We start from the raw sequence: 57,671 nt of genomic DNA, 5'->3' as shown, positions 1-57,671 counted from the left end.
CCGCCGATCTCCGCGTCCGTCTCGCCGTGCGCCAGGTCGAGCACCGCGTCCGGCTCGTCCCCGAACCACGGCACCAGCGCGCGCAGCCGTGGCGCGCCCGCCGGGATCGCGGGCGACGGCGGCAGGCTGGGGCTCAGGTACGACGGGGGCGCGGTCCGGGCGGACTCGGGCACGGCGACCCGTACCGCATCGGCGCGCAGCCCCTTCGCGGCGGTCTGGGTCCAGCCGCTCGGCGACAGCCGGCCCAGCGCCCGCCAGCCCTCGCCCGGAACGTGGGCCTCCACCACCGCGCCGGCCAGATCCGGCCCCGGCTCGGCGAGCGCCGTCACGGCCTCCACCGGACGGGCCCGCTCCAGGCGGACCGTATAGCTGTGCGCGTCCTTGGTGACCCGGCCGGCCGGGCGGTCGACGCCGTTCCAGCCGTCGGCGGTCTTCTCGGCCCGGTCCAGGAACGGGTCGAGCACGCCCTTGCCGACGGTCGCCTTCTGCGCCGCGATCTCCTCGCGCAGCGGCTCCAGCGCCAGCCGGCCCCGCCAGGCGCCCGCCCCGTCGCCGGCCGCCTGGGCCTGGAGCAGGTCCACGGCCAGCTCACCGGCGTGGCCGTAGCGGGCCAGCTGCTCGGTCCACGGGCGCACCTCGTCGGCCAGGCGGCCGTCGGCGGGCGTGGCGAGCCGGTCCGGGGTCTGCCGCATCACGGTGAAGGCCGCCCGCAGCTCGCGCGCCGCCCGGTCGCGTACCGGCGCGGCGGCCGCCCGGGACTGCCAGAACGCGGCGAACAGCGGCTGGAGGTACGCCGACTCCGCCGAGCCGAGCACCGAGTCCGCGCTGTTGCCCGCCAGCGCCGACAGCGCCTCCCGGGCCGACGCGTCGCCGCCCGCCAGGTCGTCGATCGCCGCCCGCCAGGACTCGTCCGCGCGGTACCCCTTCGGGTTCCAGGCGAAGTCGGCGGCGGTGAAGAGCGGGATACGGGAGGCGGACGCCTGCTCCATCGCGTTGGCCAGCAGCGCCGCCGAACCGCTCGCCACCGCCGGATCCCGGCCGGTGTACGGCCCGAGGAAGATCCGGTCCTGGGCGTAGTCGTTGACCGGGTAGTTGTCCATCGTCACCAGCGGATGGCGGAACGCGGCCCGCGCCCCGGCCAGCTCACCCCCGGTGATCTTCTTCGGTACGACCCCGACGCCCGTCCAGGCCACCTGCACCCGGTCGTCCAGCTCGGCGGCGAGCGCCGTGCGGTACTCGGTCGCCCCGTCCTGGTAGAACTCCGTCGGCAGCACCGAGAGCGGTGCCGCGTCCGGATGGCGCTCCTCCAGGTGGCGCGCCACCGCCCCGGCCACCTTCGCCTGCGCGCGGGCCGCCGCCTCGGGCCCGTTGCCGAACGTCTCCGCGTCCAGGTCGCAGTGCCACTCGCTGTAGCTGACGTCCTGGAACTGGAGCTGGAAGACCCGCACGCCCAGTGCCCACATCGCGTCGATCTTCTTCGTCAGCGCCCGCACGTCCTGGTCGGAGGCCATGCACATCGCCTGGCCCGGCGAGAGGGCCCAGCCGAGGGTGACGTGCTCGGCCTCCGCCTTCCGCGCCAGCTCCCGGAAGTCGGCCCGCCGCTCGGCCGGGTACGGCTCGCGCCACCGGGCCAGCCGGTAGGGGTCGTCGCCCGCCGCGTAGAGGTACCGGTTCTGCTTGGTGCGGCCCATGAAGGCGAGCTGCGCGAGCCGCTCCTCCTGGGTCCAGGGCTGTCCGTAGAACCCCTCCGCCATGCCGCGTACGGCCGTGCCCGGCCAGTCCCGCACCACGACCCTGGCCACCGCGCCGCCGCTCACCAACTGCCGCAGGGTCTGGACCGCATGGAACAAGCCGTCCTCACCGAGCCCGTCCAGCGCCACGGTGGCGCGCCCGGCGACCTTGCCGGACGCGATCCGGTAGCCGCCGGTGGGCAGGTCGGCGCGGTCGGGAGCGCGCAGCGCCCGCAGCGCCTCGCCGGCGCCCGGTCCGCCGGCCCGGATCAGCGGTCCGCGGCCCGGCAGGCTCTCGTGGAGGGTGGTGACCCCGGCCGCGCGCAGCAGCGAGCGGAGCTCCGCCACGGCGTACGGATCGGCGTCCGGCGCGGCGACGACGGTGGCCTCGGTGGAGAGCGGCAGGGCCGGACCGGTGGCCCGGATGGTCTGCGGCCGCGGCCAGACGGCGGGCGGCTGTGCGTCGGCGGCGCGGTCGGGCGAGGTGGCGGGCGGTTTGCCGGGGTCGGCGGGGGCGGCTGTGGCGGCCGGTGCGAAGGGGCTCAGCAGCCCACCGATCACGGCGACGGCCACGGCTGTGGCCTGCTTTCTGCGCCCGAACCGCACGTCGCGCTCCCTCTGAAGGCCTGAGTGAGGTCCGAGCCCACCACCCGGGCGCGAGGGTGTCAATGCACATGGCTGTTCTGTCGGATTTGCCGGGAATAGTGGCGCCTTCGCGCCTGATGGGACAGGTGTGGTCCATGGGAATGGCTGAAAACGGTCCATACCTGCCGTACGGGGGAACGGAATGTGACCCGGAGCACGTTGGGCTCGTTGTCCGAAGGTGTACGCCGTCATGACGCCATGTAGGCCATGTATGACGGGTAGGTCACGTCCAGGTCTGCGCATGCCAGGTCTGGGTAGGTCCTCAGGGTCCTGTTCTCCACGGCCAGGAGGCCACCATGCCCGCATCCGCGCAGCTTCTGCTCTCCGCCCTCTCCAAACAGGTACCCGCCCAAGCCGATCCCGCACCTCTCACCAGCGGCCTGCCGCTCGCCGATGTCGCCCACCTGATCAGCGGGCCGCCGCTCGCCGATGTCTCCCTCCTGCTCGGTGAATCCTCGTATCCCGATGCCGCACCGCTGACCAGCGAGCCTCCGCTCGCCGATGCCACCCCTCTCACGAGCGAGCCTCCGCTCGCCGCCGTCGCCCCTCTGACCAGCGAGCCGACCGCACCCGGCACCGCAGGGGGCATGGAGTTCCCAGGAGTCTGAATGGGCTTGTCCCGGCTCGCCGCACTGCACGGTGTCGCCACCTCCTACTCCCCGTCCCCGGATGTCACGGTGTCCGTCCCCGACGACACGGTCATCGCCGTGCTCGCCGCGCTGGGCGTGGACGCCGGCACTCCGGAGGACGTACGGAGGTCACTCGTCGCCGCGGAGTCCCGCTCGCGCCTGCTGCCGCCGACCGTGGTGGTCTGGGCCGGTGAGCCGCTGCCGCCCACGCTGACCGGACTGCCGCCCGGCTCGACCATCACGGTCGAGCCGGAGCCGGCGGCCGGGGCCGTCGATGCCTCCGCTGCCTTTGAGGGTGAGCCCGCCGAGCCCCCCGCCCCCGCCGGCTGGACCCAGCCTCCGTACGGCATCCACCGCCTCCACGTCCGTACGCCCGACCACCACGAGGCGAGCGCCACCCTGGTCGTCGCCCCGGCCCGGGTCCCGCAGCCGCCCGAGCGGACCCACGGCTTCCTGGTCCAGCTCTACTCCCTGCTCTCCGCCCGCTCCTGGGGCATGGGCGACCTCGGGGACCTGGCCGACCTCGCCGCCTGGTCCGGGCGCACCCTCGGCTCCGGGTTCGTCCAGGTCAACCCGTTGCACGCGGCCGTTCCCGGGAAGCCCACCGACCCCTCGCCGTACCGCCCCTCCTCGCGCCGCTTCCCCGACCCCGTGCACCTGCACGTCGAATCGATCCCGGAGTACGGGCACGTCCGCGACCGCACCACCCTGGAGGACCTCCACCAGGACGCCGCCGCGCTCAGCGAGGCCGTGCTCAACAAAGGCGCCCTGATCGACCGGGACGCCGTCTGGGAGCTGAAACGGCAGGCCTTGGAGCTGATCGCCGAGGTCCCGCTCACCCCGGGCCGCCGCGCCGCCTACTGCGACTTCCTGGCCGAGCAGGGCCAGGCGCTGGAGGACCACGCCCTGTGGTGCGCGCTCGCCGAGGTGCACGGGCCCGACTGGCACGCCTGGCCCGAGCCGCTGCGCGACCCCCGCTCGGCGGCGACCGCCCGCGCCCGCTCCGGGCTGCTGGACCGGGTCGACCTCCACTGCCGCCTCGCCTGGCTCACCGCCACCCAGCTCGCCGACGCCCAGCGGGCCGCCGAGGACGCCGGGATGGAGGTCGGCATCGTCCACGACCTGGCCGTCGGCGTGCACCCGGCGGGCGCCGACACCTGGTCCCAGCAGGACGCCTTCGCCCACGGCATGTCCGTCGGCGCGCCCCCGGACGCCTTCAACGCGCGCGGCCAGGACTGGGGCCTGCCGCCCTGGCGCCCCGACGTCCTCGCCGCCACCGGTTACGCCGCCTTCCGCGGCCTGCTGCGCGGCCTCCTGGCCCACGCGGGCGCGCTGCGCATCGACCACGTCATGGGCCTCTTCCGGCTCTGGTGGGTGCCGGAAGGGAGACCGCCGACCGACGGCACGTACGTCGCGTACGACGCCGAGGCGATGCTCGCCGTCCTCGTCCTGGAGGCCCACCGCGCCGGTTCCGCCGTCGTCGGCGAGGACCTCGGCACCGTCGAGCCCGGCGTCCGCGAGGCGCTCGCCCGGCGCGGCGTGCTCGGCACCTCCGTGCTCTGGTTCGAGCGCGACTGGGACGGCGACGGCCGCCCGCTCGCCCCCGAGAAGTGGCGGCGCGACTGCCTCGCCACCGCCACCACCCACGACCTGCCCTCCACCGCCGCCCGGCTGACCGGCGACCATGTGACGCTCCGCCACCGCCTCGGCCTGCTCACCCGGCCGCTGGAGGAGGAGCTCACCGAGGACGTCACCTCCACCGCCGAGTGGCTGGCCCTCCTCGCCCGGCTGCGGATGCTCCCGGAGGGCGACGGCAACGAGGAGGCGGCCGTCCGCGCCGTCCACCGCTTCCTGCGCGCCACCCCCGCCCGGATGACCGGCATCTGGCTCCCCGACACCGTCGGCGACCGCCGCCCGCAGAACCTCCCCGGCACCTGGGACCAGTACCCCAACTGGCGGCTGCCCATCGCCGACCCGGACGGCCACCCCGTCACCCTGGAGGAGATCGCCGCCTCGCCCCGGCTGCACGGTCTGATGGAGGTCCTGCGGCCCGCGAAGGCCCGTACGGCACCCCCGGGCGCGCGCCCCCGCTAGCCGTTCGCTACGTTGGCACCGTGGACAAGAAGAACGGAATGCGCGCCGGCGTCGTTGCGGCCGGGACGACGCTGATGATGCTGCTCATGTCGGCCCCGGCTCTGGCGTACACCCGCGACGACGGTGACGACCCGGGTCCGGGCCTCAGCGCGATGGAGACCATCGGCCTCTACGTCATCGCGCCCATCGCCCTGTTCCTGGTGATCACGGCCCTGGTCATGGTCCTGGACAAGTCCAAGAAGCAGGTCTGACCCGCACCCGTACGCAGGATGCGCCGCCGGTAGGACCTACCGCGCGGCGCATCGGCGTGTCCGGGCGGTTCATCGGCGCGTCCGGGCGGCTCGTCCGCGCCTTCGGCACCGGCGGTCCCACCGGGTAGGTTGCGGCCATGACCGAGTGGGACGTCAAGAAGCTCCGCATCCTGCGCACCCTGCGCGACCACGGCACGGTCACGGCGACCGCCGAGGCGCTCCTGATGACCCCCTCCGCCGTCTCCCAGCAGCTCACCAACCTGGCCAAGCAGCTCGGCGTGGAGCTTCTGGAGCCGCAGGGCCGCCGGGTCCGCCTCACCGACGCCGCCCACCTGGTCCTGCGCCACGCCGAGGCGGTCTTCGCCCAGCTGGAGCGGGCGGACGCCGAACTCACCGGCTATTTGCGCGGCGAGGCCGGCGAGGTCAGGGTCGCCGCCTTCTCCACCGCCGTACCCGCCCTCGTCGTCCCCGCCGTGCGGCTCCTGCGCGCCGAGGACTGGCCAGGACCTGACGTACGCGTACGGGAGGCCGAGGCGGCCCAGGCGTACGAGCTGCTCACCGCGGGCGAGGTGGACCTGGCCCTCTCGCTGGCCGCGCACGCCCCGACCGCCCGCGACCCGCGCTTCTCCCTCTTCCCGCTGCTCGCCGACCCGCTGGACGTGGCGCTCCCGGCCGGCCATCCGCTGGCCGGCGCGCCCGCGCTGCGCCTCGCGGACCTGGCCGCCGACCGCTGGATCTTCGGCGGCTCGGGCCCGTGGTCCGAGATCACCACGGCGGCCTGCGAGGCGGCGGGCTTCGTCCCCGAGCAGGCCCACAGCGCCGCCGGCTGGACCGCGATCCTCGCCCTGGTCGAGGCGGGCATGGGCATCGCGCTCGTCCCCCGGATGGCCTCCCGCGAACAGCGCCGCGAAGGCGTGGTGATGCGGGTCCTGGAGGCGGACCAGCCGCGCCGCCATGTGGTGGCGGCGGTCCGGCACGGCGCGGAGAGCGGCCCGGCGGTGGCCCGGGTGCTCACGGCACTCACGAACGCAGCAGCATCGTTCAGTTGAGATGAACAGTATCTGCGAAAACTTTCGATGGACCTGATGGTTCCGGTCGCGCGAAGGTAGGCCCATGACCTTCGACGCGAGCGAGACCACATTCCAGAACTCCGACACCGATCCCCACGCCAATGACGCCGCGCCCTACGGCGGTGGCGACCCCTACGCCGACTACCGCGAGGCCGGCGACCTGCCCTTCACCGAGCTGGTGGACCTCGCCGACCGCCGCCTCGGCGCCGGTGTGATCGCAGCCAACGACGAGTTCTTCGCCGAGCGCGAGAACCTCCTGCTGCGTGAGCGCGCCGTCTTCGACCCCGAGCACTTCGGCCACAAGGGCAAGATCATGGACGGCTGGGAGACCCGCCGCCGCCGTGGCGCGGGCGCCGAGACCCCCTTCCCGGCCCCCGAGGACCACGACTGGGCGATCGTCCGCCTCGGCGCCCCCGGCATCGTGCGCGGCCTGATCGTGGACACCGCCCACTTCCGCGGCAACTACCCCCAGCGCGTATCGGTGCAGGCCACCGCCGTCGATGGCGCCCCGAGCCCGGAGGAGCTGCTCGCCGACGACGTGAAGTGGGAGGAGATCCTGCCGCCCACACCCGTACGCGGCCACGCGGCCAACGCCTTCGAGATCACCGGCGGCCGCCGCTACACCCACCTCCGCCTCTGCCAGCACCCCGACGGCGGCATAGCCCGCCTCCGCGTGCACGGCGAGGTCGTCCCGGACCCGGCCTGGATCGCCGCGCTCGGCACGGTCGACCTGATCTCGGTGCTCAACGGCGGTACGTACGAGGACGCCTCCGACCGCTTCTACTCCTCGCCCACCCAGATCATCCTGCCCGGCACTTCCCGCAAGATGGACGACGGCTGGGAGAACCGCCGCCGCCGGGTCCGCGACACCAACGACTGGGTCCGCTTCCGCCTCCCGGCCCAGGGCGCGGTCCGAGCGGTCGAGATCGACACCGCCTACCTCAAGGGCAACTCCGCCGGCTGGATCGCCCTCCAGGGCCGCAACGGCGACAACGGCGAGTGGTTCGAGATCATCCCGCGCACCCGCCTCCAGCCCGACACCCTGCACCGCTTCGTGCTCCGCGCCCAGGCCGTCGTCACCCACGTCCGCCTCGACGCCTTCCCCGACGGCGGTGTGGCCCGGATGCGGCTGCACGGCGGCTTCACGGAGTCCGGCACGGCCGAGCTGACCCGCCGCTACGAGGAGTCCGGGGCCTAGCTCTCGCCCAGTTTCCGCCCGGCGGACGGCTGCGCTCCTGCGCCCGCCCGCCGGGCGGTCTCCAACGGCCCGCGGTTCAGGAACGCCCCGCGGTTCAGGAACGCCCCGCGGTTCAGGAACGCCCCGCGGTTCGGGAACGACCCGCGGTTCAGGCGACGTACGCGGAGAACCGCAGGGTCGTGGCCAGCACCAGCCAGGTGCCCCACGCGAACGCGCTGTTCGCGGCGTTGCAGAACATCTCACCCGTGCAGTCGGTGGGCCGGTCCTGCCAGGCGTGGACGGTCAGGGAGTGGAAGCCGAGGGAGCGGGAGAAGGCGAAGCGGATGTGCATACCGCTGCCGAGCTGGTGGCCCGGCAGCGTGTTGATCTGGAAGAAGTCGTTCCCGACGTACTCGACCTCCACCGGGTTGCCGCCCAGCAGCTCGCAGCGGGCTCCGGCCCGGATCCGGCTCGGGCAGCCGCCGCTGACCGGGAAGAGCCAGAAGTGGTCCGTCAGCTGCTCGCGGACCTCGTGCGCCTCGGTGAACGGATGCAGCCCGAGGCCGTACCCGTACGTGTAGAGGTCGTAGCAGCCCGCCGGACCGGCCCGGCAGTCCGCGCGCGCGGGCTCGGCCGCCGGGCCCGTCAGCAGACCCGCGCACAGCGCCAGCGCGACCGGCACGGCGGCGAAGCCGGGCATCCGAACCCTCCCGTGGCCTGCGACCGAAGCTCTTGCGACGACCCTTCGGACCGTAGGCCACGGGAGACCACCTCGCGCGCGGGCGTACGGCAGACGCGCGGGCGCACGGCAAGGCGGCACAAGAGCCGGAGCACACCGGCGTACGCCAAGGGGGCGCCCCCCGGCGTACGCCGGGGGGGCGCCCCCTCCACCGCAGCGGAGAGAGCGCCCCCGGGCGCGTACCGGAAGGGACTACGCGGTGGCCGCCGCCGCGTCCGCCGCCTGGGCCTTCAGGGCCCGCTCCACGCCCGCCCGCGATTCCGACATCAGCCGGCGCAGGGCCGCGCTCGGCTCGGCCGAGGCCAGCCACGCGTCGGTGGCGTCCAGCGTCTCCTGGGAGACCTGGAGCGTCGGGTAGAGGCCGACCGCGACCTGCTGGGCCATCTCGTGGCTGCGCGAGTCCCAGACGTCCTTCACCGCGGCGAAGAACTTCTCCGTGTACGGAGCGAGCAGCTCGCGTTGGTCCGGCTGGACGAAGCCGCCGATGACCGCCTCCTGGACCGCGTTGGGCAGCTTGTCGGCCTCCACGACCGAGGCCCACGCCTGCGCCTTGGCCTCCTCCGAGGGCTGCGAGGCCCGTGCGAAGGCCGCGTGGCGCTCGCCCGCCGCCGTCCGGTCGCGCTCGTACTCGGCGGCGATCTCCTCCTCGTCCAGCAGGCCGACGGCCGCCAGCCGCTGCACGAACGACCAGCGCAGCTCGGTGTCGACGGTCAGGCCCTCGATCGACTCCGTGCCGTCCAGCAGCGACTGGAGCAGGTCCAGCTGCTGCGGGTTGCGGGCCGTCGCCGCGAAGGCACGGGCCCACGCCAGCTGGTGGTCGCTGCCCGGCTCCGCCGCGCGCAGGTGCGCCAGCGTCGCCTCCGTCCACTGGTTGAGCGCGGCCTCGCGGGCCTCCGGCGCGGAGTACAGGTCCAGGGCCGTCTTCAGCTGGCGGTGCAGCGACTGGACGACGCCGATGTCCGACTCCTTGCCGATGCCCGAGAGCACCAGCGAGAGGTAGTCCCGGGTCGCCAGCTCGCCGTCCCGCGTCATGTCCCAGGCGGACGCCCAGCACAGGGCGCGCGGCAGCGACTCGGCGAAGTCGCCGAGGTGCTCGGTGACGACCCGCAGCGACTCCTCGTCGAGACGGACCTTCGCGTACGAGAGGTCGTCGTCGTTGAGGAGGATGACGGCCGGACGGGCGGTGTTCTCCGGGAACGGCACGGTGGTGCGCTCGCCGTCGACGTCCAGCTCGATCCGGTCGGTCCGGACGAGCTTGCCGCTGCCGTCGAGGTCGTAGCAGCCGACCGCGATCCGGTGCGGGCGCAGCGTCGGCTCGCCCTTGGCGCCGGCGGGCAGCGCCGGAGCCTCCTGGAGGACGGTGAAGGAGGTGACGTGACCGTTCTCGTCGGTCTCGATCTCCGGGCGCAGGATGTTGATCCCGGCCGTCTCCAGCCACGCCTTCGACCAGGCCTTCAGGTCACGGCCGGAGGTCTTCTCCAGCGCGCCCAGCAGGTCGGACAGGCGCGTGTTGCCGAAGGCGTGCGCCTTGAAGTACGCCTGCACGCCCTGGAAGAACGCGTCCTCGCCGACGTACGCCACGAGCTGCTTGAGGACGGACGCGCCCTTGGCGTACGTGATGCCGTCGAAGTTGACGATGACGTCGTCCAGGTCCCCGATGTCCGCCATGATCGGGTGCGTGGAGGGCAGCTGGTCCTGCCGGTACGCCCAGGTCTTCATGGAGTTGGCGAACGTGGTCCAGGAGTGCGGCCACTTCGAGCCCTCGGCGTCCGCCTGGCAGGCGATCGAGGTGAAGGTGGCGAACGACTCGTTGAGCCAGAGGTCGTTCCACCACTCCATCGTGACGAGGTCGCCGAACCACATGTGGGCCAGCTCGTGCAGGATCGTCTCGGCCCGCACCTCGTACGCCGCGTCCGTCACCTTCGAGCGGAAGACGTACTGGTCGCGGATGGTGACCGCGCCCGCGTTCTCCATCGCGCCCGCGTTGAACTCCGGGACGAAGAGCTGGTCGTACTTGGCGAACGGGTACGCGTAGTCGAACTTCTCCTCGAACCAGGCGAAGCCCTGCCGGGTGACGGCGAAGAGGTCCTCCGCGTCCAGGTACTCGGCGAGCGAGGGGCGGCAGTAGATGCCGAGCGGGACGGACCGGCCGTCCTTCTCGTAGCTGCTGTGCACCGAGTGGTACGGGCCGACGATGAGCGCCGTGATGTACGTGGAGATGCGCGGCGTCGGCTCGAACGTCCAGACGTCGTCCTTCGGCTCCGGCGTCGGCGAGTTCGAGATGACCGTCCAGCCGGACGGGGCCTTCACGGTGAACCGGAAGGTCGCTTTCAGGTCCGGCTGCTCGAACGAGGCGAAGACGCGGCGGGCGTCCGGCACCTCGAACTGGGTGTAGAGGTAGGCCTGCTCGTCGACCGGGTCGACGAACCGGTGCAGCCCCTCACCGCTGTTGGTGTACGCGCAGTCCGCGACGACCTTCAGCTCGTTGGCCCCCTCGCGCAGGCCGGCCAGGGCGATCCGGGAGTCGCGGAACACGGCGGCGACGTCCAGAGCCTCGCCGTTGAGCACGGCCTCGTGGACGGCGGGGGCGACCAGGTCGACGAAGGTCTCCGCACCCGCCTCCGCGGAGTCGAAGCGCACGGTGGTCACGGACCGGTAGGTGCCGCCCTCCTGCGCTCCGGAGAGGTCGAGATCGATCTCGTACGCGTCCACGGTCAGCAGGCGCGCCCGCTCCTGTGCCTCTTCGCGGGTCAGATTCGTGCCAGGCACGCGGTCATCTCCTTCGATGGTGACGTTTCGGATCATCCTTCCACGTCCGGCCCTGCCGGACGACGGGTAGCGCCTGCTTTCCTACCGGGGTAGCATGGTTGGTATGAAGATCAGTGTCAGTCTTCCTCAGGAGGATGTCGCCTTCGTCGACGAGTACGCGGCGAAGACCGACGCCGATTCCCGGTCCGCTGTCATACACGCCGCCATCGAGCTGCTGCGTACCGCAGGCCTGGAGGCGGAGTACACCGAGGCGTTCCAGGAATGGGACGCGAGCGAGGACGCCGCTCTGTGGGACCGCACGGTGGCCGACGGGCTCACGGATGCGTAGGGGCGACATCCACCTCGTGGACCTGGAGCCCGCGCGGGGGAGCGAAGCCAACAAGGTGCGTCCGGCCGTCATCGTTTCCAACAACGCCGCCAACCGATCGGTCGAGCTGTCCGGCAGGGGCGTCGTCGCGGTGGTGCCCCTGAGCTCGAACACCTCGCGGATCCTCAGCTTCCAGGTCCTTCTCGCGGCGGAGGAGAGCCACCTCCCGCAGGACTCCAAGGTCCAGTGCGAACAGATCCGGGCGGTCGCCCCGGACCGGGTCCTGAAGCGCATCGGCGAGGTGCCCCGCCAGCGCATGGCGGAGATCGACAGGGCTCTCCGCCGGCACCTCGCGCTCTGAACCCTCTACGCACACGAAGGGGCGGCCACCGGTGCACTCCGGTGGCCGCCCCTTCCGTTACGCGTGCGCATACAAGGCTCGCGCGTCAGCCCTTCAGCTCGGCCGCCACCAGCTCCGCGATCTGGACGGCGTTCAGCGCGGCGCCCTTGCGGAGGTTGTCGTTGGAGACGAAGAGCGCGAGGCCGTTGTCGATCGTCTCGTCGACCCGGATGCGGCCCACGAAGGAGGCGTCCTTGCCGGCCGCCTGGAGCGGGGTCGGGATCTCGGAGAGCTCGACGCCCTCGGCGTCCTTCAGCAGCTCGTAGGCGCGCTCGACGCCGATCGGGCGGGCGAAGCGGGCGTTGATCTGGAGCGAGTGGCCGGAGAAGACCGGGACGCGGACGCAGGTGCCGGAGACCTTCAGCTCCGGGATCTCCAGGATCTTGCGGGACTCGTTGCGGAGCTTCTGCTCCTCGTCCGTCTCGAACGAGCCGTCGTCCACGATCGAGCCGGCCAGCGGCAGCACGTTGAAGGCGATCGGGCGCTTGTAGACGACCGGCTCGGGGAAGTCCACGGCCTCGCCGTCGTGGGCCAGCTTCTCGGCGTCGGCGACGACCTTGGACGCCTGGCCGTGCAGCTCGGCGACGCCGGCCACACCGGAGCCGGAGACCGCCTGGTAGGTGGCAACGGTCAGCGCTTCGAGGCCGGCCTCGGCGTGCAGCGGGCGCAGCACGGGCATCGCGGCCATCGTGGTGCAGTTCGGGTTGGCGATGATCCCCTTGGGCCGTACGCGGGCGGCGTGCGGGTTGACCTCGGAGACGACCAGCGGGACCTCGGGGTCCTTGCGCCAGGCGGAGGAGTTGTCGATCACCACGGCGCCCTGGGAGGCGACCTTCTCGGCCAGCGCCTTGGAGGTCGCGCCGCCGGCGGAGAAGAGCACGATGTCCAGGCCGGTGTAGTCGGCGGTGGAGGCGTCCTCGACGGTGACGGGCGCGCCCTTGAAGTCGATCGTGGAGCCCGCGGAGCGGGCGGAGGCGAAGAGCCGCAGCTCGTCGACGGGGAAGTCCCGCTCGGCCAGGATCCTGAGCATGACTGTGCCGACCTGACCGGTGGCGCCGACGATTCCGACCTTCACTGGGACTCCTCTGTACGTGAGCACGTGGGCTGTACGTGCGCGCGGCCCGTTTGCCGCTCCATCATGCGTATGACCCGGCCCGGCTTGTCCAATCCATTGTCCGACCTGCGGACTCTCCGCGCGAGGGCCGCAGAATCTGCATCGGCCGTACGCGCCAAGGGGAACATCTGCGGTCCGGGCCGCCGCCCGTGACGAGGAACACACAGAGGAACACGCACAGCGGGGCGGGTGCTCGTGGAGAGCGCCCGCCCCGCTGCTGTTCGTGCGGTGTCCGTTACGGCGTGACCTTCTCGATCACGACGCTGCCGGTGCCCGCGGCGGTGCCGCGCGCGTTGACCAGCTGGACCTCACCGAAGAACTGGCGCCCCTCGGGAGCCGCACCGGCGACCACGACCTCCGCGCCGACCTGCGCCGAAGCGCCGTTCGCCAGGGTGTAGGTCTTCGACGTGTCGACCTTCAGGGTGCCGAGCGAGGCCGCGTAGTACACGTCGCGGTAGTCGTACGTGGTCGACCCGGACGGAACCGAGTAGCCCTCGACGATGACCGTGTACGTACCGGCGGCCGGGTTGGCCAGGCTGACCTTCTCCTCGGAGCCGGCCGTCGTGCCGCTGCCGACCTGGGTGGCGCCCCGGAAGACGTACAGGTCGAGGTCGGCGTTGGCGTCCGACGTACCGCCGATGGCGAAGTCGAGCTTCTCGACGCCCGCACCGATGGTGACCGTGGTCTGACGGGTCTGGCCCGTGGAGATCGACGGCTTGTCGACCTTGGCCGAGCCCAGCGAGCCGCCCTTGAGCTTGCCCGCAAGAGCCGCCGCGCCGTTGGTGACCTTCCAGTTCACCGCGGCCGGAGCGCCGATCTTCGCCTCGGCGATGGTCTGCACCGCCGGGTCGAAGGTGGCGCCGAGGATCGAGACGTCCAGCTTGAACGGGTTGTCCAGCAGCGGCGACGTACGGCGCGACTCGACCTCGATCTCCCACACGCCGGGGAACGGGTCCTTGTAGGACCGCACGTCCGGACGGCAGGTGTTGGCCGGGTTCTCGTAGTTCGGATAGCAGTTGACCGTGGAGGTCGGGTCGACCGGCGTCCCGTACGGGTGCAGGGCGATGAACCGGGTCTGGCTGCCCGAGCGCAGCGCGCTGAGGGCGACCTCAAGGGTCTTGGCGCCCTGCGGCACGTTGAAGAAGTACGAGGTGGTGCCGTTGCGCTGCACCGAGTTCGACGACTTGAACGCGTAACCGGGGTGGCTCAGCTCGTTGGCCACGACGACCGTGGAGAGGACCTGGTGGTCGATCCCCTTGGTCTTCTTGTCGTCCAGCTCCAGGATGGCGCTGTGCACGCCCGCGGCCTTGGCCTTCGCCGTGACCTTCAGCTTCACCGGGGTGTCGAGCGGCAGCGAGACGTACTCGGGGCTGCTCAGCTTGAAGGTGCCGTCGTTGTTCTTCCACGACAGCTTGTGCTGGACGTTGCGGTCCGGACCGGTGGTGCGGGTGACGGTGATCTCGTAGACCTTCGTCTCGCCGGCCTTCAGGCCGCCCTCACGGTCGTAGAGGCCGGTGCCGAAGCCCGGGTCCTTGAGCGCGAAGTCGATCGCGGTGTCGACCGGGGCCTTCACCTTGTACTCGTGCGCCGGGTTGCCCTTCTTGGTGATGAGCTTCCAGGCACCGACGATGTCGATCAGACCGGAACCCTGGGCGTGCGCGGGCACGTCCTTGACGTGGGTCGCCGAGCTGGTCAGCGCCACGCGGAGGTCGGCCGGGGGCAGCTCCAGGTCCTTCTGCTTCGCGGCGGAGAGCAGCAGGGCCGCCGCACCGGCGGCCTGCGGCGAGGCCATCGAGGTGCCCTGGAGCATCGAGTAGCCGGGCGGCAGGGCGTAGCCCGCCTCCTTGACCGGACCGCCCTCGGACCAGGTCTGCGTGGTGTTGATCGCCGCACCCGGGGCCGAGATGGTCGGCGTGAAGCCGCCGTCCTCACGCGGACCGCGCGAGGAGAAGGGGAGCAGGTCGTACTTCTTGGTGACGTTGGAGCCGTAGTTCGCGGCCCAGGTCTCCTTGGAGATCGACGCGCCCACCGAGATGACGTGGTCGGCCAGGGCCGGGTCACCGATGGTGTTGAGGCCCGGGCCGCTGTTGCCGGCCGAGATGACGAGCTGGACGCCGTAGATGTCGACGAGGCGCTTGTAGAGCTCGGCGCGGGCGTTGTTGCCGTCGTTCAGCGGCGGCAGGCCGCCGATCGACATGTTGACGATGTCGACACCGCGGTTGACGACGAGGTCGATCATGCCCTCGGTCAGCGCGATGTTGGTGCAGCCGCCGGACCAGGTGCAGGCGCGCGAGGAGACGACCTTGGCGCCGGGCGCCGCGCCGTTCATCTTGCCGCCGAACAGGCCGTTGGCCGCGGTGATGCCCGCGACGTGCGTGCCGTGCGAGCCCTCGATCACGCCGATGTTGACGTAGTCGGCCTTGGCGCCCGCCGCGTTGTAGACCACGTTCTTGCGGGTCTCGACGACGAACGGGATGCGCTCGACGACCTTGGTGGCCGGGTTGTCCTCACCGAAGTACGCGACCTGGAACTTGTCCTTGTACGGCTTGAGGGCCGTGTCGTCGGAGAAGTCCGCGTTCTCGTTCAGGTCCACCCGGACGGTGCCCTTGACCGGGTCGTACAGCACGCCCCAGACGTCGGTGGTGTCACCGTCGCGGTTGAGGTCGCCCGCCATGTCGCCGCCGGTGGTGGCCGACTCGGCGAAGGTGGTGAACTTGTAGCTGCCCGCCGGAGCCGAGTAGGTCTTGCCGCCGGACGTGAACGTCGGGCCGGTGACGGTCTGCGACATCTGCAGCCAGGTGCCGTCGCCGTCGTTCACCGGGTCGGTGGCGGTGACCCAGTCGACGATCTTGCGCTCGCCGGTGGTGGTCTTCTTCAGCGCCGGGTGGCCGAGGTCGACACCGGAGTCCAGGACACCGATGGTGATCCCGCGGCCGTCGGCCGTCGGGTTCTTCTCGACGAACTCGACCGCACCCGTCTCGAAGGAGGGGTTGTACGGGTTGGCGGCCGGGGTGTTCTTGCCCGGCGCCGGGTAACTGCCCGTGGCCTTCAGCTGCTTGGCCCCCGCGGCCCGGTCGCCCGAGGGCGTCGGGTCGTCCAGCTTGATCTCCTGCTTGAGATCGATGCCGAGGACGGACTTCAGCTTGGAGGCCGCCTCGATGGTGGCCTCGGCGGTGCCGGTCGGCACCGTCGCCCGGACGTAGCCGAGCTTGTCGTAGGTCTGGCCGAGCACGGAGCCCTTGACGGCGTCCAGCTGCTCGGTGACCTGCTCGGTCGCCCCCGGGGTGGTGGCGATCATCATCGTGACGTTCTTCTCGCCCTTGGCTTCGGCCTTCGCCAGAACTTCGGCGTCGGCCTTGCCGAGCTTGTCGCCCCGGTCGCTCGTGGCGGCCGGTTTGACGGGTGCCGGTGCCGGGTCGTCGACGGCGAACACCGGTGCGGCGCTGGAGGCCGCGAGGGCGGCAGCCAGGCCGGCGGCGGCCGCTATGCGCACGGCTCGTCTCGTCCCGGGTATGGAGCTGGGGGATTCCTTGGTCATCAGCATCCCTGTAATTGAAAGAGAGAGTCCGGAATTCGGTACCGGATGACCGCTCAGCCTGTCGTAAATGACAGGGCTTTGTGGAGAGTTGACGGAGACGAGACAGGTACATGGCATAGATCCGCCACCGGGGACGATGCGTCACGCGGGATGAATGAGGCGAAAGTGTCTGCTGGAATTGATCATTCCGCCTCTGCGGTCCGGACCACGGCCCGGGTGGTCCGGACCAGTGGCACCGGCGGCACCTCGCGCAGCGATCACCGCGGCAGCACCACCAGATACGACGCCGGCTCCCGGTCGTCCGCCGCCATCAGTGCCGTACGCACCACCGTGGCCTGCTGTTCCGCCGCCTCGCACAGCTTTCTCGGGGTGAGGTGGACGACCGTGACCCCGAGCCGCTCCAGCCGCTCCCGCTTGGCGGCGTACGCGGACCACTGCGGGTCCTCCGCACGCCCCGGCCCCCGGTTCCCGCCGCGCCACCCCTTCTCCGGCGCACCGAACCGCGGCGCGCGCGTGTCCAGTTCGACGGCGACGGCGAGATCCGGCCAGTACGCGTCGACCCCGCCCAGCTCCGGCCCGCCTGGCAGCCGCAGCTCCACGTTCCACAGCGGCTCCGGCAGCCCGTGCTCGCGCACCATCGCGTACAGCCGCTCCTCCGCCGCCGCCCGTCCCGCGGCCAGCAGCGCGTCCACCGCACCCACCACCGCCGGCCGCCCCAGCACCCCGGCCACGCTCAGCTCCCGCACCACGGCGGCCGGTTCGCTGTGCCCGGCCCGGACGGCCTCGGTCAGCAGCCGGGTCACCTCCGCCGCCTCGGTCAGCCCCGCCACCGCGTCCGCCAGCGCCCGCTCCACCGGGGCGACGGGCACTCCGGCCAGCAGCACCGGCTCGGGCAGCGCGGCGGTGGCCCGCACCACCTCCACGAACCGGGACGAGCGCAGCCGCCGGGTGCGCGGCACCAGGACGTCGATCCGGTGCAGCGCCTCCAGCTCCGGCGCCGCGGCGAAGCCGTGCAGCGCGAGCGCCGCGAGCCCGGTCACCATCGCCTCGCCGAACCCCGGGTCCGTGGGCTCCGGGGGCGTACGCCGGGAGGAGACCGGCGGGCGGCCGGCGTACAACAGGGCGCCGTGCAGCCGCTCCCGGCCGCCGGGCGGGCCCGGGTGGAGCAGATAGACGCCGGGGAGCAGGTGCTGCCAGGGGCCGCCGGGCAGGCAGTGCGCGGACGTCTGCGCGGCGGAGACGCCGCGTGCGCGGAGCTGGGCGGCGGAGAGGACGCGGTGCGTGACGTCCTGGAGGTGGTGCGGGGGGCGGGGGAGGCGCGAGGACAGGGGGGAGAGCGGGGTGTTCTGGGTCATGGGCGATGATTTCCCGCCAACTCAGGGTCCCTTAACCCCTGTTACAGAGCCGTCGACAATTCCGGACAACGCCGCCCTAAAGTAAGGATGTTCGACAACCGAAAAGGGCGGTTGCGCCGGAATTGGCCAGGGGGCGCGTCCGGTCAGATGTGCGAGCGCCACTTTCGCGCCGCGCGCACCTCCTGACCGCGCGCCCCCTGAACCGCCCTCTCTTACGCTCGCGCGTCGCGCTCCTGGCCGCGCAGCACCCGCGCCAGGTCGTCGCGGGCCTCCAGGACCAGTCGGCGCAGCGCCGGAGCGGCGTCCTCGTGACCGGTCAGCCAGGCGTCGGTCGCCGCCAGGGTCTCCGGGCTGTCCTGGAGGGCCGGGAAGAGGCCCTTCACCACATGCATGCCGATCTGGATGGACCGCTCCGCCCAGACCCGCTCGATCGCCGCGAAGTAGCGGTCCGCGTACGGCGCCAGCAGCTCCCGCTGCGAGGGCTGCTCGAAGCCCGCGATCGTCGCCTCGACCAGCGCGTTGGAGAGCTTGTCCGACTCGACGACCGCCGCCCACGCCTGCGCCTTGACCGCCTCCGAGGGGCGCGAGGCCAGGCACCGTACGTGGTGGCGCTTGCCGGACGCCGTGTCGTCCCGGGCCAGTTCGGCGTCGATCGCCGCCTCGTTCGCCACGCCGTGCGAGGCGAGCGGCGAGAGGAAGGCCCAGCGCAGCTCCTGGTCGACCTCCAGGCCGTCGATCCGGGCCGTGCCCTCCAGGAGCCCGCCGAGCAGCTGGAAGTCCGCCTCGGAGCCCGCCACGGCCGCGAAGAAGCGGGCCCATGTCAGCTGGTGCTGGCTGCCCGGCTCGGCTTCCCGCAGCTCGCGCAGCGCGCCCTCGGCCAGCGCCCGGCCGCCCTCCTCGCGCCAGCCGGGGGCGGCGTAGTTCACCAGCGCCGACTGCGCCCAGGCGTGCAGCATCTGCAGGACGCCGATGTCGCTCTCGCGCCCGGCGTGCGCCAGCACCAGCGCGACGAAGTCGCGGGCGGGCAGCAGGGCGTCCCGGGTCAGGTTCCACAGCGCCGACCAGCACAGGGCACGGGCCAGCGGGTCGGTGATGGCGCCCAGGTGGTCGCGGAGGGTCGCCAGGGACCCCTCGTCGAAGCGGACCTTGCAGTACGTGAGGTCGTCGTCGTTGACCAGGATCAGATCGGGCCGCTCCGCCCCGGCCAGCTCCTTCACCACCGTGCGCTCGCCGGCCACGTCCACCTCGGCCCGCGCGTACCGCGTCAGCTCGCCCTCCGGCGTACGCCGGTACAGGCCGACCGCGACCCGGTGCGGGCGCAGCTCCGGATGGGACGGAGCGGCCTCCTGTACGACGGTGAGTTCCGTCAACGCGCCGGCCTCGTCGTACGCCGCGACGGGGGTCAGCACGTTGACACCGGCCGTCTGCAGCCAGGAGCGCGACCAGGCCGTCATATCGCGGCCGGAGGTCTCCGCCAGCACCGAAAGAAGGTCACCGAGACGAGTGTTGCCGTAGGCGTGCTGCTTGAAGTAGCGCCGCGCCCCCTCCAGGAACGCCTCCCGCCCCACGTACGCGACGAGCTGCTTCAGTACGGAGGCGCCCTTGGCGTACGTGATGCCGTCGAAGTTCAGCTTGGCGTCCTCCAGGTCACGGATGTCGGCCGTGATCGGGTGGGTGGAGGGCAGCTGGTCGGCGCGGTAGGCCCACGCCTTGCGGTTGTTGGCGAAGGTGATCCAGCCGTTGGTGAAGCGGGTCGCCTCCACCATCGAGAAGGAGCCCATGAAGTCCGCGAAGGACTCCTTCAGCCACAGGTCGTCCCACCACTCCATGGTGACCAGGTCGCCGAACCACATGTGCGCCATCTCGTGCAGGATGACGTTGGCGCGCCGCTCGTAGGCGGCCGAGGTGACCTTGCCGCGGAAGATGTACTCCTCGCGGAAGGTGACCATGCCCGGGTTCTCCATCGCCCCGAGGTTGTACTCCGGCACGAAGGCCTGGTCGTACTTCCCGAAGGGGTACGGGTAGTCGAAGTTGTTGTGGAAGAAGTCCAGGCCCTGCTTGGTGACCAGGAAGACGTCGTCCGCGTCGAAGTGCTTGGCGAGCCCCTTGCGGCACATCGCACCGAGCGGGATCTCCAGGGTGGTGCCGTCGTCGAACGTACGGCTGTAGTGGTCGGTCACGTAGTGGTACGGACCGGCGACGACGGCCGTGATGTAGGTGGAGATCGGCTTGGTCTCCGCGAACCGCCACACCCCGCCCTCGTGCGACTCCTCGGCCCCGTTGGACCAGACCCGCCAGCCGTCCGGCGCGGTCACCTGGAAGCGGTAGGGAGCCTTGAGGTCCGGCTGTTCGAAGTTGGCGAAGACCCGGCGGGCGTCGGCCGGTTCGTACTGCGTGTAGAGGTAGACCTCGCCGTCCTCCGGATCGACGAAGCGGTGCATGCCCTCGCCGGTCCTGCTGTACGCGCACCGGGCGTCGACCACCAGGACGTTCTCGCCCTCCAGGAGCCCGTCCAGCGCCACCCGGGCGCCGTCGAACACAGCGGCCGGGTCGAGCGCCTTCCCGTTCAGCGTCACGGCGTCCACACCCGGCGCCACCAGGTCGGCGAAGGTCGAGGCGCCGGCCCGGGCGGAGCGGAACCGGATCGTGGTGAGCGACCGGAACGTGACCGGCCCCCCGCCCCCGTCGGCCCCCTCGGGCCCGTCGACGGCGGAACGCAGGTCGAGCTCGACCTCGTAACCGTCGACGGTCAGCAGCTCGGCCCTCTTCTGGGCCTCGTCGCGGGACAGGTTTTCACCGGGCACGGGCACTCCTTCGTGACGCGCGTCATGTGTCGTGTTCGAACCTATTGATCCTTGCACGCGTCCGTGGCGGCCGGTATCCGGTCGGCCGGCAGCGGCCGGTCCGGGAATGGAGGGCCTTGAGGGAGTGTTCTGGACCACAGCAGCACCAGGCCATTCCTTGAGGAGAGAGATGTCCCAGAGCACCCCCGCGAACGGCAAGACCCCGGCCGACTTCTGGTTCGACCCGCTCTGCCCGTGGGCGTGGATGACCTCGCGCTGGATCCTGGAGGTCGAGAAGGTCCGCGACATCGAGGTCCGCTGGCACGTGATGAGCCTCGCCGTCCTCAACGAGGACAAGCTGGACGAGATCGCCGAGGAGTACCGCGAGATGCTGGCGACCCAGGCGTGGGGCCCGGTCCGGGTCGTCATCGCCGCGCAGCAGCTCCACGGCGACGAGGTCGTCGGCCCCCTCTACACGGCGCTCGGCACCCGCTTCCACAACAACGACGAGGGCCCCACCCGCGAGGCGATCGTCGGCGCCCTCAAGGACGTCGGCCTGCCCGAGGACCTGGTGGAGTACGCCGACAAGGACACGTACGACACCGAGCTGCGCGCCTCCCACCAGGAGGGCATCGACAAGGTCGGCCAGGAGGTCGGCACCCCGGTCGTCGCCGTGCCCGGCGCCGACGGCGAGCAGGTCGCCTTCTTCGGCCCCGTCGTCACCCCCGCCCCCAAGGGCGAGGACGCGGCGAAGCTCTGGGACGGCACGCTGCTCGTCGCCTCCATCCCCGGCTTCTACGAGCTCAAGCGGACCCGCACGCAGGGCCCGATCTTCGACTGAGACCGGGCCTTCTGCCTGGTCGGGCCGGGAGCACGCGCGTGCTCCCGGCCCGTTGTCAGTGGCGGACCGTACGGTGAGGACCATGCGAATCTCACCGGAGATGATCACGATCGACTGTCCCGACCCGCAGACGCTCGCCGCCTGGTGGGCCACGGCGCTGGGAGTGGAGGGCACGCGGGACTACGGCGAGTTCGTCATGGTCCCCGCCACCCCGCTGGTCCTCGGCTTCCAGCGGGTGCCCGAGCCCAAGTCCGTCAAGAACCGGGTGCACGTCGACTTCGCCTCCCCCGACCGCCCGGCGGACGTGGAGCGCCTGGTGGGGCTCGGGGCGACGGTGATCGGCGAGCACTCCATGCACGGCCTGGTCTGGAACGTCCTGCAGGATCCGCAGGGCAACGAGTTCTGTGTGGCCGACGAGGGCACCCAGTGACCTGAGGGGCCCTCCGGGTCCACCCCTTGCCCTTCGCTCGAACTCTCGTTCATGCTCTGCCCCATGCCGACCGAGAGCCGCCACGACAGCGGTACGGAGCGGAGCCCCGGCAGCCCGGGCCCGCTCCTCCCGCGCCGGGTGCGGATCGGTTACGGCCTCGGCTCGCTCTGCACCGGCACCTTCGCCACCGTGCCCGGCCTGATCCTGCTCTACTACCTGACCAACGTGCTCGCCGTCTCCCCGGCGATCGCCGGGGCGGCCGTCTTCCTGCCCAAGGCCTGGGACGTCCTGATCAACCCGCTCGTCGGCGCGCTCTCCGACCGCAGCCGGCTGCGCGGCGGCCCGCGCCGCCCGTTCCTGCTTATCGGCGCCTGCACCCTGCCGCCGCTCTTCGCGCTGATCTTCGCCGCGCCCCCGCTGCGCGGCATGGCGGCCGCCGCGTACGTCGCCGCGCTCTTCCTGCTCGCCGCGACCGCGTACGCGGTCTTCCAGGTGCCGTACGTGACGATGCCCACCGAGATCACCGAGGACCCGGCCGAGCGCCGCCGGGTGCTGAGCTGGCGGGTCGGCTTCCTGGGCGCCGCGATCCTCCTCTCGGGCGCGCTCGCCCCGGCCATCGCCCATGCGGACGGCGGCACTTCGGCGAGCTACCGGCTGATGGGCATCGCGGTCGCCGTCCTGCTCGCGGCGGGCATGTTCGGCGCCTGGTTCACCACCCGGTGGGCGCCCGCCGTGGCCCGTTCCACCGCCGAACCCTCCCTCCGCGCCCAACTCGCCGTGGCCCGCACGAACCGGCCGTTCCTCTTCCTGGCCGGCATGTGGTTCCTCCAGGCGCTCGCGGTCGGCGTGATGCTGGCGGGGGTCCAGTACTTCGCCACGTACACCCTCGGCTCACCGGCCGCGGTGACCCCGCTCTTCGCCTGTCTGATCGGCCCGCTGGTCCTGGTCGTGCCGGTCTGGACCAGGCTCGCCCGGCTGCGCGGCGCGAAGTACGCGCAGGGTTGCGCAACACTGCTGTACGTCTCAGGGGCCGCCGCCCTCGCGCTGACCGGCCAGGTGGGCAGCGCGCTCGGATACGTGGCGGTCGCGGTCATCGGCATCGCCTACGCGGGCCTCCAACTCCTGCCGCTCACCCTGCTCGCGGACACCCTCGCCGCCGACACCGCCCGTACCGGCAAGCGCCGCGCGGCCACGTTCACCGGGCTGTGGACGGCGGCCGAGACGCTGGCGTTCGCGCTGGGCGCGGGCGTCTTCGCGCTGGTCCTCACGGTGACCGGTTTCCGCTCATCGGACGCCGACCACGAGGTCGCGCAGCCCGCCGCCGCGCTGACCGGCATCACGGCGGGTATGAGCCTGCTGCCCGCACTCCTCGCCGCCGCGAGCCTGTGGCTGCTCCACCACTATCGCGAGGACCCCGCCGACGCCCCGGAGGAACCCGCCCGTGTCCCATGACCAGGACAACGCCCCCGCCCTCCCCACCGGCCGCCCCGCCGCCGAGATCCTCACCGAACTCAAGGAACTGCGCACCGCCGACGCCCCGACCCGGGGCGGCCGGACCTTCGCGTACGTCTACGACGCCGGGCGCGAGGGCCTGGACGAGCTGGCCGCCGAGGCCTACGCCGCGTACGCCACCGTCAACGGCCTCGACCCCACGGTCTTCCCGAGCGTGGCGCGGCTGGAGAACGACCTGGTCGGCGCGGCGGCAGCGCTCCTCGGCGGGTCGCCGCAGACGCGATCCACCTTCACCAGCGGCGGCACAGAATCGATCCTGCTGGCGGTCAAGGCGGCCAGGGACCACGCCCGTTCGACCCGTGGCGTGACCGACCCGCAGCTGGTGCTGCCCTCCACCGCGCACGCCGCGTTCCACAAGGCCGCCGCCTATCTCGGCCTGGAACCGGTGGTGGTCCCGGTGGACCCGGTGACGTACAAGGCGAACCCCACCGCGATGGCCGCCGCGATCACGCCCCGTACCGCGCTGGTGGTCGCCTCGGCGCCTTCGTACGCGCACGGGGTCATCGACCCGGTGGCGAGGATCGCGGAGGCGGCCGCCGAGCACGAGGTGCTGTGCCATGTGGACGCCTGCATCGGCGGCTGGCTGCTGCCGTACCTGCGCAAGGCGGGCCGCACGGTCGAGCCGTTCGACCTCTCGGTCCCCGGTGTCACGTCGCTCTCGGTGGACCTGCACAAGTACGGCTACGCCGACAAGGGCGCCTCGGTGGTCCTCTACCGGGACGCGGAACTCCGCCGCCACCAGTACTTCGCCCACGCGGGCTGGCCCGGCTACCCGGTGGTCAACCCGACGGTCCAGGGCACCAAGTCGGCGGGTCTGCTGGCCCAGGCGTGGGCGGTGCTCCAGCACATAGGCGAGGACGGCTACACGATTTTGGCCGCAAGGGTGGCGGAAGCCTCCGACCACTTGCTGGAGGGCCTACGCACCATCCCGGACGTCCACATCCTCGGTGAACCGGAGGCGGGCCTGGTCGCGTTCACGGTCCTCACCACAGCCACACCCGACGGCACCACCGGCACGCCGGACCTGAGCCTCCTCCTCCACCTGGCCGACGAGATGCGCGTACGCGGCTGGTACCTCCAGCCCCAGCTCTCCTTCGACGGCCTCCCGCCCAACCTCCACCTCACCCTGACCCCCGCCACGGTCGACCGCGTGGACACCCTGCTCACCGACCTGCCGGAAGCCCTGGCCGAGGCTCGAGCTCTGCCCCCGGTCACGGCGGACCCGGCCCTCACGGACCTGGCGGCGGACCTGGACCCCGACGCGCTCACCCCGGACGAGATCGCGGGAATCCTGGCCTTCGCGGGCCTGGGAGAGGGGGCCGGCCTCCCGGAGCGGATGGCCCCGGTGCTGTTCCTGCTCGACGCGCTGCCGGTCCGGCTGAAGGAGCGGCTGCTGACGGAGTTCGTGGGGTCGGTGTTCCGCTCGGGCCGGCCGTGATCGGGCGGCCCGAGCAGACCTCGAACACGGCCAGGTGGTTCCGGGCCGCAGCGGTGTCGGAAGACTGATTGCCTACCGTCCGCCGGCGGCCTTGATGGCGGACGGCGGGCATACGGTCACTTCCGTCACCTCGCCCGCCGCCAGGCCCTCCTCGCAGAGTTGCCCGCCCTTCTCACGCAGGTCGAGGTAGAAGCGCGTCTTCTCCCCTTCCTGCTGGAGGCCGTGAATGCGCTCGTCGATGTAGCCGAGGCCGTTCAACGCTTTGCGGACCTTGACGGGGTCGGGCTCCGAAACCCCTTGCAGGGTCTCGATGATGCGCTGCTCGTGCAGGACGCTCGCACACCAGTCCCGGTCGTTCAGCTCTGCTCCGGGCCCGGTCGGGGCGCCGGGCTCGACAGGGCCGTCCGGGGGAGACGCGCCGGGGGCGAGGCTCGGCTCACCTCCGGGCGCGTTCGGCTTCCTGTCGGCCGGTCTCTCGACGGTCCCGTCCGTCGGCACCTGTCCCGCCCCGCCGGCCGAAGCGCACGACTGCGCGACCTGGTTGAGCATCTCTTCGAATGCCGCCTGCTCGGAGCCCGGTGCCGCAGCACCCACCGTGGATTCGCCCCCCTTGGCCGCCCCTCCTTGTGGCCCACTGCCGCTCTGCTCACCACTCCCGCAGCCTGAAAGTGCCAGGACCGCCAGAGCGGCTGCCGCGAAAGCACGCAGAGGGTGGGCGAACTCGCCTGAAAAGGCGGGGGTCTGTGTCATGCGCGTAGTCTCCTGCCGCCCTGGAGCGCCCACATGAGCACGCGTACTCATGTGGCCGGACGTTTTCCATGAGTGAAGCTCAGGGCGAAAAGTGGTGCTGTCCATTCCGCATTTTAAGGGCTTGTGGAGGCACCGGACGTGACCTAGTGTCCACGTCGATCACTCAGATCCTTCACAGTTGCTACACGAGGGGGGAACTCGTGCGCAGAAGTGCGCTGCCTGTTTTTGCCGTGCTGTCTCTGTCTCTGCTCATGCCGCAAGGCGCAGCAGTGGCGGCACCCGCAGGGCCGGCGAATCCGGCGAACACGGTTGTCGAACCGCCGCTGGCTGCGGGTGAATTGCAGCAGGTCGGTCCCGGCCTGTACTCGACCGCGGAAAAATCCTTCGAGATCTACGAGACGGATGTGGCAGAGGGGCTCATGAGCCGCAGCCACACGGTCATCGCTCAGGCGAGCGGTGTCGCCAGGCCGGAATCCGCGCCCGCGTCCCGACCGGACATGGGTGTCTTCGGCCCCGGTTGGGAAGCCGAATTCCTGGGGGGCCAGCTCAACCGCAAGCTCGAGGAGAAGCCCAACTCCTTCGTCGTCACCGATCTCGACGTGAATGTCGCGCTCACGTACACCCTGAAAAGCAGCGTCGACTATCCCAATGGCGGTGGTGTCAGGAAGTACGAGACCGCCGAGGGCGACAAGCTGACCGAGACGACCCGGTTCGACGCGTCGACCGGCACTCTGGTGTCCACGATCGCCGAGACCGGCGCCGTGGCCGGGGCGAGCGCGGATGCGGACCAGTCCGCCGACACCGATGCGGGCTCTCCCATCAGCGTCGACGCGCTGACTCCCACCTACACCTGGAAGCAAGCCGCTCCAGGAGCCAACGGCTGGCGTGTCACGGGCGTCGGCACCGTGGCCGACGGCACTCTCTCCACCGCCGGCTACGACACCAAGGGGCGGATCTCCAGCATCAAGGAGGCCGCCACCGAGGAGGTCCCGGAGCAGTCGCTGGTGGTCAAGTACTCGACCGCCACGACGGCCACGGGCACGACTCCCGGTGAGTTCGTCAACCGGGCCAAGGAGATCGTCCTCACCACCGGTGCCACGACGCAGACGCTCGCGCGTTACTCCTACGACGCCTCGGGGCTGCTGCGTTCCGTGGCCAATCCGGTCGAGGGAACCGCACCGGTCTCGTCGTACGCCTACGACTCCACCGGACGTGTCTCCGACGTCGCTTCGCCGTCCAACGGCACCTGGGACCTGACGTTCCCCGCCGATGCGGCCGTCCCCAACGTCGAGCCCATCGGCCCCGCGCGTCCGTCCGCCGAGTCGCCCGTCCAGGGGGCGGCCGGTATCACCGACGGCGCCGCCACCGCACCGCCGGCGACGGATTTCATCAGTGGTGAGATCTCCGACCCGCAGGCATATCCCCGCAAGTGCAGCCGGGCGACGGACTGGCTCTGGTATCTGAAGAGTGGTTGCGCCGCGTGGGCCGCACACTACGGCTGGCACCAGCCGCTTTGGAAAAAGACGCCGACCGGCCACTGGGTCGTAGGCATCAACAATGACGGCTGCAGCACCCCGGGACCCAACATCAGCAGGCCGGGCGGCTTCAACTTCCGTACCGCGTGCGACATGCACGACTACGGCTACGGCCTGATCGGCAACACGTACAAGGGCTACAAGTACTATCTCGACCGCAGCAAGAAGTCGAATGTCGACAACGCCTTCCACACCACGATGAAGAAGTACAGCTGCAAGGCCTACTTCATCACGAAGAGGCCCAAGTGCAATGGCATCGCATGGGCCTACTACAAGGCCGTGGGGCTGAAGGGCAAGCCGAAGAACGGCGCGAATGCGACCTGATCTCCCGCAACACCCGCTGACCGTACGCAGCACAGGATTCTGACGCCGCGTACCAAGGAATCGTGAGTGGGCCGGGTGGTAGAAACCTTTGACCGCCCGGCTCACTCACGCCTGCCCTCACACATCATTCCCCCGGGCCGAACCATGCCCGCCCCTCGTTGGAGCAACGTTGAAGAAACCGATATGGGCAACGGTCCTCACCGTGGTGATGACCGCGACCGTCGGCATCATTCCGGCCCAGGCCGCCGCACCGTCCAGCACCCCCGGAGCAGCAGAGACGGCGGGCCCCGTCGATCCGCCGCTGTACGACGAGACCGCGGGCGGCGGCACCGTTCGCGTGAACGTGGTCACGAAGAACCGCGCGGATCTGCCCGGCGCGGCGACCGCCGGCACGACGATGCAGTCCTTCGAGACCGTGCCGGTGGTCACCCTCAAGGTCAACCGGGGCGGACTGGACAAGCTGGCGGGCCAGCCGGGCGTGGTCAGCGTGACCGAGGACGTACCGGTTCCGCCGACGCTGGAGAGCACCCGAGCCCTCGCCGACGTGCCCGCCGGAGCGGAGGAAGCCGGCCGCGGCAGCGCGATCGCCATCCTGGACACCGGTGTCGACACCGGCCACCCGTATGTGAAGGACCGGATCGTCTCCGAGGCGTGCTTCTCGCCCACCGACCCCGACCCCGACTACGCCGCCACCAGCCTGTGCCCCGACGGGACCGCTGCGCAGACAGGACCGGGTGCGGCCAATTCCGGGGCCGGGCCGTGCGCGGCCATCGCCGAATGCGACCACGGAACCCACGTGGCCGGGATCGCCGCCGGCAGCGGCAAGAACCTCGCCGGAGCGCCCGCCTCCGGGGTGGCCCCCGCCGCGAACCTCATCGCCATCCAGATCTTCAGCAAGTTCAGTTCCGAGGACGTCTGCGGCGGTCCTGAGGCCACACCGTGCGTCCTCAGCTTCACCAGCGCCCAGATCGCGGGCCTGGAAAGGGTTCAGCAGCTGAAGCAGTCCGGCATACCGGTGATCGCGGCCAACCTCAGCCTCGGCTCCGGCCGCTACACCACGTCCTGCGAGGACGACCCCCGCAAGCAGGCCATCACCAATCTGTTCAACGCCGGGGTCGCCACCGTCGTCGCTGCCGGAAACAACGGCGCCGACGCCGTCGGCGCTCCCGCCTGCGTCTCCTCCGCCATCGCCGTCGGCTCCACCACCGTGGACGACCAGCTGTCCTCCTTCACCAACCGGGGACAGCTGCTGGACCTCTTCGCACGGGGCACCGGCGTCGTCTCCTCGGTACCCGGCGGCGGTTACGGCTCGAAGAACGGCACCTCCATGGCCGCTCCGTACGTGGCCGGTGCTCTCGCGGTGCTCCGTGAGGCGTTCCCCGAGAAGAACCTCGCGGCACTCGAATCGCTGCTGAAGTCCACCGGCAAGCCCATCACCTACACAGGGGCCACCACACCGCGTGTCGACCTCGCCAAGGCGCTCGGCCAAGGGCCGGGCGACATCGTCGATTTCAACTGCGACGGGCGGCGGGACATCGCCATCGCGGACCCGGACGCCACCGTCTCCGGCGCCGCCAAGGCCGGGCGCGTACAGCTTGTCTACGGTGGAGGAAAGGGCAACGGGGAGCTGTCCCAGGCACTGCCGATCCTGCCCAGCTCCGCCGCGGAGGCGAACGACCGCTTCGGTGGCTCGCTGGCGACGTTCGACCACAACCTCGACGGCTGCACCGACCTGGCCGTCGGCGTCCCCGGTGAGGCCATCGGTACCGAGGCCGGGGCCGGCGGGGTCCACATCGTCTACGGCTCCACCGCCGGACTCGGGCAGGGCAAGGCGACGGTGAACCTGGTCCAGGGCAGCGGCATCGGGGCACTGGCGGGGATGAGCGCGGAGGCCGGCGACCGTATGGGCGAGGCCCTCGCCGCCGGGACCACGATCGCAGGCGTCCCGTACCTCGCCATGGGCGTGCCCGGAGAGGACGGTGGCGGATTCGTCAATCCCGGCGCCGTTGTCTACCTGCACGGCACAGGGCTGAACAACGTCCTGATCAACCAGAACTCCGAAGGCGTGCCCGGCACCATGGAGAGCAACGACGACTTCGGCGCCTCTCTCGCCGGGTCGCCCCAGCACCTGGCCATCGGGTCGCCGGGGGAGGCCATCGGCAGCCTGGCCGACGCCGGAGCCGTAGCGGTGTTCAACCACAAGCTGAACAGCGCCAAGATCCCCACGAGCATCGCCGGGCTGGACCAGAACCTCGCTGAGCTCCAGGACGGGGCCGAGGCCGGCGACACCTTCGGGTTCTCGCTCAGCATGACCACCTACCGGCCCAACGCGGCCGCCACCGGTACCGAGTCGCTGCTCGTGATCGGTACCCCGGGTGAGGGCACCACCACGGTCAACAACACCGGCCGGATCGACGTCATCCGGCTGACCCCCACCGGCTTCAGCCAGCTGTCCGGTATCCACCAGGGCTCGACGGACGTGTCCGGCGCGAACGAGGACGGCGACCGGTTCGGACACACGGTGGCCGCCGTCAGCACCAACCCCTCGGCAGTGAGCACCGCACTGAACACGGTGGTGGCCGTCGGTGTTCCCGGTGAGGACCTCGGTACCGCCACGGACGTCGGAGGCATCATGGTCTTCGGCCTGCTCGGTAAGCCGGGTGACTCCGACGTCACGGTCCACCCGGGGCGCGGTCTTCCCGGTGCCCCGGTGACAGGTGAGAAGGTCGGCAACGCACTCACCGCCACGGGCGCGTTCCTCTACGTCGGTGTTCCTGACGGCCCGACACCGTACGGCCGCGCCCACACCGTGCCGTGGTTCAACATCATCGCCGGGGGCAGCGAACCGGTCACGACGTACGAGCCCGGCAAGAACGGTCTCCCGGCGACCGGCCAGCGTTTCGGCGCCGGCATGCGCTGACTCCGTACCGCGGACGACAGCACGCTCCGGCCCCGGGAAACGCCGGCGGCCTTCCCGGGGCCGGAGCGTGCCCAGCCGGCGTGATCGACCTCCTGCTCTCCCCTTCCTGAAAGAGACCCTTCGTGCGTCGCACTCTTCTGATCCTTGTGACCGCCGTGCTGGCGATCGTCGGCATCACGGCCGCAGCACCCGCACCGCCAACCGTGACCGAGGTGGCGACGTCCGCGAATGCCGAGGCCGCCACTCAGCAGTACGGGACCCACCCCCGCCAGCGCCTGGAAATCACCTGGAATCCGTCGCCCGCGCCCCGCCCGGCAGTCGTACTGATCACTGGCGGCTCCTGGTACACCCACGCCAGCTGGGCGACCAACGCGAAGCAGTTCGCCAACCGGGGCTTCCAGGTCTTCATCATGAATTACCGCCTCAACTTCGAAGCAGCCTGGCCCGCCCAGCGCGACGATGTGGCCAGTGCCGTGAAGTGGGTACGCGACAACGCCGGCCGGTACGACGCCGACCCGGACAACATTCTGCTCGTGGGTTCGTCCGCCGGGGGGCATCTGGCCACGGCCGCCGCCACCCACGGCACCAACGCCCTCGGCATCAAGGGCGCCGTGGCGCTCTCCCCGGTCGCCTCCCCTTACCGGGCCTGGCAGGACGGCAACACCTCCACCGTCGCCAAGATCCGCAAGCTCCGCGACAACGCCGCCATCCTGGCCCGCTGCTACCCCGATCCCGCCGACAACTCCACCGCCTACCGGGAGGTCGGCTGCTGGGACACCTGGCGTGCCATGGAATCCAAGAACGCGGCAGGCAAGGGCGACGCACCGATGCTCCTGCTCCACTCCGACGGCGACTTCGTACCCCCCGTGCACTCCACCGAACTGGAAGCGGCCGCCAAGGCCGCAGGGGTCCCCGACTCGGACATCACCACCAGAATCGTCACCGGTTCCACCGCCCACGGACAGACCCTGCTGGGAACCCCCGGCATGTTCGACATGGTCGTCTCCTGGCTCAAGGCCCGCACCGCCTGACCCACCTCCGCACCGTCGCATCCCTCCGCGGTGCCGTCATGAGTTCAGCCCTTTCGTGTTTTCCTCAAGGAGCAGCAGATGAGTCGGCGTGCCCGAGCCGAACATGCCCCCGCCCGACAACGCCCCCGCGTGGCAGCAGCGGTACTGGTCATGAGCAGCCTCTGCTGCCTGGCCTGGCCGGGGGCAGCCCAGGCAGCCCCCGGCCAAGTTCCCTCAAACCGGGCGGACTTCAACAACGACGGAATCGCCGACCTGATCGCCGGTGTCCCGCAGGCGTCCTCCGCGGCCGGGCAGGTGTCCATCCTTCCCGGGAGCGGCAACGGCCCGTCGTCCACCGGGCTGAAGGTCATCACGCAGAGCGGGGCCGTTCCGGGTTCGCCCGAGCCCGGCGACCGCTTCGGCGCGGACGTCGCGTACGGGGACGTCGACGGTGACGGCCGCACCGATCTCGCCGTCGGCTCTCCGGGGGAGGCGGACAGCGTGAACAAGGAGCGCGGCAACGTCATCGTCCTGACCGGCAGCAGTCAGCTCACCCAGGGCGACTACTTCACCACCGCCAACGACGACCCCCGGAACCCCGCCATGGCACGCCTTGGCACAGCGGTCGCGATGGGAGACATCACCGGTGACGGGCTGGACGACGTCGTGGGCGTCGGCCTGGGCTCCGGAGGCTCGGGCGGCTGGCTGGTATGGCGCGACAGCGCCACCAAGAAGGCCACCACCCTGCGCCTCACCTTCGAAGACCTCAAATATGTCGACGTCGCGGCCGGCGATTTCAACGGCGACGGGTTCGACGACGTCGCCGTCACCACCGTCGACCGCCATGGACGGGCGAGAGCGTACGAATACCAGAGCGCCGGCCGGACCGGCCTCACCTACGCCATGGCCATCCAGATGGGCGCGGGCCGCACCATAGACGCCGGAGACATCGACCAGGACGGCCGGGACGACATCGTCATCGGCCAGCCCGCCTCGCCCGAGGTCGACCCTGCCTACGGCGGCACCATCGGTGGCCAGGTCACGGTCAAGCTCGGCCAGGACTACGGCCTCTACTACCGCGGCCACACCACCACCATCAGCCAGTCCACCCCCAACGTGCCCGGAGAAGCCGAGGAAGGCGACGCGATGGGTGCCTCGGTCGCCCTGCGCGACCTCAACGGCGACAAGACCCTCGACATCGTCACCGGCCTCCCCGGCGAGGACTCCACCGTGAACGGAGTCACCAGCGCCGACGCCGGAAGCGTCCTCCTCCTGCACCTGTCGGCCACAGCGGACGGCATCGCGCTCAAGTCCGCCACCGGCCTCAGCCAGGGCACCGGCGGCATCGGAGGCGCCGGCGAGCCCGGCGACCAGTTCGGCAGCGCGGTCACCGCGGGCGACTTCACCGGAAACGGCACCACCGGCCTCGTCCTCGGAGCCTCCGGCGAGAACAACGGAGACGGCACCACCATCTACCGCACCGCCACCGGCACTGCCGCCTTCCTCAGCAAAAGCATCGCAGGAGCGCCCAGCGGAAGCAGACTGGGCAGCGTCCTCGAATCCTGAGCGCGGGCGGGCCTCCGCGGGGGAGGCCCGCACTGCTTCTCAGTTCCTCGGCGCCGCCGCCTCCAGCTCGGCCACCGTGCCCGACATGACCGTACGGATATGACGCGTCAGGTGCTCCGCCGGCCAGTCCCACCACGCCACCGCCAGCAGGCGCGCGATGTCCGCCTCCTCGTACCGGGTGCGGATGAGCTGGGCCGGGTTGCCGCCGACGATGCCGTAGTCCGGGACGTCCGAGACGACCACCGAGCGGGAGCTGATGATCGCACCGTGGCCGATGCGGACGCCCGGCATGATGACCGACTCGTAGCCGATCCACACGTCGTTGCCGATCACCGTGTCGCCCCGGTTGGGCAGCCCCGTCAGCAGGTCGAAGTGGTCCGACCACGAGCCCCCGAGCGTCGGGAACGGGAACGTGGACGGCCCGTCCATCCGGTGGTTGGCGCCCTTCATGAGGAACCGCACCCCCGTGCCCAGCGCGCAGAACCTGCCGATCACCAACCGCTCCGGCCCGTAGTGGTAGAGCACGTTCCGGGTCTCGAACTCCGTGGCGTGCTCGGGGTCGTCGTAGTACGAGTACGCACCCACCTCGATCAGCTCCGAGGTGACCAGCGGCCGCAGCTGCACCACCCGCGGCTGGCCGGGCATCGGGTGCAGGACGGTGGGGTCGGCCGGGACGGGCTCGGGACGGGAACTCACGGTTGCCTTCCGTAGGGGGAGCACGGGCGGGGGACGAAGGTCATCGTGGCAGTCCGGCCCGGTGAGCCGCGGGTATTTTCGGCGCAGGCGGGCGAGATCCGCCTCCGCCTTCACCGTGGGACGATACGACGGTGCTGGACGCGATCGAAGCAGTGGACTGGGCCCGCATACCGGGCCCCGCAGGCTGGTACCGACCCGACCTCGCCGCCTCCGGCCTGCGCGCCCTCGCCACGGCGACCGGCCTCGTCCAGGCCGCCCGAGCCGGTTCGGTCCTGGCGGGCGGCGGGCTCGTGCACGACCACAGCGGAGGGGTCTTCCCCGCCGTCGTCACCGCCGCGCCCATCCTCCTCGCCATCGCCCGGCACGGACACCCCGAAGCCGGAGCCACCGCCCTCGGGCTGCTCGACGACGCCCTGGCGTTCGCCACCCACGACCGCCGCACCCGGGTGGCGACCCCCTACGCCGAAGCCGTCCCGATCTGCTGCGCCCTCGCGGACCACCTCAGAGGCAGCACCGACCTCCTCGCCACATGCGGGCTCGAAGGCAAGCACCTGCGCGCCGATGCCGCCGAACACTGGCGGTTCGACGTCCACGAGATCATCGCCGGGAGCGACGGAGACGGAGCCCTGGCCTTCGGAGCTCTCGCCGGACGCTTCCCGGACGACGGTCCGCAGGCGGCGGAGCTGCACCTGGCCGGCCGCGCCATCCCGCTCGAACGGGTCGTACTCCACTACCCGCCGGAGGACGGCAGCCCCGACGCGTGCCTGCACATCACCGGCGTACGCCCGCACGAACTCGCCCCACCGGCCGTCCTTTTCCCGGCCCGCTGCGCCCCCGGCCCCGAAGCCCGGTAGCCGCGCCCTACGCCACCCCCGCCCCCACCCCGCACCCCACCCGCAACGCCGCCCCCTGCGACCACTCCGCCGCCACGCCCCGCATCACCAGCGCGCTGTCCAGCACCGCGCTGCCCGGCGGGAAACGGTCCAGGTCCTCGAAGAACGAGGAGCGTACGGTACGGGGCCGGCCCGCCGTCACCTTCCAGGCGGGCGCCGACAGTTCGAGGACGTCCAGGTGCGTGCCACCGGCGTTGGGGGAGAGGCCCCGGTGGCCGAGGCGGAAGAACTCCGACGCCTCCGCCAGGTCCGTGAACAGCCCGCTCCCGCGCAGCTCCTCCGCCGGCTCCACCGTCGCGTCCACCTCCACCTCACCGTCCCGGGTCGCGAAGGCCACCCGTACCGCGTCGGCCTCCTCCCGCACCGTGAAGTCCGCGCGGCCGTGCTCGCCCGGGTAGATCCGGCCGCCCGCGAAGGCGTTGAGGCGGGAGGCGGTGTCGCGGCGCGGGATGTAGACGCCGCGCTCCACACCGTCTGGGCCGTCCCACTCCACGGAGATCCGGTGCGCCGCGTTCTCGCTGGTCAGGCCGGTCGCGGCCGGGGCCCAGCCGGGACGGACACCGCCGATCCGGAGCAGGCAGATGCCCGCCACCGCCTGGCCGCGCACCAGTTGGGGCCGCAGCGGCGCGGGCAGCAGGGCCGCCGCGACGTACGGGTCCACCCGGTAGTTCACCAGGAGGCGGCGTTCGATGGTGCTGGAGAGCTTGGGCCGGATCATGAGGCGTCGCCTTCCGGCGCGGGGCGCCACTTCGTGTGCCGGAGCACGATCTGTTCGGGGCACACGGCGCTCAGGAAGCGCCCCAGAAGCGGCGGAGGGTGGTCCCATGCGCCATGTTCAGCATATGAGCTGATAGCTAACAACCCGATGGCGGGCAACCCGGCTCAGGGCATGGGAAAGCCCCCGCGAGTCACGTCCTCGCGAGGGCTCTCCGTTCATCCGCCTGCCGAAGTGAAGGTTGAGAAGACGATCACGAGGCAGGACGCATCAACCGCCGGAGCGGAATCAGGGCGCGAGCAGCAGTACGTCCGTGCGCTCCTTGGCGGCCGCGTAACGCTTCGCCACGTCCTGCCAGTTGACGACCCGCCACATCGCCTCGATGAAGTCCACCTTCTGGTTCTTGTACTGAAGGTAGAAGGCGTGCTCCCAGGCGTCGAAGACCAGGATCGGGACCGAGCCCTGGCCGACGTTGCCCTGGTGGTCGTAGACCTGCTCGACGATGAGCTTGCCGCTGAGCGGCTCGTACGCGAGCACGCCCCAGCCGGAGCCCTGGGTGGTGGCCGAGGCCTTCGTCAGCTGGGACTTGAAGCCCGCGAAGGTGCCGAAGGACTCCGTGATCGCGTCGGCGAGATCGCCCACGCCGTCCGCCGCGAGGGGCTCGCCGCCGCCGTCGCCGGTCATGTTGTGCCAGTAGATCGAGTGCAGGATGTGGCCGGAGAGGTGGAACGCGAGGTTCTTCTGGAGGCCGTTGATCGCTCCCCAGGCCTCCTTGTCGCGGGCCTCTTCCAGCTGCTCCAGGGTGTCGTTCGCACCCTTGACGTAGGCGGCGTGGTGCTTGTCGTGGTGCAGCTCGATGATCTGCGGATTGATGACCGGTTCGAGCGCCGCGTAGTCGTACGGGAGTTCCGGGAGCGTGTACGTGGCCATGATGCGAGCCCTCCGACTGCTGGGAATGCCGTCCAGTTGTTATTGCAACCTATATGCAAGAGCAGGCTAGCAGCAGGAAGGTCCGCGAAGTGATCAGCCCTTCGGCCTAGGACCTGCGGCGCAGGAGGCCGGGGTATGCGTGAGCGGGCCCGTCCGGCTCGACCGGACGGGCCCGCTCACGCACATCTGCCGGACGGGCCCGCTCACGCGCATCCGACGGCTCAGTGCGTGGGGTCGCTGCCCTTCTGTTCCTCCGGGTCGACACCCGTGTGCGCGGACGCGTCCTTCTCGCCGCTGGGGCGCCGGGACTTTCCCCGGCGGCCGGTCTCGCGCATGTCCGCGTCCCCGCCGCGGTCCTCCCCGCGGCGCGTCGAGCTCTCCGTCGTGGTGCCTTCCAGCGAGGCGCGCTTCTCCTCGTCGGTCGGCTTCTTGCGGGGCCTGTCCGGCTCCGGGGCGTACGTGTCCGGGTGGAAGGAGCGGTGCGCGCTGGGGTTGGGCTGCTGCGACGTCTCGTCGACGTCGGGGGCCCAGCCGTGCTGTCCCTCGCCCGTGAACCTGCTCGGCCCCTCGCCGTGCCGGGGCGGTTTCTTCGACATGGTGGGCCTCTCGTTCTCGTCGGGTGTCCTATTATCCTCCCTTTTCTTGTTATAAAGGCGTTCTGTCTTCTTGCCTGCCCCCACCTTTCGCACGCGAGTGCCCATGTTTGGACGCCGTTTCCCGGGGGACCCGGCCAAGCAGCCGGGTGGCCCGGGGTCGGGGACCGCAGGTGCGCCGCTCGCCGCCCGCCCGCTCCACCGACCAGGAGGACTTGATGGCACCCCCCAACGCCCCCGAAGCGCCGGAGGGCCCCGACCGCCCCCGTGACCCGAAGCTCGCCCTGCCGGTCGCGGACGGTGCCGGCTGGGGCCCGCTCGACGTCCGGGCGGTCGACACCGTCCGGCTGCTGGCCGCCGACGCCGTGCAGAAGGCGGGCCACGGCCACCCGGGCACCGCGATGAGCCTGGCCCCGCTGGCGTACCTGCTCTTCCAGCAGGTCATGCGCCACGATCCGGCCGACGACCAGTGGCTCGGGCGCGACCGCTTCGTCCTCTCCTGCGGCCACTCCAGCCTCACGCTCTACATCCAGCTCTACCTGAGCGGTTACGGCATGGAGCTGGCGGACCTGGAGGCGCTGCGCACCTGGGGCTCCAGCACTCCGGGCCACCCGGAGTACCGCCACACCCGGGGTGTCGAGATCACCACCGGACCGCTCGGCCAGGGGCTCGCCTCCGCCGTCGGCATGGCCATGGCGGCCCGTCGCGAGCGCGGCCTCCTCGACCCCGACGCGCCCGCCGGCACCAGCCCGTTCGACCACCATGTGTACGTCGTCGCCTCCGACGGCGACCTGATGGAAGGCGTCACGTCCGAGGCCAGTTCGCTGGCCGGACACCAGGAGCTCGGCAACCTCGTCGTCTTCTACGACTCCAACCACATCTCCATCGAGGACGACACCGACATCGCCTTCAGCGAGGACGTGACCGCCCGCTACGCCGCGTACGGCTGGCACGTCCAGACGGTCGACTTCACCCGCACCGGCGACTACGTGGAGGACGTCGACGCCCTCCTCGCCGCCGTCGAGGCTGCGAAGAACGAGAGCGGCCGCCCCTCCCTGATCCTGCTCCGCACGATCATCGGCTGGCCCGCGCCCACCAAGCAGAACACCGGCAAGGCCCACGGCTCCGCGCTCGGCGACGACGAGGTCGCCGCCACCAAGAAGCTGCTCGGCTTCGACCCGGACGCCGACTTCACCGTCGAGGACGACGTACTCAAGCACGCCCGTGCGGTACGGGACCGGGGCGCCGAAGCCCACCGTGCCTGGGAGCCCCGCTACCAGGAGTGGCGCACCGCCCACCCCGAGCGCGCCGCGCTCCTGGACCGGCTGCGGGAGCAGAAGTTCCCCGACGGCTGGACCGACAGCCTCCCGGTCTTCGACGCCGACCCCAAGGGCATCGCCACCCGTAAGGCCTCCGGCGACGTGCTCACCGCGCTGGCGCCCGTGCTCCCCGAGCTGTGGGGCGGCTCGGCCGACCTCGCGGGCAGCAACAACACCACCATGGAGGGCGAGCCGTCCTTCGTGCCGGAAGGGAAGCAGACGGGCGAGTTCCCGGGCGACCCCTACGGCCGTACGCTCCACTTCGGCATCCGCGAGCACGCCATGGGCGCGATCCTCAACGGCATCGCGCTCCAGAGCCTCACCCGGCCCTACGGCGGTACGTTCCTGATCTTCAGCGACTACATGCGCCCGGCCGTCCGCCTCGCCGCCCTGATGAAGCTCCCGGTCACCTACGTCTGGACCCACGACTCCATCGGCCTCGGCGAGGACGGCCCCACCCACCAGCCGGTCGAACAGCTGGCCGCCCTCCGCGCTATCCCCGGCCTCGACGTCGTCCGGCCCGCCGACGCCAACGAGACCGCCGTCTGCTGGCGCACCGTCCTGGAGCACCACGACCGACCCGCCGGCCTCGCCCTCACCCGGCAGCCGCTGCCCGTCCTGGAACGGGGCGAGGGCGAAGGCGCTTACGCCGCCGCGTCCGGAGCAGCCCGTGGCGGCTACGTCCTCGCCGACAGCCGAGGCGACACACCCGACGTCCTCCTCATCGGCACCGGCTCCGAGGTCCACATCGCCCTGGAGGCCCGCGAGTTGCTCGCCGCCGAGGGCCACGACGCGCGGGTGGTCTCGCTGCCCTGCCGCGAGTGGTTCGCCGAGCAGCCGGACGCGTACCAGGACGAGGTCCTGCCGCCCGCCGTACGGGCCCGGGTCAGCGTCGAGGCCGCCGTCGCCCAGGGCTGGCGGGACATCGTCGGCGACGCGGGCCGCATGGTCAGCCTGGAGCACTTCGGCGCCTCGGCCCCGTACGAGCGGCTGTACGAGGAGTTCGGCATCACCCCGCGCGCGGTGGCCGACGCCGCCCTGGCGAGCATCCGCGCGGCGGCGGGCCCGGTCCGCCCCGGCGGCGAGCGCCCCGGCGCCACCCCGACCGAAGGCGGCACCGGCGACGCCGGCTGAACGCCCCCTCCGGGCGGCCCCCGCAGTCCGTTCCCGGCCGCCCCCGGCCCCACCCCTGTCACCCATCCCCTCTGCACAAGGAGCCCCATGTCCCCCGCACGCACCCCCCGTTACACCGTTCCCGGCCTCGGCGTCGACGAGGGCCGCCAAGTCATCGACCTCCTGACGCTGCGCCTGCACGCGCTCAACGACCTCGCGCTGACGCTCAAGCACATCCACTGGAACGTGGTCGGGCCGCACTTCATCGCCGTGCACGAGATGCTCGACCCGCAGACCGCCGCCGTACGGGACATGGCCGACGCGGCCGCCGAGCGCATCTCGGCCCTCGGCGGCGAGCCGCAGGGCACGCCGGGCGTGCTGGTCAAGGAGCGGACCTGGGACGACTACAGCGTCGGCCGCGCCGACGCCATCGCCCACCTCGGCGCCCTGGACCTGGTCTACACGGGGATCATCGAGGACCACCGCGCGGCGGTCGAGAAGGCCGGCGAGATCGACCCCGTCACCGAGGACCTGCTCATCGAGCACCTGCGCGGCCTGGAGCAGTTCCAGTGGTTCGTCCGCGCCCACCTGGAGAGCAGCTCCGGCACCCTGTCGAACGCGGGCGCCGACACCGAGGAGGCCGCGGCCGCCGCGGCCCAGAAGCGCACGGCCGCCAAGCGCACCCCGGCGAAGAAGACCGCGCTGCCCGCCCCCGCCAAGACGGCGGCGAAGAAGGCGCCGGCCAAGAAGACCGCCAAGAAGACGGCGAACAGGCGCACCACGCGCTGAACACCACGCGCCGAAAACCATGCGGTGAGCACCACGCGCCGAAAACGATGCGCTGAACGCCGTTCCCGGGTCACCGGCCACGAAGCCGTGCCGGTGACCCGGGCCTCCGGCTACCAGTCCGCCGGTTACCCGGGCCTCCGGCCCCCAGCCCGCCGGTGACCCGGACCTGAGGCCATGACCTCACCCTTGGTCATAATGCGCGGGTGAACAAAGCTCCTCTGCCCCTGCCCGCCGAGCACATACCCCCCGGCGCCGTCGACTGGCGCACCCCCGGCGCCGAGCGCTGGCTCGCCGCCGTTCCGGCCGGGTGGGCGCGCCCGTTGTGGTCGGTGGCGGCCCTCGTCGTCTCGATGGTCTGGTATCTGGCGGCGGGCCCCGCTCCCGTCTGCACCTCCGCCGAGCCGTGCGGCACCGACTGGTGGGGCCTCGGGACGGCCGTCGTGCTGGCGCTGACCCCGTACTGGGTCTGGCGGCAGCCCCGGCTCGCTCTCGTGGGGCTGGCGGCCGGAGTGGTGGGGTTCGCCGCGGAGGGCGGGGTCACGGAGTCGTTGGCGGAGCCGTACGTCCTCGCCCACCTCGTGGCCGTCGCGTTCACCACCGCCGGGGTCGTCCACCGGCTGGCCCTCGCCGGCCGGCAGCGGGCGCTGGCCATGGAGGCGGCCGGGCCGGCCGCGCAGCCGCTGCCCGCCGCCGCGCGGACGTTCCGCCGCGGCCGGTTCTCCTTCGGCCTGGCCGCACTGCTGCTCGCCGTCGCCGGGTTCGGCTACTGGCAGGTCCAGCGGGTGGCGGACGCGTACGAGGAGCGGGCCGCGGCCGCCACGCGGCTGTCCGGACGGGTCGTGGTCCTGGAACGGGACGACGACATGGACATCGTGAAGGTGGAGGCCGACGGGCGCACCCACCGCTTCGAGACGGCCTTCCCGGAGAACTTTCCCGAGGGCGGCACAGCCGATGTCGTGGTGGACGGCGACTGGGCGGCGCTGGTCGCGGAGCCGTACGACGCCTTCGGCTGGGAGCTGCTGGTGTTCGCCGGCCTCACCGCGTCGCTGGCGTTCTTCGTCAACGGCGTGGACGGAAGGACGCGTTCGGTACGGCTGCGGCACGGGCCCCTGCCGGTGCTGAAGGTGCTGGTGCGCGAGGACCACGAGGACGGCCGCACCTGGGTGTTCGCGGCCGACGATCCGGAGGGCCTCCGGCCGGTCCTGTACTTCCACTCACTGGCCGCCTCCGAGGAGGACGAGGAGGAGGAAGGGCCGGAGGACGCGGACGCCGTCGACCTCACCAAGGTCCGGGAGATCCTCCGCGGCGAGGACCCTCCGCCGCCGCTGCGCGAGGCCGTCCTGTACGGCGTCCCGTACGCCGGTGCCGAAGTCGCCTTCGCCGCACGCGACGACGAGGACTCGCCCGAGGTCGTGGTGGAGTGCAGCGTCACCGCCGTGAAGCCGGCCGTCGCGGGCCCGGCGCGACGCGGACCGAAGCTCCCGTCGCAGGACCGCAGGCGGAAGAACGCGCAGCGGCCCGTCGAGGAGATCGCCGCCACCCTGGCGCCCGTCGACGGCCTGCGGGTCTGGAAGGCGCACGGCCTCTCGCGGGCCGTGGGCCTCGGCCTGCTGGTGGTCCAGGGCGGCGGCATGTGGGCCATGCTCGACGACGGGCCGTCCTGGACCTGGCTCTGGCTGGTCGTGGGACTGCCGTGGCTGACGACCGCCGTCGCCACGGCCCTCACCTGGCGGATCACCGCCGACCGCGACGGGCTGTGGGTGACCGGGGCGTGGCGCGTACGGCGGATCGAGTGGGACGCGATCACCGCCGTACGCCACACCGAGGACGGCATCCGCGTCACCACCGGCAAGGACCACCCGGACGTCGCGCTGTCGCCGACCGGCTGGGCCTGGCTGGAACGCCGCCTGAACCGCGAGCCGTACGCGGTCCGCGCCGCCGACGAGATGCGGGCCCTGCACCTCGACCCGGTGCTGCGGCCGGCCGAGGAGGCGCCGGCGGCACGGCAGGGCATGGCGGTCGGCCCGCCGCTGGTGGCCCTGTCGGCGCTGTGGGGCGCGGCGGTGCTGCTGCTGTGACCCGGCCGGAGCCTTCTGAGGTGCCGGCCGGGTCACCGCACTGCCGCAGAAGGAGCCACTGCCGCGGAAGGAGCCCGGCCGCGCCCCGGGACGCCCGGACCGCCTACTTCCGCTGCGCGGGAACCTCCGCCGCCGCGCCGCCGGCCGGACGCCGCCGCTGACGTACGACCCCGATCCCGATCAGCACCGCCGTCAGCGCACCCGTGGCCAGCAGCTGGTCGCGGGTGTCCGGCTGGCGCAGCATCAGCAGGAAGATGCCCGCCATGCCCGCCAGCGCCACGATCGTGAGGACCGGGAAGAGCCACATCCGTACGACCAGCTTCTCGGGCGTCTCGCGCTCGGTGCGGCGGCGCAGGATCAGCTGGGAGATGGCGATGAAGATCCAGACGACCAGGATCACCGCGCCGATCATGTTGAGCAGCCACGGGAAGACGTCGTCCGGCCGCCAGTAGCTGAGCAGCACGCACAGGAACCCGAACACCGAGGAGAACAGCACCGCGTTGCGCGGCACCCCGGACGAGATCTTGCCGAGTACGGCCGGCCCCTGGCCCCGGGCGACCAGGGACCGGGCCATCCGCGAGGCGCCGTAGATGTTGGCGTTCATCGCGGAGAGCAGGGCGATGAGGATGACCACGTTCATGATCTGCGCGGCACCGCCGATGCCGAGGTGGTCGAGCATCGCGTAGAAGGGGCCGACCTCGGCGACCTTCGGGTTGTCCCAGGGGACCAGGGTGACGATGACGGCCATGGAGCCGATGTAGAAGACCGCGATGCGCCACATCGCCGTACGGACCGCCTTCGCGACGCCCTGCACCGGGTTCTCCGACTCGGCGGCGGCGATGGTGACCGTCTCCAGACCGCCGTACGCGAAGACGGAGGCGAGGAGTCCGATGATGAAGCCGTCCATGCCCTTCGGCAGGAAACCGCCGTCGCCGGTGAGGTTGGCCAGGCCGGGCGCGTCCGTGTCCGGGAGGACGCCGAGGATCGCCAGTAGGCCGAGCACCAGGAACAGGGTGATCGCGATGACCTTGAGCGCGGCGAACCAGAACTCGAACTCGCCGAAGTTCTTCACGGCCGCCAGGTTCGTCCCCAGGAAGACCACCATGAACAGGGCGACCCAGGCCCACTCCGGCGTCCCGGGCAGCCAGCCGCTGACGATCTGGGCCGCGCCGATCCCTTCCAGGCCGACGGCCACGCAGAGCAGGAACCAGAACGACCAGCCCGCGGTGAACCCGGCCCACGGGCCGATGGCCCGCTCGGCGTGCACGGAGAAGGAGCCGGAGGCCGGGTTGGCGGCCGACATCTCGCCGAGCATGCGCATCACCATCATGACGAGCAGCCCGGAGAGCGCGTACGCGACGACGATCGACGGCCCGGCGGCGGCGATCCCGGCCCCGGAGCCGACGAAGAGCCCGGCGCCGATGACACCGCCGAGGGCGATCATCGAGAGGTGGCGCTGTTTGAGGCCGTGGGTGAGCGCGGAGTCCGTCGAGGCTCCGGCGGCGGCTGCGGAGTCAGCGGTGGGGGGAGACACGGAGGTCCGAGACATGGACAAGCTCTGTTCGGTAGCTGAGACGAGGGACGAACCCATAGTCTGAGCATCCGCACCGCTCACACGGAACGGGTGTCCGCTATACGGGCACGAGGCTCACGCAAGGTGCACACGCGCCTACCGGTCGGTAAGCGCCGCCCCCTACCGGCCGGTGGCGGCGGAACCCTTACGCTCCCGCCACTGCCGCCCCACCGCCACCAGCAGCACCAGCGCCGTCGCCCCCGCCGACCACAGCACCTGCGGCCGCGCGTCGGCGTCCGTCAGCATCAGCACCAGCACGCCGAGCAGCCCCGCCAGCGTCAGCCAGGTCAGATACGGGAACCACCACATCCGCAACTCCAGCGCCCCCGGCGCCTCCCGCTCCAGCCGGGCGCGCAGCCGCAGTTGGGAGGCGGCGATCAGCGCCCAGACGAACAGCAGCACCGCGCCGACCGAGTTGAGCATGTAGAGGAACACGGTGTCCGGCCAGACCAGATTGAGCAGGACGGAGACGAAACCGAAGGCCACCGAGGCCAGCACCGCCCGCCGGGGCACACCACCCTCCGTTCCGGGCTTACGGGACACCTTCAGCAGCCCGCGCGGTGCCTCCCCGCGCTCCGCCAGCGAGAACACCATCCGCGAGGAGCCGTACAGATTGGCGTTGAGCGCCGAGAGCAGTGCCACGAACACCACGACGTTCATGATCTGCCCGGCCGACGGCACCCCGATCGAGTCCAGCACCTTCACATACGGGCTCAGCCCGGCCTGCTGGGCGGTCCACGGCAGCACGGTCACGATGACCAGCATCGACCCGACGTAGAAGAAGAGGATGCGCACCACCGCACTGCGCACCGCGCGACCCACCGCGCGCGCCGGGTCGTCCGTCTCGGCGGCGGCGATGGTGACGACCTCCAGCCCGCCGAAGGCGAAGACCACGGTCAGCACGCCGGAGACGACCCCGCTCCACCCGTTCGGCAGGAAGCCCCCCTGCCCGGTCAGGTTGCTCATCCCGACCGGGTCGGTGTCCGGCAGCCACCCGAAGACCGCGAGCAGACCCAGCCCCAGGAAGACGACGATCGCGCCCACCTTCAAGGAGGCGAACCAGAACTCGAACTCGCCGAAGTTCTTCACCGCCGCCAGGTTGGCCACGGTGAACACCACCATGAACAGCAGCACCCACGCCCACGGTTCGACCGCCGGCACCCATCCGTGGGCGATCTGCGCGGCGGCCGTCGCCTCCACGGCGAGGACCACCACCAGCAGGAACCAGTAGAGCCAGCCGACGCTGAACCCGGCCCACCGCCCGAGCGCCCGCTCCGCGTGCACGGAGAAGGAACCGGAGGCGGGCATCGCGGCGGACATCTCGCCGAGCATCCGCATCACCAGCATCGCGAGCGCGCCCGCGATCAGATACGAGACGACGATGGCGGGCCCCGCCACCGCGATGCCCGCGCCCGACCCGACGAACAGCCCGGCGCCGATCACGCCGCCGAGCCCGAGCATCGTGAGGTGGCGCTGTTTCAGGCCGTGTTCGAGGGGCTCCGCGGGGGTGTCGGGAGCCCCGGAGGGGGTGGGGGGAGCGTCGTGCACGGGATGCGGGTCACTCTCGGATCATTTATGGGGAACCTACAGTCTGAGCCTCCAAGGCCCCTCCCGCCAAAACGGACCACCTACCGCCCCACCTCCGTGACGAGCATCACGCCCAGCGGCGATTGCGTGGCAACCTTTGTGCGAATCCCATCAACCCGTCAACCACCGCTTTGTGGGCGGCTGATGGTGATCGGTCGTTCACCCCTGGGCTAACGTCGGCAGCAGCCCCACCCCACCTGCCGGGCGGAGCCGTCCCAGCCTGCCTGCCCTCACCCGCGGAGTCCCGATGAGCACTGCTGCCGCCCCCGTCCGTTCCGGAGCGGTCCTCGCCGACCTGCTGCCCGCAGCCCGGCACCGCTACGCCGTCGACGCGGCCCTCGTGCTGGGCGGCGCCGCCCTTACCGGCATCGCGGCCCAGATAGCCGTCCCGGTCCCCGGCTCCCCGGTCCCCGTCACCGGCCAGACCTTCGCCGCGCTCCTCATCGGCACCGCGCTCGGCGCCCGCCGCGGCTTCCTCTCCCTCGCGGTGTACGCGGTCGTCGGCATGGCCGGCATGCCGTGGTTCGCGGAGGGCACCTCGGGCTACGCGATGCCGTCGCTCGGCTACATCCTCGGCATGCTGCTCGCCGCCACCGTCGTCGGCGCCCTCGCGCGGCGCGGCGGCGACCGCTCGGTGCTCCGCACGGCGGGCACGATGGTGATCGGCTCCGCGATCATCTACGCCGTCGGCGTGCCGTACCTCGCGCTCGCCACCGGCATGTCCCTGAGCGCCGCCGTCGCGGCCGGACTCGTCCCCTTCCTCATCGGCGACGCGCTGAAGGCGGCCCTGGCGATGGGCGCCCTGCCCGCCGCCTGGAAGCTGCTCGACCGCCGGGGCTGATCCCGTCCATCAGGCCCCGTACGGGCCACCGAAGAGGTCCGCCGGATCGTACTGGGAGACCAGACCGGCGAGCCTCTTCGCCGTTTCCGCGTCATGGAAACCGGCGGTACGGTCCCCGCCGCCGAAGGAGAAGTTCAGCGACCGCCCCAGGACGGCCGGCTCCAGCACCCGCCCCACCTCCCCGTACAGGGCACGCACCGAGGCCACATCCGTACCGTCCAGCGGCGACAGCAGCCGCAACAGGAACCGGGCATCCCGGTACGGCACGGCGTTCGGCGCCTCCGGCCGCGCGGCCAGCGCCCCGCCCAGGTGGTTCAGCTGCACCACGGTCATCATCGGCGCCCGGGGCCCGGCCAGTTCACACGCCCGTACGATCCGCTCCGCGTCCAGCTCCCCGAGCACCGCGCTGTCGCCGTAGTACGCGTGCGGGAACGGCGGGTCGCTGTGGATGGTGTGGCTCTCGGTGTACGGCATCTCCCGCAGCGAGTCCGACAGGACCGCCGCGGACCTCCCGATCGCCCGCAACGGTGCCACCAGCCGCTCGCCCTCCTCCGCGCTCCCCGTGAAGGCCACCCGCACGGAGATCACGTACCGCCCGCGCAGCTCCTCCGGCAGTTGCGGCAGGTCTGGGTACACGAGCGCGGCCAGCGAGGACGTCACCGTGTCCGGCACGGTCCGCGTCCACTCCAGACAGCCACGCAACACCTCCGCCGCCCGCGCCCCGTCGAAGGCGATCGAGCCGCCGTAGAGCCGCTCCACCGCCACCAGTCCGATCTCCATACCGGTCACCACCCCGAGCCGGTGCCCGCCCCCGCGCAGCCCCCAGAAAAGCTCCGGCTCGCGCTCCGGCGTGACCCGGCGCGCGGTGCCGTCGGCGGTCACCACGTCCAGCGAGCGCACGTGGTCGGCGGCGTACCCGAACTCCCGGGCCAGGATCCCGAGCCCGCCGCCCAGTGTGTAGGAGACGGCGCCCACGGAGGGGGAGGAGCCGTTGAGCGGGGCCAGCCCGTGCGGGGCCGCCGCCTCGATCACCCGGCCCCAGCTCGCGCCCGCGCCGACCCGGGCGGTGCGGTGGACCGGGTCGACGGTCACGGAGTCCAGGGCGCGGGTGGCGATGAGGACTCCGCCCTGGACGGGACCGGGAAGGCCGTGGCCGGAGGCGTGCGCGGCGACGTGGAACCCGCACTCACCGGCGTACGCCACGGCCTCCCGTACGTCCTCGGGCGTGCCGGCCTCCACCAGCCGGTCCGGCCGGATCGGGAAACCGGTCTGGAAGGTGGGGAAGGGCTCTGCGGACCCGGCGTGCCCTGCGGATCCCGCGTGCGCTGCGGACCCTTCGGATGCGGAAACCATGAGGAGGCTCTCCTTCGCTCGCGCTGTTCGGCGGTACGAAGGAAAGCCTCCCCGAGATACCTGACACCTACAGTCATGTATCTCTCACGTGCGTGTCACTCACGTGCGTGTCACTCGGCCGGCGTGACCGCCTTGCGGCTGCGCGCCTCGCGCACCAGCGAGATCCCCACCACCAGCGCCGCGACCAGCAGCGACAGCACGACCTGCTCACGGGCGGTGTCGTCGGTCAGCATGTAGACCAGGACGAAGGAGATCGCCGCGATCGTCGCCCAGGTGAGGTACGGGAAGAGCCACATCCGTACGACCAGCTTGCCCGGCGTCTCGCGCAGGATGATCCCGCGCATCCGCAGCTGCGTGAAGCAGATGACCAGCCACACGAAGAGCGCCACCGCGCCCGACGAGTTCAGCAGGAACTGGAACACCGTGTCCGGCCACTGGTAGTTGAAGAACACCGCCACGAAGCCGAAGACGACCGAGGACAGGATCGCCGCCTGCGGCACGCCGCGCTTGTTGACCTTGGCGAAGGACTTCGGCGCGTCGCCGCGCTCACCGAGCGAGAACGCCATCCGGGAGGCCGTGTACAGGCCGGAGTTGAGGCACGACAGCACGGCCGTCAGCACGATGAAGTCCATGACGTTGCCGGCCTGCGGGATGCCGATCGAGTCGAGGGCGGCGACATAGCTGCCCTTCTCCAGGATCGACGGGTCGTTCCACGGCAGCAGCGTCAGCACGACGAAGATCGAGCCGAGGTAGAAGACGGCGATACGCCAGATCACGCTGTTGGTGGCCTTCGACACGGCCCGCTGCGGGTCCGAGGACTCACCGGCCGCCAGCGTCACGATCTCGCTGCCCATGAACGAGAAGACCACCATCAGCACACCGGTCAGGATCGCGCCCGGCCCTTCGGGGAAGAACCCGCCGGAGTCCGTGAGATGCGCGAGCCCCGAGCCGGGGTTGTCGGAGCCGGGCAGGAAGCCGAAGACGGCGAGCAGGCCGACGACCACGAACGCGGCGATCGCCACGACCTTGATCCCGGCGAACCAGAACTCGAACTCGCCGTAACTGCCCACCGAGACCAGGTTGGTGGCGGTCAGCACGACCATCACGATCAGCGCCCAGGCCCACTGGGGGACGCCCGGGATCCAGCTCTCCAGGATCTTGGCGCCGGCCGTGGCCTCGACGGCGAGCACGACGACCCAGAAGAACCAGTAGAGCCAGCCGATGGAGAAGCCGGCCCAACGGCCCAGCGCCTGGTCGGCGTAGGCGGAGAAGGAGCCGGAGCTCGGCCGGGCGGCGGCCATCTCGCCGAGCATCCGCATCACGAGGACGACCATCAGGCCGACCATCGCGTACGAGACCAGGATCGCCGGCCCGGCGGCCGCGATCCCCGCGCTGGAGCCCACGAAGAGGCCCGCGCCGATCACACCGCCGATCGCGATCATCGAGAGGTGGCGGTTCTTCAGGCCTGCCTGAAGTCCGCCCGAGGAGTCGGGCCGATCCGGCTCACCGGGTTCGTGGCCCGGCTCCGCCAGCGTCGTCTGCGACGTCATGGGGGGGGAAGTCCTAACGTTTCCGTGCATGAGGGTGTGCCCTGCTCCACGTGGGGTGGTGTGGAAGACAAGGCCACGCATTCAAGCCCGGAAGAAGGCAGAAACGGAACCCTCTCCTCCGGATCATTTGCCTGATCATTACCCAAGTGACGTGCGCCACACCGGCCGAGCGGCCGGACCGCGATGCCGATAGGACAGGCTCCGACCCCGCTGACGGCTACCCCGCGCGGTTCGTGCCACACTTCGCTCCATGCGCGTGTACCTCGGATCCGACCATGCCGGTTACGAACTCAAGAACCACCTCGTCGAGTGGCTCGGTGCCCACGGGCACGAGGCCGTCGACTGCGGCCCCCACATCTACGACGCCCAGGACGACTATCCGCCGTTCTGCCTCCGTGCCGCCGAGAAGACGGCCGCGGACCCGGACAGCCTCGGCATCGTGATCGGCGGCTCCGGCAACGGCGAGCAGATCGCCGCCAACAAGGTCAAGGGCGTCCGCGCCGCACTGGCCTGGAGCGAGCAGACCGCAGCCCTCGGCCGTGAGCACAACAACGCCAACGTCGTCGCGATCGGCGGCCGGATGCACACGCTGGAGGAGTCGACCAAGTTCGTCGAGATCTTCCTCTCCACGCCGTACTCGAACGAGGAGCGCCACACGCGCCGCATCGAGATGCTCTCGGCGTACGAGACCACCGGCGAGCTCCCGCCGATCCCGGCCCACCACCCGCAGCAGGGCTGACCCGCCCCGCCCCGAGCCACCTGTGCCGCCGGGTCCCGTACCCGGCGGCACGGCCATGTCACCGCCCGCCCTTCCACGGAAACCACAGGAACCACAGGAGCAGCCCGCCGTGCCCGAGGGACACACGATCCACCGCCTCGCCCAGGACCACGCCGAGCGGTTCGCGGGCGGACCGGTCCGGGTGAGCAGCCCGCAGGGCAAGTTCTCCGACAGCGCGGCCCTCCTCGACGGACGCACCCTCACCACCACCGACGCCCACGGCAAGCACCTCTTCCTGGGCTTCGGCGACACCGGCTGGGTCCACATCCACCTCGGCCTCTTCGGCAAGCTCGGTTTCGGTACGGCCCCGCCACCGCCGCCCACCGACACGGTCCGCCTGCGCCTGGTCAACGCGGCCCACCACGCCGACCTGCGCGGCCCCACCACCTGCGCCCTGATCACCGAGCCCGAGAAGCGCGCGATACACGAGCGGCTCGGCCCGGACCCGCTCCGCGGCGACGAGGACGGCGAGCGCGCCTGGCAGCGGATCTCCCGCAGCCGGACCACCGTCGCCGCGCTCCTGATGGACCAGAAGGTCATCGCGGGCGTCGGCAACGTCTACCGGGCAGAGGTCCTCTTCCGCCACGGCATCGACCCGTACCGCGCCGGCAAGGACCTCACCCGCGCCGAATGGGACGCCGTCTGGGCGGACCTGGTCGAGCTGATGCACGAGGGCGTACGGAACAACCGCATCGACACCGTCCGCCCCGAGCACCTCCCCGAGGCGATGGGCCGCCCGCCCCGCAAGGACGACCACGGCGGCGAGGTCTACGTCTACCGCCGGGCCAACCTGCCCTGCCACATCTGCGCGAGCGAGATCCGGACGGCGGACCTCGCCGCCCGCAACCTCTTCTGGTGCCCGCGCTGCCAGGACCCGGGCCTGTCGTCCGAAGCCTGACCGCGCACGCGCCGCCCGCTCAGGACCCGCGCCGGTCCGGCACCTGACCCGGGGACCCGGCTCCGCTCAGAAGTTGTGCGGCAGCCACGGCTCCACATGCCACGAGAACGCCGCCGAGACCTCCTCCACCGCTCCCGGCCGCACCTCCCGCACCCGCCCGGCCGCCGCGAGCGAGGTGAACGGCACCCCGCCCAGATACGCGGCGCCCAGCTCCCGTACCGACAGCTCCAGATCCGGCGCGCGATCCGGCGCGCGCCGGCACGAGGCGCCGCCCTTGGCGTCCGCCACCAGATGCCAGCGCCCCGCGTTCCACGGGCAGAAGGCGTCCGCCACCTCCAGCACCACATCCACCGGCGCCCGGTACGCGCGCGCCTCCAGCGCCGCACCCACCTCCACCAGCCGTACGTAGAGCCCGTCCTGCACCCGCGCCTGGCACCGCCGCACGTCCGAGACCAGATGCATCAGCGGCTCGTCCACCGGCCTTGAGCCCGCCTCCACGGACGACGTCAGGTCGATGCCGAACAGGAACCGCCACAGCGCCGCGTACGACGCCGGGTCCAGCGCCCCGAGGTGCCGCAGCGCCACCGTCCCCTTCGGCCCCGCCCGGTCCCAGTCGGGTCGCACCCGGAACGTGGCGTACCCGCTCACCTCGCCGTCCCGCTCGGCCAGCACGCACTGCAACGGCGAGGCGCCCGCCCGGTCCTTCTCCGGGTCGATCACCGAGGCCTGTTCCCACTTCGGCTGCCGCACCGGCGTCCCCGGACGCTCCGCGGCGAGCCGCCCGTACACCTCCTCGCAGGCGGGCAGGGCCGCCACCGGATCCGTGTACCGCACCCGCACGTCCTCCGTGCCCGGCGGGGAATCGAGCTGTACGCGAGAGGTGTCGACGTCCACACTCAGGGCGCGGGTCGCGGCCCCGTACCCGAAGCGCCCGTAGATGGCCGGTTCCGACGCCGTCAGCACGGCGAGCGGCTCACCCCAGGAACGTACGTCGTCCAACTGGCGCCGCATCATCGTCCGCAGCAGCCCGCGCCGCCGGTGCGTCCCCGCGACGCTCACCGCGGTCACCCCCGCCGCGTGCACCGCCGCGCCGCCGGGCACGGTCAGTCGGAAGCTGTACGCCCCCGCCGTACCGACGCACACCTCTCCGTCCCACAACCCGATGTTCCGGTCGTGCTCGGTCAGGTCCTGCCAGAGCGCACGTGACTCCGGGGCGCTCAGCGCACCCCCGAACGCACGCTCCAGACAGGCGAACCAGGGGTCCCATTCGGCAGGTCGCAGCACACGGAGTTCTGAAGTCATAGGCCATCCCTACCAGGGCCCGCCGAAGCGGACGACTCGATTTCGCCCGGATCGAGACCGGGGTCCCCCTGCACCGGCGGCGTCCGGGTGGATAGGGTCCCGGCAATGGCCCGTCGCGCAGGAGTGGACGACTTCTGGGCCCGGTGGCGCAGATCGGCGCACCGGGCCCGCATCGGGCTGCGCAAATCCGGGGTGGACTACTTCCGCGGCGACGGCTCCGACTGGATCGCCCTGGCCGGTCTCCTGCTGACGATTCCGGCCATCACCTTCGCCACCATCGCCAGCCCGGTCTGGATCGACCCGGCCGCCCTCGCACTGCCCATCGTCGCGGGCGGCCTCCTGCTGCGCCCGGCCAGCCTGCTCGGTCTGTACGCCACGTCCGCCGCCGCCCTGATCGTGGAGGCGCTCCTTCTCGGCCCGTACCTGGACGGCCCCGCCCGGGTCACTCCGGGCACCGTCCTCGTGGTCGCCGCCTGCGGGTTCTTCGGGCTGATCCTGGCCCAGTTCCGGGCCCGGGTCGGCGTGCCGTGGCGGCGCGGCGGCACGATGCTCTTCGACCTGCGCGAACGCATCCGGGTCCAGAGCTCCCTGCCCCGGCTGCCGCAGGGCTGGCACCGCGAGATGGCCCTGCGCCCGGCCGGCGGCCAGTCCTTCTCCGGCGACTTCGTCGTCGCGGCCCGCACCCACGGCGGCCGGACCCTGGAGGTCGTCCTCACCGACGTCTCCGGCAAGGGCATGGACGCGGGCTCCCGGGCCCTGCTGCTCTCCGGCGCCTTCGGCGGGCTGCTCGGCTCGCTGCCGCCGCACGGCTTCCTCGCCGCCGCCAACGGCTATCTGCTGCGGCAGGACTGGGACGAGGGGTTCGCGACCTCGATCCACCTGGTGCTGGACCTGGAATCCGGGGACTACGAGATCTTCTCGGCCGGCCATCCACCGGCCCTCCAACTGCACGCGGGCAGCGGGCAGTGGGAGGAGAAGTCGGGCGAGGGCCCGCTGCTCGGCGTCTACGACGGGGCCGAGTTCGACGCGGTGAAGGGCTCGCTCGCGCCGGGAGACGTGCTGATGCTCTTCACGGACGGCCTGGTGGAGGCGTCCGACCGGGACATCGCCGAGGGCATCGACCGGCTGACGGGCGAGGCCGAGCGCTATGTCTCCACCGGCTTCGAGGGCGCGGCCTGGCATCTGATCGAGGCCTGCGCCAAGGACGTCAACGACGACCGGGCGTTGCTGCTGCTCTCGCGCAGGCCGTGAAGGCCTCGGCCTCTCGTCAACGAAGAGGCACCCGTCACCCGAGAGTGATCATCACTCTCGGGTGAGGCACGAGGACACCCCTCCGCAGCCGCTCAGACCGACACCGGGACCTGTTCCTGATCCTTGTCGCCGTCCTTGCCGCTGCCGCCACCGTCCTTGCCGCCGCGTCCGCCGGGCAGGATCCGGGCCAGCCAGTGCGAGCGTCCGGCCGCCAGCGGGGCGAGAACGGCGAGCAGGAGCACATAGCCGGCGATGAACGGCGAGAGCCGGCTGTCGAGTCCGGCGGCGGCCGCCATCGTCGCGAGGATGAGCGCGAACTCGCCGCGGGCCACCAGCGTGGTGGCGATGTTGGCCGTGCCCTGCGAGCCGAAGTCGTAGATCCGGGCGGCGGCGAGACCCGCGGCCACGTTCATCGCGAGCGTCAGGACGACGGCCGCCAGCACCGGCCAGAAGACGCTCGGGAGGACGCCGGGGTCGATGGAGAGGCCGAAGGCGAAGAAGAAGATCGCGCCGAACGCGTCGCGCAGCGGGTGGACCAGCTTGAGGACGCGTTCGCCGGAGGTGGTCGAGCCGAGCATCAGGCCGACCATGAAGGCGCCGATCGCGTCGGCGACGCCGAACATCTCGGAGACACCGGCGACGAAGACCGCGACACCGAGGAAGGAGATGACGAGGAGCTCGTCGTCCCTGGTGTTCATCAGCTTGCCGATGAGCTTCGTCCCGAACCGGGCCGCCAGAGCGAGCAGCAGCAGGAAGCCGAAGGCCTTGCCGGCGTCGACGAGCATGGCCGAGAGGCTGTCCGCACCGGACAGGATCGGCTGGAGAGCGGCGAGGTAGAGGGCGAGGAAGACGTCCTCGACGACGATGATGCCGAGGATCGGCCGGGTCTCCGGGTTACCGATGCGGCCCAGGTCCACCAGGATCTTGGTGACGATGGCGGACGAGGATATGCCGAGCACACCGGCGAGGACCAGCGCCTCCGACGTGCCCCAGCCCAGCGCGAAACCGAAACCGAGACCGGCGCCCACGTTCAGGACCAGATAGGTCCCGCCCGCGATGGCCATCTTCCGGCCGCCCGTCTTGAGGTCGTCCATGTGGAACTCGAGCCCCAGGTAGAAGAGCAGGAGGACGAGTCCCAGCGCGGAGAGCATCTCCAGGTCGTGCGGGTTGGAGAGGAGCGTGTAACCAGGCGTATGAGGGCCGAGGAGGATGCCGGCCAGGATGAACAGGGGGATCGTCGGCAGCCCGATGCGGCCGCCGAGGCGGGCGAGGACGGCAGCGGCCAGGAAGGCGCCGCCCATGGCGAGGAGGGTGTCTGCGTGTCCGATGAGCCTGTTCCTTCGGGGTAGGTCAAGAGGGCGTCAAGAGGGTGTCAAGAGGGTGTCAATAAACCATCAGTAATTAGTTTACCGAACGATTGACTCTGCAACTATGAGATCGCCGCATTGTCATCTTTTGTCGGATTATGCGGTGGCGGCCGACTCCGGCAACGCCGCAGGCCGGCGCGGGCGTTGGCGTACCGCCGTAGAGTCGGGCCATGTCCGGCACCCATCTGAACCTGGCCCAGGTCGAGGCCCTCGCTCGTGAGGCCCATGCGGCGCAGACTGACAAGGCGGGCCGCCCGTACACCGAACACCTGGCGGCGGTGGCCGAGGGCGTACGGGTGCGCGGCGGCACCGACCACCAGATCGCGGCGGCCTGGCTGCACGACGCGATCGAGGACGACGCGCTCTCCGCCCGGTGGCTGGCCGGGGCCGCGCTGCCGCAGGAGGTCAAGGACATGGTCCTGGCCGTCACCAAACGGCCGGGCGAGGAGCTGACCTCGTACACCGCGCGGATCCTCGCCACCGAGGGCGCGCTGCTCATCAAGGAGGCGGATCTGGCCCACAACGCCGATCCGGCCCGTCTCGCGGTCCTGGAGGAGCCGACGCGTACCCGGCTGACGGCGAAATATGCGCAGGTGCGGGGGCTGTTGGGGCTGACCGGCGGAGAGCCGCCCTCCGACCGAAAGGTTTCGGCCAACCCGGAAACGCACTGATCCACCCGCGGCCGGTGGCGCGGGTGGATCGGAGAGCCGGGGAGTGTCCGGCGGATCAAGGCCTGAGGGGAGCGGGTTCAGCGCTTGGCGGGGTCCTTCCGGAACGCCCACGGCATGTCCGGCTCGGTGGCGAACTTCAGGACCCGGCCCACCGGCGGCGAGCACATGAGCGTCACCGCGACGGCGGCCACGGCCGAGACGACGACCAGGCCGACGGGGTCCGAGAGCCAGGTGTACCGGTCGAACAGGCCCGTGTAGACGGCCCCCTTGATCAGGAAGCCGTGGAGCAGGTAGCCGCAGATCGTCCCGGCGCCCAGCGCCGTGAACCAGGTGTGCCGGCGCGGCACCCAGGCCAGGAAGCCGACGGTCAGCGCCAGCGCGCAGCCGAACAGGGCCAGGGACATCACCGCGCCCGACCACCACGGTGCGTCCATCTCCTGGGCGCTGTTGGCGCGGTAGAGCCAGCCGAGCTGCATGCGCGGGGCGATCCAGTACGCGAACAGCAGCGCGCCCGCGAACAGCGGCAGGGCCAGCAGCCGCACCTCGCGGCGCCGGACCAGCTGGAAGTGCTCGGGCTTCATCAGCAGGCCGAGGACGAAGAACGGCAGGAACTGGAAGACCCGCTGGAGATCCAGGTCGTCGCCGATGTCGGGGGAGACCGAGGCCAGCATCGCGATGGCGAGCGCCACCGGCAGCGGGTGGCGCAGCGTGCGCCAGATCGGCGTGGTGACCCGCCAGATGAACAGGGCGATCAGGAACCACGTCAGATACAGCGGATCGGCCAGGCTGATCGCGGTGTCGGGGGAGTCGTCCACGTACCGCTTGAAGAGCGAATAGGCCGTCTCGAACAGGACGTACGGCACGACGACGCCGGTGATCAGCCGCTTCACCTTCGGCGCGGACAGGTCGAAGTTACGGGAGAAATAGCCGGAGATGAGGATGAAGGCCGGCATGTGGAACGTGTACACGATCATGTAGAGCGCCCGGGTGGCCCGGCTGCCGTCCATCACCGGTTCCCAGGCGTGTGCCACCGCGACCAGCACGATGGCCAGGTACTTCACGTTGTCGAAGTAGGGGTCACGCTGCTTCACCGCCGCCGGCGGGGCCTTGGGTGCCGGGGCGGTGGCCGTGGGGGTGGGCGTCTTCTCAGGTCTGGGCTCCGACTCCCGGGTCGCCGGGGGGAGCGGGGCCCTGGTGAATACGCTCGGAGCTTGCAACATCTAAGGCACCTTAGACCCGTCGATTGCCGCGCGTAAAACCGCGTTGAGGTAGCGCGTGTTCCCCTCTATTCGCGTGCGAAACAATCGAATACCGCCCGCTATGACACACTTGATCCCGCTTAAACAGGGCATATCGGCGGCGTGTTCGAGGAGTGAATTACCTCGCATCCGCGCGCGCCAATTACCTGTGAACGACCTGTGGGGATTAGGGGAGCGATCACCACGGGCGGGTCGGTGAATATGCGCCGCGCGGATTTCGCGGCGGAAGTGCGGGGTGTACGGCGTGGAGCGCCGCCGAGCTGGGCAGGATGGCGGGATCCGGTCAGTGCGATCCGTCACCCGGCAGCAGACACGGGGGAGTTGGTGGCACGATGGACGCGACGGGGCGCGCAGTGGTGCGCGCTTCCGGGCCGGCGAAGCGGACCGACCAAGACCGACCGAGGGTGTGATCAGACGTGGCTATCTCACTGTCTATGGTGCTGCTGTTCGCGGTCGTCCTGGTGGTAATGATCCGGGGCGGCTCCATCAAGCCAGGCCCCGCGCTCGTCGCCGTGCTCTTCGGCTTCTTCCTGGCGTCGACCGGCATGGCTCCGTCGATCAACAGGTTCATGAACTCGATAGCCGACACGATCAACCAGATCAGCTTCTGAGCCGGTCCGCCTCCCGTCCACCGGAGGCCCGGTACGCGATATGCCCGGCACGCGAAAGGCCCGGTCCGACGGAGATGTCGGACCGGGCCCAGGCGTGGAGCGGGCGACGGGAATCGAACCCGCGTAGCTAGTTTGGAAGACTAGGGCTCTACCATTGAGCTACGCCCGCGTGCACCGCACCGCAGGTCCACCGGACCGCGGCACGGAAAGCATCGTAGCGGGTCGGCGGCGCTCTCCGCACACCCGTTGACGCCGGCCGCCGGACCACCGCGCCCCGCCCGTCCCGTAAAGGGGCCGACGCAGGGCTCCGGTCCATGTACCCTACGTGTCGCACCGACGGGGTGTGGCGCAGCTTGGTAGCGCGTCCGCTTTGGGAGCGGAAGGTCGTCGGTTCGAATCCGGCCACCCCGACCACCAGCAAGATCGCATTGTGGGAGTCCTCCCCCTTGCCGTTACTATGCAAATTGCGTGCCCGTGTGTCTGATGTACCGGGCTCGGTCCGCGAAGCCGCCAATCAGGCGGCCCAGCAGAACCCCAAGAAGTCAGCCACCAAGGAGACCGAACCGTGAAGAGCGCC

General features: G+C 71.3%; 45 protein-coding genes, 2 tRNA genes and 1 pseudogene (2 of these 48 running past the window's edge). 27 read left to right on the top strand and 21 right to left on the bottom strand.

What is annotated here, in order from left to right:
* Positions 1-2,336, bottom strand: partial view of a beta-N-acetylglucosaminidase domain-containing protein gene (locus tag ACQP09_RS10075; protein WP_433397714.1) — the 5' portion only. 649 nt of this gene lie to the left of the window's left edge; 2,336 of the gene's 2,985 nt are visible here — the first part of the coding sequence; the start codon lies at positions 2,334-2,336; its stop codon lies beyond the left edge, outside the window.
* Positions 2,337-2,671: 335 nt separating this feature from the next.
* Here ACQP09_RS10075 and ACQP09_RS10070 point away from each other — a divergent pair, with 335 nt between their 5' ends.
* The 5 genes from ACQP09_RS10070 to alc all read left to right on the top strand — a co-directional run bounded on the left by ACQP09_RS10070 (position 2,672) and on the right by alc (position 7,617).
* Positions 2,672-2,983, top strand: a complete 312-nt coding sequence (locus tag ACQP09_RS10070) for a hypothetical protein (protein WP_356832299.1) — start codon at positions 2,672-2,674, stop codon at positions 2,981-2,983.
* The gene (gene malQ, locus ACQP09_RS10065; protein WP_433397712.1) at positions 2,984-5,098 is read left to right on the top strand and encodes a 4-alpha-glucanotransferase; all 2,115 of its coding nucleotides are present in this window, start codon (positions 2,984-2,986) and stop codon (positions 5,096-5,098) included.
* A 38-nt stretch (positions 5,099-5,136) separates the two neighbouring features.
* Positions 5,137-5,349, top strand: coding sequence for a hypothetical protein (locus ACQP09_RS10060; protein WP_432149241.1), 213 nt, complete (start codon positions 5,137-5,139; stop codon positions 5,347-5,349).
* Between the two features lie 137 nt (positions 5,350-5,486).
* Entirely contained in the window at positions 5,487-6,398 is a 912-nt protein-coding gene (locus ACQP09_RS10055; RefSeq protein WP_433397710.1) for a LysR family transcriptional regulator, read from the top strand.
* A gap of 64 nt (positions 6,399-6,462) precedes the next feature.
* Positions 6,463-7,617 (top strand): allantoicase, encoded by a 1,155-nt coding sequence (gene alc / locus ACQP09_RS10050; protein ID WP_433397708.1) that lies wholly within the window; start codon positions 6,463-6,465, stop codon positions 7,615-7,617.
* A 148-nt stretch (positions 7,618-7,765) separates the two neighbouring features.
* Here the strand turns inward: alc and ACQP09_RS10045 are convergent, their stop codons facing one another.
* Complete coding sequence (locus ACQP09_RS10045; RefSeq protein ID WP_433397706.1) at positions 7,766-8,296, bottom strand: hypothetical protein; 531 nt, start codon at positions 8,294-8,296, stop codon at positions 7,766-7,768.
* 231 nt (positions 8,297-8,527) lie between these two features.
* Positions 8,528-11,104, bottom strand: a complete 2,577-nt coding sequence (gene pepN, locus ACQP09_RS10040; RefSeq protein WP_433397704.1) for an aminopeptidase N — start codon at positions 11,102-11,104, stop codon at positions 8,528-8,530.
* Positions 11,105-11,207: 103 nt separating this feature from the next.
* Here pepN (ACQP09_RS10040) and ACQP09_RS10035 point away from each other — a divergent pair, with 103 nt between their 5' ends.
* Both ACQP09_RS10035 and ACQP09_RS10030 read left to right on the top strand, forming a co-directional pair.
* Positions 11,208-11,432: a ribbon-helix-helix domain-containing protein gene (locus ACQP09_RS10035; protein ID WP_015608544.1), complete on the top strand. Its 225-nt coding sequence runs from the start codon at positions 11,208-11,210 to the stop codon at positions 11,430-11,432.
* On the top strand, positions 11,425-11,772 hold the full coding sequence (locus ACQP09_RS10030; protein WP_433397702.1) for a type II toxin-antitoxin system PemK/MazF family toxin: 348 nt from the start codon (positions 11,425-11,427) through the stop codon (positions 11,770-11,772). Before ACQP09_RS10035 ends, ACQP09_RS10030 begins: the two co-directional genes overlap by 8 nt.
* Before the next feature lie 85 nt (positions 11,773-11,857).
* On the opposite strand, the gene ACQP09_RS10025 is transcribed toward ACQP09_RS10030, so the two are convergent.
* The 4 genes from ACQP09_RS10025 to pepN (ACQP09_RS10010) all read right to left on the bottom strand — a co-directional run bounded on the left by ACQP09_RS10025 (position 11,858) and on the right by pepN (ACQP09_RS10010) (position 20,622).
* Positions 11,858-12,886 (bottom strand): aspartate-semialdehyde dehydrogenase, encoded by a 1,029-nt coding sequence (locus ACQP09_RS10025; protein ID WP_433397700.1) that lies wholly within the window; start codon positions 12,884-12,886, stop codon positions 11,858-11,860.
* 274 nt (positions 12,887-13,160) lie between these two features.
* Positions 13,161-16,469 (bottom strand): S8 family serine peptidase, encoded by a 3,309-nt coding sequence (locus ACQP09_RS10020; RefSeq protein ID WP_433397698.1) that lies wholly within the window; start codon positions 16,467-16,469, stop codon positions 13,161-13,163.
* A 251-nt stretch (positions 16,470-16,720) separates the two neighbouring features.
* Positions 16,721-17,818, bottom strand: a complete 1,098-nt coding sequence (locus ACQP09_RS10015; protein ID WP_433397697.1) for a hypothetical protein — start codon at positions 17,816-17,818, stop codon at positions 16,721-16,723.
* Positions 17,819-18,030: 212 nt separating this feature from the next.
* The gene (gene pepN, locus ACQP09_RS10010; RefSeq protein WP_433397695.1) at positions 18,031-20,622 is read right to left on the bottom strand and encodes an aminopeptidase N; all 2,592 of its coding nucleotides are present in this window, start codon (positions 20,620-20,622) and stop codon (positions 18,031-18,033) included.
* Between the two features lie 169 nt (positions 20,623-20,791).
* Between pepN (ACQP09_RS10010) and ACQP09_RS10005 the strand changes: the two genes are divergently transcribed.
* The 4 genes from ACQP09_RS10005 (at position 20,792) to ACQP09_RS09990 (ending at position 24,822) form a co-directional block, all read left to right on the top strand.
* Entirely contained in the window at positions 20,792-21,442 is a 651-nt protein-coding gene (locus tag ACQP09_RS10005) for a mycothiol-dependent nitroreductase Rv2466c family protein (RefSeq protein WP_433397693.1), read from the top strand.
* 82 nt (positions 21,443-21,524) lie between these two features.
* Positions 21,525-21,872, top strand: a complete 348-nt coding sequence (locus tag ACQP09_RS10000) for a VOC family protein (protein ID WP_433397691.1) — start codon at positions 21,525-21,527, stop codon at positions 21,870-21,872.
* A gap of 63 nt (positions 21,873-21,935) precedes the next feature.
* Positions 21,936-23,324: an MFS transporter gene (locus tag ACQP09_RS09995; RefSeq protein ID WP_433397689.1), complete on the top strand. Its 1,389-nt coding sequence runs from the start codon at positions 21,936-21,938 to the stop codon at positions 23,322-23,324.
* The gene (locus ACQP09_RS09990; protein WP_433397687.1) at positions 23,314-24,822 is read left to right on the top strand and encodes a pyridoxal phosphate-dependent decarboxylase family protein; all 1,509 of its coding nucleotides are present in this window, start codon (positions 23,314-23,316) and stop codon (positions 24,820-24,822) included. Before ACQP09_RS09995 ends, ACQP09_RS09990 begins: the two co-directional genes overlap by 11 nt.
* A 72-nt stretch (positions 24,823-24,894) precedes the next feature.
* On the opposite strand, the gene ACQP09_RS09985 is transcribed toward ACQP09_RS09990, so the two are convergent.
* Positions 24,895-25,416, bottom strand: coding sequence for a hypothetical protein (locus ACQP09_RS09985; protein WP_433397685.1), 522 nt, complete (start codon positions 25,414-25,416; stop codon positions 24,895-24,897).
* A gap of 356 nt (positions 25,417-25,772) precedes the next feature.
* Here ACQP09_RS09985 and ACQP09_RS09980 point away from each other — a divergent pair, with 356 nt between their 5' ends.
* The 4 genes from ACQP09_RS09980 (at position 25,773) to ACQP09_RS09965 (ending at position 32,927) form a co-directional block, all read left to right on the top strand.
* A complete protein-coding gene (locus ACQP09_RS09980) occupies positions 25,773-27,431 on the top strand; it encodes a phospholipase A2 (protein WP_433397683.1) in 1,659 nt (552 codons plus the stop codon).
* A 169-nt stretch (positions 27,432-27,600) separates the two neighbouring features.
* Positions 27,601-30,351: a S8 family peptidase gene (locus tag ACQP09_RS09975; protein WP_433397681.1), complete on the top strand. Its 2,751-nt coding sequence runs from the start codon at positions 27,601-27,603 to the stop codon at positions 30,349-30,351.
* 122 nt (positions 30,352-30,473) lie between these two features.
* Complete coding sequence (locus tag ACQP09_RS09970; protein ID WP_433397679.1) at positions 30,474-31,382, top strand: alpha/beta hydrolase family protein; 909 nt, start codon at positions 30,474-30,476, stop codon at positions 31,380-31,382.
* A 129-nt stretch (positions 31,383-31,511) separates the two neighbouring features.
* Positions 31,512-32,927 (top strand): FG-GAP-like repeat-containing protein, encoded by a 1,416-nt coding sequence (locus tag ACQP09_RS09965; RefSeq protein WP_433397677.1) that lies wholly within the window; start codon positions 31,512-31,514, stop codon positions 32,925-32,927.
* Between the two features lie 39 nt (positions 32,928-32,966).
* Here the strand turns inward: ACQP09_RS09965 and ACQP09_RS09960 are convergent, their stop codons facing one another.
* Positions 32,967-33,572 (bottom strand): CatB-related O-acetyltransferase, encoded by a 606-nt coding sequence (locus ACQP09_RS09960; protein WP_433406536.1) that lies wholly within the window; start codon positions 33,570-33,572, stop codon positions 32,967-32,969.
* Between the two features lie 182 nt (positions 33,573-33,754).
* On the opposite strand from ACQP09_RS09960, the gene ACQP09_RS09955 reads away from it, so the two are divergent.
* On the top strand, positions 33,755-34,477 hold the full coding sequence (locus ACQP09_RS09955) for a hypothetical protein (RefSeq protein ID WP_433397675.1): 723 nt from the start codon (positions 33,755-33,757) through the stop codon (positions 34,475-34,477).
* Positions 34,478-34,484: 7 nt separating this feature from the next.
* On the opposite strand, the gene ACQP09_RS09950 is transcribed toward ACQP09_RS09955, so the two are convergent.
* From ACQP09_RS09950 to ACQP09_RS09935, 4 genes and pseudogenes are all read right to left on the bottom strand, one after another.
* On the bottom strand, positions 34,485-35,234 hold the full coding sequence (locus tag ACQP09_RS09950) for a DUF2071 domain-containing protein (RefSeq protein ID WP_433397673.1): 750 nt from the start codon (positions 35,232-35,234) through the stop codon (positions 34,485-34,487).
* Positions 35,231-35,320 (bottom strand): annotated as a pseudogene (locus ACQP09_RS09945) (metalloregulator ArsR/SmtB family transcription factor); the annotation flags it as partial. The gene ACQP09_RS09950 and the pseudogene ACQP09_RS09945, both read right to left, overlap by 4 nt.
* 199 nt (positions 35,321-35,519) lie before the next feature.
* Positions 35,520-36,161, bottom strand: coding sequence for a superoxide dismutase (locus ACQP09_RS09940; RefSeq protein WP_018511460.1), 642 nt, complete (start codon positions 36,159-36,161; stop codon positions 35,520-35,522).
* A gap of 221 nt (positions 36,162-36,382) precedes the next feature.
* Complete coding sequence (locus ACQP09_RS09935) at positions 36,383-36,757, bottom strand: hypothetical protein (protein WP_433397671.1); 375 nt, start codon at positions 36,755-36,757, stop codon at positions 36,383-36,385.
* A gap of 215 nt (positions 36,758-36,972) precedes the next feature.
* Here ACQP09_RS09935 and tkt point away from each other — a divergent pair, with 215 nt between their 5' ends.
* The 3 genes from tkt to ACQP09_RS09920 all read left to right on the top strand — a co-directional run bounded on the left by tkt (position 36,973) and on the right by ACQP09_RS09920 (position 42,053).
* Complete coding sequence (gene tkt, locus ACQP09_RS09930; protein ID WP_433397669.1) at positions 36,973-39,207, top strand: transketolase; 2,235 nt, start codon at positions 36,973-36,975, stop codon at positions 39,205-39,207.
* An 87-nt stretch (positions 39,208-39,294) separates the two neighbouring features.
* Positions 39,295-39,975 (top strand): Dps family protein, encoded by a 681-nt coding sequence (locus ACQP09_RS09925; protein ID WP_433397667.1) that lies wholly within the window; start codon positions 39,295-39,297, stop codon positions 39,973-39,975.
* 203 nt (positions 39,976-40,178) lie between these two features.
* A complete protein-coding gene (locus ACQP09_RS09920; RefSeq protein ID WP_433397665.1) occupies positions 40,179-42,053 on the top strand; it encodes a hypothetical protein in 1,875 nt (624 codons plus the stop codon).
* 103 nt (positions 42,054-42,156) lie between these two features.
* On the opposite strand, the gene ACQP09_RS09915 is transcribed toward ACQP09_RS09920, so the two are convergent.
* Positions 42,157-43,602, bottom strand: coding sequence for an amino acid permease (locus ACQP09_RS09915; RefSeq protein ID WP_433397663.1), 1,446 nt, complete (start codon positions 43,600-43,602; stop codon positions 42,157-42,159).
* A gap of 144 nt (positions 43,603-43,746) precedes the next feature.
* Positions 43,747-45,174, bottom strand: coding sequence for an amino acid permease (locus ACQP09_RS09910; RefSeq protein ID WP_433397661.1), 1,428 nt, complete (start codon positions 45,172-45,174; stop codon positions 43,747-43,749).
* Between the two features lie 286 nt (positions 45,175-45,460).
* Between ACQP09_RS09910 and ACQP09_RS09905 the strand changes: the two genes are divergently transcribed.
* Complete coding sequence (locus tag ACQP09_RS09905; protein WP_432149177.1) at positions 45,461-46,054, top strand: biotin transporter BioY; 594 nt, start codon at positions 45,461-45,463, stop codon at positions 46,052-46,054.
* Positions 46,055-46,063: 9 nt separating this feature from the next.
* Here ACQP09_RS09905 and ACQP09_RS09900 read toward each other — a convergent pair whose 3' ends face one another.
* Both ACQP09_RS09900 and ACQP09_RS09895 read right to left on the bottom strand, forming a co-directional pair.
* Complete coding sequence (locus tag ACQP09_RS09900; protein WP_433397659.1) at positions 46,064-47,407, bottom strand: FAD-binding oxidoreductase; 1,344 nt, start codon at positions 47,405-47,407, stop codon at positions 46,064-46,066.
* Between the two features lie 110 nt (positions 47,408-47,517).
* Positions 47,518-48,957 (bottom strand): amino acid permease, encoded by a 1,440-nt coding sequence (locus tag ACQP09_RS09895; RefSeq protein WP_356750213.1) that lies wholly within the window; start codon positions 48,955-48,957, stop codon positions 47,518-47,520.
* A gap of 250 nt (positions 48,958-49,207) precedes the next feature.
* Between ACQP09_RS09895 and ACQP09_RS09890 the strand changes: the two genes are divergently transcribed.
* A complete protein-coding gene (locus ACQP09_RS09890; RefSeq protein WP_356750215.1) occupies positions 49,208-49,696 on the top strand; it encodes a ribose-5-phosphate isomerase in 489 nt (162 codons plus the stop codon).
* A gap of 109 nt (positions 49,697-49,805) precedes the next feature.
* Positions 49,806-50,633, top strand: a complete 828-nt coding sequence (locus ACQP09_RS09885) for an Fpg/Nei family DNA glycosylase (protein WP_433397656.1) — start codon at positions 49,806-49,808, stop codon at positions 50,631-50,633.
* A gap of 66 nt (positions 50,634-50,699) precedes the next feature.
* On the opposite strand, the gene ACQP09_RS09880 is transcribed toward ACQP09_RS09885, so the two are convergent.
* Positions 50,700-51,935 carry a GNAT family N-acetyltransferase gene (locus ACQP09_RS09880; protein ID WP_433397654.1) on the bottom strand — a complete coding sequence of 412 codons (1,236 nt, stop codon included), beginning with the start codon at positions 51,933-51,935 and terminating at the stop codon, positions 50,700-50,702.
* A gap of 105 nt (positions 51,936-52,040) precedes the next feature.
* Between ACQP09_RS09880 and ACQP09_RS09875 the strand changes: the two genes are divergently transcribed.
* On the top strand, positions 52,041-53,186 hold the full coding sequence (locus ACQP09_RS09875) for a PP2C family protein-serine/threonine phosphatase (protein WP_433397653.1): 1,146 nt from the start codon (positions 52,041-52,043) through the stop codon (positions 53,184-53,186).
* Between the two features lie 92 nt (positions 53,187-53,278).
* Here the strand turns inward: ACQP09_RS09875 and ACQP09_RS09870 are convergent, their stop codons facing one another.
* Positions 53,279-54,487 (bottom strand): cation:proton antiporter, encoded by a 1,209-nt coding sequence (locus ACQP09_RS09870; protein ID WP_433397651.1) that lies wholly within the window; start codon positions 54,485-54,487, stop codon positions 53,279-53,281.
* A gap of 236 nt (positions 54,488-54,723) precedes the next feature.
* Between ACQP09_RS09870 and ACQP09_RS09865 the strand changes: the two genes are divergently transcribed.
* Positions 54,724-55,224: an HD domain-containing protein gene (locus ACQP09_RS09865; protein WP_433397650.1), complete on the top strand. Its 501-nt coding sequence runs from the start codon at positions 54,724-54,726 to the stop codon at positions 55,222-55,224.
* A gap of 77 nt (positions 55,225-55,301) precedes the next feature.
* Here the strand turns inward: ACQP09_RS09865 and ACQP09_RS09860 are convergent, their stop codons facing one another.
* The gene (locus ACQP09_RS09860) at positions 55,302-56,444 is read right to left on the bottom strand and encodes an acyltransferase family protein (protein WP_433397648.1); all 1,143 of its coding nucleotides are present in this window, start codon (positions 56,442-56,444) and stop codon (positions 55,302-55,304) included.
* A gap of 473 nt (positions 56,445-56,917) precedes the next feature.
* Here ACQP09_RS09860 and ACQP09_RS09855 point away from each other — a divergent pair, with 473 nt between their 5' ends.
* Entirely contained in the window at positions 56,918-57,094 is a 177-nt protein-coding gene (locus tag ACQP09_RS09855; RefSeq protein WP_432149184.1) for a hypothetical protein, read from the top strand.
* Positions 57,095-57,189: 95 nt separating this feature from the next.
* Here ACQP09_RS09855 and ACQP09_RS09850 read toward each other — a convergent pair.
* Positions 57,190-57,263: transfer RNA gene (locus ACQP09_RS09850), tRNA-Gly, on the bottom strand.
* A 168-nt stretch (positions 57,264-57,431) separates the two neighbouring features.
* Between ACQP09_RS09850 and ACQP09_RS09845 the strand changes: the two genes are divergently transcribed.
* Together ACQP09_RS09845 and tig are read left to right on the top strand one after the other, a co-directional pair.
* Positions 57,432-57,508 (top strand) — tRNA-Pro (locus ACQP09_RS09845).
* Between the two features lie 151 nt (positions 57,509-57,659).
* A protein-coding gene (gene tig / locus ACQP09_RS09840; RefSeq protein WP_432149185.1) for a trigger factor crosses the window boundary here: on the top strand, positions 57,660-57,671 show its start. It continues 1,371 nt past the right edge of the window; 12 of the gene's 1,383 nt are visible here — the first part of the coding sequence; the start codon lies at positions 57,660-57,662; its stop codon lies beyond the right edge, outside the window.

The organism is Streptomyces sp. CA-146814, assembly GCF_050942385.1.
Lineage (GTDB): Bacteria > Actinomycetota > Actinomycetes > Streptomycetales > Streptomycetaceae > Streptomyces.
Note: the sequence above shows the minus strand (reverse complement) of the source record. Positions and strands in the feature narration are given on the sequence as shown.

Excerpts from the sequence above, each read along its gene's own strand:
- ACQP09_RS10070 (WP_356832299.1), top strand. The coding sequence starts at position 2,672 with ATGCCCGCATCCGCGCAGCTTCTGCTCTCCGCCCTCTCCAAACAGGTA.
- malQ (WP_433397712.1), top strand. The coding sequence starts at position 2,984 with ATGGGCTTGTCCCGGCTCGCCGCACTGCACGGTGTCGCCACCTCCTAC.
- ACQP09_RS10060 (WP_432149241.1), top strand. The coding sequence starts at position 5,137 with ATGCGCGCCGGCGTCGTTGCGGCCGGGACGACGCTGATGATGCTGCTC.
- ACQP09_RS10055 (WP_433397710.1), top strand. The coding sequence starts at position 5,487 with ATGACCGAGTGGGACGTCAAGAAGCTCCGCATCCTGCGCACCCTGCGC.
- alc (WP_433397708.1), top strand. The coding sequence starts at position 6,463 with ATGACCTTCGACGCGAGCGAGACCACATTCCAGAACTCCGACACCGAT.
- ACQP09_RS10045 (WP_433397706.1), bottom strand. The coding sequence starts at position 8,296 with ATGCCCGGCTTCGCCGCCGTGCCGGTCGCGCTGGCGCTGTGCGCGGGT.
- ACQP09_RS10035 (WP_015608544.1), top strand. The coding sequence starts at position 11,208 with ATGAAGATCAGTGTCAGTCTTCCTCAGGAGGATGTCGCCTTCGTCGAC.
- ACQP09_RS10030 (WP_433397702.1), top strand. The coding sequence starts at position 11,425 with ATGCGTAGGGGCGACATCCACCTCGTGGACCTGGAGCCCGCGCGGGGG.
- ACQP09_RS10020 (WP_433397698.1), bottom strand. The coding sequence starts at position 16,469 with ATGCTGATGACCAAGGAATCCCCCAGCTCCATACCCGGGACGAGACGA.
- ACQP09_RS10015 (WP_433397697.1), bottom strand. The coding sequence starts at position 17,818 with ATGACCCAGAACACCCCGCTCTCCCCCCTGTCCTCGCGCCTCCCCCGC.
- ACQP09_RS10005 (WP_433397693.1), top strand. The coding sequence starts at position 20,792 with ATGTCCCAGAGCACCCCCGCGAACGGCAAGACCCCGGCCGACTTCTGG.
- ACQP09_RS10000 (WP_433397691.1), top strand. The coding sequence starts at position 21,525 with ATGCGAATCTCACCGGAGATGATCACGATCGACTGTCCCGACCCGCAG.
- ACQP09_RS09995 (WP_433397689.1), top strand. The coding sequence starts at position 21,936 with ATGCCGACCGAGAGCCGCCACGACAGCGGTACGGAGCGGAGCCCCGGC.
- ACQP09_RS09960 (WP_433406536.1), bottom strand. The coding sequence starts at position 33,572 with ATGCCCGGCCAGCCGCGGGTGGTGCAGCTGCGGCCGCTGGTCACCTCG.
- ACQP09_RS09950 (WP_433397673.1), bottom strand. The coding sequence starts at position 35,234 with ATGATCCGGCCCAAGCTCTCCAGCACCATCGAACGCCGCCTCCTGGTG.
- ACQP09_RS09940 (WP_018511460.1), bottom strand. The coding sequence starts at position 36,161 with ATGGCCACGTACACGCTCCCGGAACTCCCGTACGACTACGCGGCGCTC.
- ACQP09_RS09935 (WP_433397671.1), bottom strand. The coding sequence starts at position 36,757 with ATGTCGAAGAAACCGCCCCGGCACGGCGAGGGGCCGAGCAGGTTCACG.
- tkt (WP_433397669.1), top strand. The coding sequence starts at position 36,973 with ATGGCACCCCCCAACGCCCCCGAAGCGCCGGAGGGCCCCGACCGCCCC.
- ACQP09_RS09925 (WP_433397667.1), top strand. The coding sequence starts at position 39,295 with ATGTCCCCCGCACGCACCCCCCGTTACACCGTTCCCGGCCTCGGCGTC.
- ACQP09_RS09915 (WP_433397663.1), bottom strand. The coding sequence starts at position 43,602 with ATGTCTCGGACCTCCGTGTCTCCCCCCACCGCTGACTCCGCAGCCGCC.
- ACQP09_RS09905 (WP_432149177.1), top strand. The coding sequence starts at position 45,461 with ATGAGCACTGCTGCCGCCCCCGTCCGTTCCGGAGCGGTCCTCGCCGAC.
- ACQP09_RS09900 (WP_433397659.1), bottom strand. The coding sequence starts at position 47,407 with ATGGTTTCCGCATCCGAAGGGTCCGCAGCGCACGCGGGATCCGCAGGG.
- ACQP09_RS09895 (WP_356750213.1), bottom strand. The coding sequence starts at position 48,957 with ATGACGTCGCAGACGACGCTGGCGGAGCCGGGCCACGAACCCGGTGAG.
- ACQP09_RS09890 (WP_356750215.1), top strand. The coding sequence starts at position 49,208 with ATGCGCGTGTACCTCGGATCCGACCATGCCGGTTACGAACTCAAGAAC.
- ACQP09_RS09880 (WP_433397654.1), bottom strand. The coding sequence starts at position 51,935 with ATGACTTCAGAACTCCGTGTGCTGCGACCTGCCGAATGGGACCCCTGG.
- ACQP09_RS09875 (WP_433397653.1), top strand. The coding sequence starts at position 52,041 with ATGGCCCGTCGCGCAGGAGTGGACGACTTCTGGGCCCGGTGGCGCAGA.
- ACQP09_RS09870 (WP_433397651.1), bottom strand. The coding sequence starts at position 54,487 with ATGGGCGGCGCCTTCCTGGCCGCTGCCGTCCTCGCCCGCCTCGGCGGC.
- ACQP09_RS09865 (WP_433397650.1), top strand. The coding sequence starts at position 54,724 with ATGTCCGGCACCCATCTGAACCTGGCCCAGGTCGAGGCCCTCGCTCGT.
- ACQP09_RS09860 (WP_433397648.1), bottom strand. The coding sequence starts at position 56,444 with ATGTTGCAAGCTCCGAGCGTATTCACCAGGGCCCCGCTCCCCCCGGCG.
- ACQP09_RS09855 (WP_432149184.1), top strand. The coding sequence starts at position 56,918 with ATGGTGCTGCTGTTCGCGGTCGTCCTGGTGGTAATGATCCGGGGCGGC.